The organism is Clostridium sp. D46t1_190503_E9, from assembly GCF_015555225.1.
In the GTDB taxonomy this organism is placed as follows: domain Bacteria; phylum Bacillota; class Clostridia; order Clostridiales; family Clostridiaceae; genus Clostridium.
The window spans coordinates 115,344-173,014 of record NZ_JADNKB010000001.1; the positions used below are offsets into that span (position 1 = coordinate 115,344).

The window sequence follows — 57,671 nt, forward strand, 5'->3', positions numbered from 1 at the left end:
TCTGGATCTTGAACCATATTCTTAAATAATCCCATAGATGTTATTGAATTGACACAGCTCATTATTAATTCACTTAATTGATTTAATTCGTTTGAAGCTAATTGCATGATAATTCTCCTTTATATTATTTATTTTCTTGGATCATTAAAAGAAGGTGCTGTTGGATCTGGTGCTTTATGTTCTGGTCCTGGAGTTGATAAATCAAAATAAAGCTTAGAATCTTCAGTAACACCAAAATCTCTATTTGATCCAGTTCCTTGAACTTTGTTAAGTGCTTCTCTAAATAAAGCATTATGAGCTTCTTCTCTATTTAATAGAAAATCAATAGTTGCCCTTACTTCTTTATCTTCAATTTGACGATACAAGTATTCATATACAACTTTAGCTCTTTGCTCAGATGCAATATTGGAAAGTAAATCCGCAACTAAATCTCCTGTACATGATACATAATCAGAAGTCCATGAATATCCAGACGAATTAATTAATAATGGTGATAATCCACCTAAAACATGCCCTTGAATTTCCCCAGAAACTACCTTCTTATAATCTACATCATGACCATTTAATAAATTAATAGTTGTTGCTACCATTTCCATATGACTTAATTCTTCTGCAGCAATATCAAGGAATAAGTCTTTTATCTCTTGATCTTTTATTCTAAAACTTTGTGAGATGTATTGCATTGCTGCTTTTAATTCCCCATTAGCTCCTCCTAACTGCTCTTGTAATAATACAGCGTATTGAGGATTAGGTCTTTCTACTTTTACTTCATGTAATAATGATTTTTCATGTTTAAACATATTTATCCCTCCGAAATTTACTTCAATACTATGTTTCCCAATTTTAATATGGATATTCTATTAAATTAGCCTGTACTAAATGTTTTGTAAATTTAATATCAATATAATAACTCATAAAAAAAAGAACATGCTATAGCAGCATATTCTTAGAAACTCTTTATAAACTTCTCTAATAATAAATCTCTTAACAACTCTAAAATGTATATTTTCACTTTGCTTGTCATTTTATTATTAATTAACATAAAATAATTTTTCTTGTTATATTATTTATTATAAATAAATTAATTTAACAATTAATTAATTGAGAAAAGACTTAATATATCTTCCTCGCTTAATGTATTTATGCTTGACATATCATTCTCATTGTCAATTATCTTTTCTATTAGTTTTCTCTTTTCATCCTGAAGATCAATTATTTTTTCTTCTATTGAATTCTTTGCAATTAACTTAATTACTTCTACTATGTTAGTTTGACCAAATCTATGAGCCCTATCAGTAGCTTGATCTTCAACAGCAGGATTCCACCAAGGATCAAAGTGTATTACTATATCTGATGATGTTAAGTTTAACCCAGTTCCCCCCGCTTTTAAACTTATTAAAAACACAGAATTTACTCCTTCATTAAACTCATTTACAAGTTCTAACCTCTTTTCTGATGGTATTGATCCATCTAAATAACTATATAAAATCTTCTCCGAACTTAATTTATTAGCAATATTTTTTAAAACTGAAGTAAATTGTGAAAATACTAATATTTTATGTCCTTCCTCTATACCTTGCTGTAGAATTTCAATAAGAGCATCTACTTTACCACTGGTACCTACATAATCATTTATCAATACAGATGGATCAAGGCATAGCTGTCTTAATTTAGTTATATAAGATAAGATTTCTATTTTACTTGTTTTTATATCATCATCCTTAACTTTCTTTTCAATTAAGCTCTTAGCATGATCTGCATAAATAGAATATACTTTTTCCTGTTCTTCCGACATAGATACTAGTAATTTCTTTTCTATCTTTTGAGGTAGCTCTTTTATTACATCCTTTTTATATCTTCTTAATATAAAAGGCTTAATAAGTTTATTTAACTCTTCTAAAACTTCTTCTGATTCATTTAACTTCTTATGATACCTTACGCTAAATCTTTTTTCATCAAAAAGATAGCCAGGCATTATAAAGTCAAAAATTGACCATAATTCCATCAATGAATTTTCAACTGGAGTACCAGTTAAAGCAAATTTTCTATATGCCTTTATTTTTTTTACAGATATTGAGTTTTGAGAATTACTGTTTTTAATAAATTGTGCTTCATCTATAAAACAATACTCAAATTGTATTTTTTCATATTCATCTAAATCTCTTTTTATTAAATTATAAGTAGTAATTATTACATCATATTTTTCTATATTATTTAAAATTTTAACTCTTTCATCTTTAGGACCATTTACAACTGCATATTTAATAGTTGGCGCAAATTTTTCTATTTCACTACTCCAATTATAAATTAATGATGTTGGTGCAACAATTAATGTTTTAGATGGTAAGCTTGATAATATAAATGTTATTGCTTGAATTGTTTTTCCTAGCCCCATCTCATCGCCTAAAATTCCACCAAAGCCTAAGTAATCCATAGTTTTAAGCCAATTATAACCTTCTTTTTGATAAGATCTAAGCTCTGCAAGTAACTCCAATGGTTCTTTAAATGTTAGCTTATTTACATCTCTTATTTTCTTTTGAATTTGTGATAATTCCTTTTTCCCTTTTATATATCTAATATTATTTTCCTTAATAAAATTATCTATATATAAAGCTTTATTTTTACTAAATAAAATGCTATCATTTTCTATATCATTTTCTAAAGATAATACATCTAGTAAATTTAAAAAGTTTTTAAGTTCTATTTCTTCTAAATCTAAAAACTCACCATTTTTAAGTTTAAAATACTTAAGATTATCTCTAAGTGCTAATATTATATCTTTAACTTCATTTTCTGGTATATTGTCAATTTTAAATTTTAATTCAAAATAATCAAATTTACCGCTTTGTATATTACCTGTTATATTTTTACTGTTGATTTGTTTTATCATTTTAAAGTTTTGTGAATAAAAAACTTCTCCAACATTTTGAAGCTTTTCAATATCATATTTAAAGAATTTAAATAAATAATCATCCCCAAGTAATAAATAAAATTTATCTCCTGAAGCTTCAAAACCAAGGGATCTTAAAAAGGACATAACTTCTCTTTCTTTATTTAAATCTCTATATATAATTTTATTTTTATATTCATGAAATATATTGAATTCATGTTCTCCATATTTAACTTTTAGAATTAATGTTACATCCTTATTAACCTTATCAAAATAAAACTTAAATTCAACATTTTCTTTTACAATTTTGTTTTTTATAGGCTTATTAATACTTACATCATCAGATAGTGTGTAAAGTTTAGGTAATAACTTGGATAAAATTCTTATTTCCTCATCCTTATCTAATGAAATAGATCTTGTATTATTGAACATGTTTAAATATGCTGATATATCATAACAATACTCTATGCTTGGTAAGTAAATGCTACTTCCATATAAAAATACAGTTCCCTTTTTATCAACCTTTTCTGGTATTCCATCTTCTAAAGCTAATAAATATTCTTTTTCAAATTCCTTTAAAGATATTTTTATATCTGGTTTATTAAAAATAATTTCAGTTTCTACGGGCTTATAAAAAAAACCTTCATTTAAATAAACTCTGTTCTTTGAAACAGTTTCAAAAAATTCTCTTATCAAAAAATCAGGAAGTATTAACATCTTTCCATCTATATATTTATCTTGCCTTCTCATAAAATTTGATGAAACTGATTCTATATCTTTCACTTTTTCAATAAAATCTATTATTTTCTTTTCCTTTATACCTAGCCTTTGATATCTTAGGTCAAAATTAAAGTCTTTGCCATATTTAATTGGTAGCTTATTATAATATGAAGTTAAAAATTGGTTTATATCTTTAACAACATATAATCTATTTGAGGATAATCCTTTTAATCCTATTTTAAATTCTGCTGCTAATTTATTCTTTAGACCTTGTTTGTTTATATAAACTTCTATTTTAATCTCATCTTTGTTTTCTTCTTCTAAAAGCAAATCTAATATATTATCTTTTTTATTTTTAAAAATAATCTTATTTAAAACTGAATCGTTAAATTTAGCTTTAACTTCTTCAATATCATCTAATTCATTTAAAAATTTATAAAAGCTTGCAAATAGATGTTTACAACAATAATTATGTTTACGCAATTCATTTCTTTCAAAGTCATCACAGCTACAAAAAGTTGATATTACATTTTTAGTATTTATATCTATTTCCATTTTAGAGTTGTACTCATTAAAAAAATTTTCCGATATAATCTTAGAATCTATATAAACCAAATCATCATCACATTTTACTTCAAAATTAGAAATTAAATCATTTTCTAAAATTCTCTTTCCACCTAAATTATTTTTACCTGATGTATCTTTATTAAATTTTTCTAATAAAACTTGTTTAATCATAATTCTCACCTTATATAATAACGAAATAGTGAAAGATTGAAAAAGTAAAAAGTGAAAATATTAAGGATATGATTCAACTATATTGAATTATGAAAAATTAATAAGAAATTTCAAAGATTTCCTATTAAAAGTACTTTTCACTTTTATATTTCAGATTTTGCATAGCAAAACCACCTCAATTTTTTCATTCTTTAATTTTTTCATTCCTTCATCTTATACATTGCTTTGCAAAATATAAACTAACTTTAATTATAACAAAAAGAAGTGGCTTTTGCCACTTCTCATTATGCATTCATCCATAACTCCTTTAATTTACATTTCCTATCTTCAAAATCATAGGAAGGGCTATATTTAACTCTTTTTTTTATAATATAATCTTTAATTGAGTTCCTTAAATCATTTTCAACTAAAGTTGTGGCAATGATTTTATTATTAGAATCTACAAAACATATAGGTATTGTATCTTGAAATACTAACATTTGAAGATGTTCTTTATCTAAGTCGGAATTCTTATTATATATACGTCCATAAATAAACTTATTACTTCCAGCAAATCTAAATAGTATTACAAGCACTACTTGTCCATTTATTTTTATAGAATTAGCTTTCATTTCAACAATAGATTTTTCTTGTATATATTTTAAATTAAGGTTTTCTTCCTTTAAGTAAAAACTAGAGTATATCTTATTATCCTCAAATTTCGTAATATAATTACCTATATATCCACACTCTAGTAGATCTAAATTTCCAGTGTAGTACAAAACCATTCCCCTCCTAAGAATACAAATTAATCATTAATTAATTATACTACTCTTATAGCATAGTATTAAAGGAGTATATAATGGGAATACTACCATTAATACTTAATCTAATGTTATTTATTTTCAGATTCTTTATCTTTTATATTAAGCTCATTATTTTTTTTAGTTTTTCTAACCTCTTTAGGCTTTTCGCCATAAAAGAAAAGCTTTAATAGCATAACTGAAGAATAACTTAAATTAAAGAAGTTATTATATTCCTCTAAGATTTTTGATAATTTTGAATCACTTACCATACTGCTATTTATTTTATATCTAAAATTGTCTTTTCCTAAAATATCACTATGATTTATTATAGCTTCAATATCGTAATTTATAAATCCTAATGATTTTAAAAGAGTTATAAGTACTCTTCCAATTTCTCTATTACCATTTAAACTAGATTGAAACTTTGATAAATTATCATTTAATGCTTTAATTAAATTATTTTTAGGATATGTTAGCCCCCATAGTTCACTATCAATATCAATTATAATTAATTTCCCTCCGGGTTTAAGAATCCTATATATTTCTTTTAGTGCCGAAATTGGATTATTAAGATGTTGAAAAACAAATCTAGCAATAACACATTCATAATAATTATCTGGTATAGAAGTATTTGTAATATCATCAATTACGAAGTTAACTCTATTACCATATTCTTTACTAAGATTACTATAAGCAAATTCAAGAAGTTTTTCATCATTATCTAATGCAGTAACTTCACATTTACTAAAATTATCTAATAATATCTTTGTAAAAAAACCTGGCCCACTTCCGACTTCTAAAATATCACTATCTTCTTTTACTCCTAATAATTTTAACATCCTCATTTCTTTTTCGAAACCCAAATATGCCTGCTTTTCTAACCTTTCCATCTCTCTTTTAAAACCAATTTTCTCATAAATTTCACTATATGACATAAACATTTCTCCTAAGATTTATATACATAATATAGTATATACCTTGCAATAAAAATGGTTCTTTTATATAAGTCAATAAAAATAAGATAGAAGAGTGTTCTTCTATCTTGTTTTTATTAATCAACTGATTTTAATGATTCTATCATTTCTACTTTTTTTAATTTATAATACATAACAATATTAACAAGTACTGCAAATATTATTGTAAGTAATGCTGAAATTAAGAAGCTTAATAAATCAATATTCCTTCCAAACATAATATTATCCATTTCTACTGTAACCATTATGAATCTATGTAGGAATATTCCTAAAAATTCACCGAAAACAATACCAAATAAAGTCAATATTATATTTTCTCGATAAATATATGCAGATACTTCATTATCATAAAAGCCTAATACTTTTATTGTGGCAATTTCTCTCATTCTCTCACTTATATTTACATTAGTTAGATTATAAAGAACAACGAAAGCTAATGCTCCTGCAGATACTATCATTACTAAAACAACATAATTTAAGCTTTTAATCGTATTGTCAAAATTATCTTTTATACCAGCATTAAATGATACGCTTTTAACTATAGATTTCTCCATAATTGTCTTTGAAAATTTATCTTCATCTTCTATTATAGAGGTATTAACTAAAATAGAATTAAAATTACTGTTAATATCAAATTTTTCTTTATAATATTTAGAAGACATATATACATAATTAAATGTATAATTTTCTGCAATCCCAGAAACGTTCATTAAAATTTCTCTATTATTAACTTTAATTTTTACTTCATCACCAAGTTTAACATTTGCTTTCTTTGCAGCTTTTTCTGATAATATAACTCCATCGTTTTTTAACTTAATCTCTTCTTTAGATAATCTGTTTTTTAGGTTTATAAACTGATCAAATTTATCTAAGGACTCAGGAACTATTATATAAATATCTTTATCTCCGTCATCAGTAACTATTTTAGCACTTTCTGATTGTACCATTAGTAGTTTATCTACCTCTTTCAAACTACTTATATCTGAAAAAATATCTTGTTTTTCTAAATCACTTGCATCTTTATCTATATTTATAGTTAAGTTATATTTAAATATATCTCCATATTGCTTATCAACTATAGTCTTTATTGAATCTTTTATTCCAAAGCCAGTGACAATTAAAGCTGTACATCCAGCAATACCAAAAACAGTCATAAAGAATCTCTTCTTATATCTAAATATATTTCTTACTGTTACTTTACCGATAAAGCTTAATTTACTCCAAATGAAATTAACTCTTTCAACTAGTATTCTTTTCCCATTCTTAGGAGCTTTAGGCCTCATAAGAGCTGACGGAGTTTCTGATAACTCTTTGTAGCATGCAAAGAATGAAGATAAAGTAGTTACTAAGATAGCTATTACAGTTATAGAAATTGCTATTGGTATATTAAATTCTAATTCAACTTTAGGTAAAGTGTACATAATACCATAGGCATCAAAAACTACTATTGGAAATACAGTTAATCCTATTGCAAGTCCTACTATACTACCTAAAAAACTAGCTAAGAAAGAATATATTAGATACTTTGATACAATTTTAGATTTTGAATATCCTAAAGCTTTTAAAGTTCCTATATTTATTCTTTGTTCATCTACCATTCTAGTCATTGTTGTTAAACATATTAAAGCAGCAACTAAAAAGAAGAATACTGGAAATATTCTAGCTAATTTATCTATACTATCAGCATTATTTTTATAATCTACATATGAATAATGACTATTTCTGTCTAATATATACCAACTAGGTTCTTCAATACTTTTTACATCATTTTCTGCCTTTTTAATTTTTGCTTCAGCAGAAGCAATTTCTCTTTCAAAGGTTTCCTTAGATTTTTCGTACTCCTCTTTTCCTTTTTGTAGTTCATTTTTTCCATTTTCTAATTGTAGCTTTGAACTTTCAAATTGATTAACTGCTTCATTTTTAGAAACTTCTAATTGGATTTTCTTTTCATTTAAAAGTTTTTCACCATTTATTAATTCATTTTCTTTATTTGTAATTTCACTTTCTGCTAATCTTAACTTTTCTTCTCCACTTTGAATTTCATTACTGATATATTCTATACCCTTAACTAATTCATCCATGCTTCTAGTTAAAACTTCTAGTTGAATATTTAGCTTATTTTTTTCTTCTTCTGAAATATTAGGAACTTTTAAAGCTAATTTTACTTTAGTAATTTCTTCATTTAGGCCTGTTTTAGTATCATTCAAAGTTAAAAGAGTGCTTTTAGCAATATCCATTTGTTTTTCTGCATTTAACTTTTCAGCTTGAAAAGCATTTTTTGCAGATTCTAAGGCAACTTTACCATCGCTTATTGTATATTCTGACAAAGAAATTTGATTTTCAGCTTTCATAATTGAAACATTAAATTCATTTTCTTTTTTTGCTAGTTCACTTTCCCCATCCTTTAAAGCAATTTCTGACTCTTCTAGTTTTTTCTTAGCCTTATCTAATTCTTCTTTACCTTTAATTTTTTGATTCTCGAGTTCCTCTTTACCTTCAATTATTTTCTTATTTGCTTCACTAACTATTTCATTATATCTAATGCTAGCTCTATCCTCACCTAGCTCTTCTAAGGGATATCTTACATTGTCAATTAAATTAAAATATTTATCTGAATATGAATTTAACTTTTTAGCACTATCCACTGTTACATATGCCTCAGTATATGCTGGTATTTTAAAATTTTCTTGTGGAATAACAATAAAACTAGATATTTTCCCTGATCCTATACTCGATGTACCTTTTTCAAAGGATAAATAATAAGGAGTTTGTACTTTACCTACAACTTCATATTCAACAATTTCTAATTTATCACTTAATAATTCACTTGTCCCAGATTCAAGCTTTATTTTACTTCCTATAGATAATTTTAAAGATTCTAACTTTCCAGCTTCTAAAACACATTCATTTGGGTTTTCCGGAAGCTTTCCTTCAATTAATTTATATTTATTTACATAGCTATCACTATTTAAAGGTATTCCCATAACTTTTAATACATTTTCTGAAGAATCTATAGTAGTTATAGCATCCAATGAATAAGTAGGAAATACATCTAAAACACCATTAACTTTACTTAACTCAGCTATATCATCATCTGTAAATCCTAAAGTAGAGTATAAAGTTAAATCCATAAAATTATAATCATCATAATACTTGTCTGCTGTTCTTTTCATATCAACAGGAGATACTTTTATACCTGAAAAGAAAGCAACTCCTAATGCTATTATTGCAAATATAGAAAAAAATCTTCCTTTTGACTTTTTAATGTCTCCAATAACATCTTTCATAAAAGCATTTTTAAACATTACCATTCAATCCTTTCCACTGGAATAGGATTTTCGTTTAATGTAATACTTTCAATCATTCCATTTTTTACTTTTATAACCTTATCTCCCATAGGAGTTAACGCAAGATTATGTGTTATTATAACAACTGTCATATTATATTTTCTACAAGTATCTTGTAACAATTTTAATATTGCTTTTCCAGTATTATAATCTAAAGCACCAGTTGGCTCATCACACAAAAGTAATTTTGGATTTTTAGCTAAGGCTCTTGCTATAGCAACACGTTGCTGCTCTCCACCTGAAAGTTGAGCTGGAAAATTATCTTTTCGATTTTCTAGTCCAACTGCATTTAAAATATCCGAAGGATTTAAAGGATTTTTGCAAATTTGAGTAGCAAGTTCAACATTTTCTAAAGCTGTGAGATTTTGTACTAAGTTGTAAAACTGAAATACAAACCCAATATCGTAACGCCTGTATGTGATAAGTTCTTTTTCAGAATATTCACTCACTTTATTATTATCTACTATAATATCTCCGGAAGTTGCAGTATCCATACCACCTAAAATATTTAGAATAGTACTTTTACCTGCTCCACTTGCACCTGCTACTATTACAAATTCACCTTTTTCAATATTAAATGATACTCCGCTTAATGCATCAATATTTACTTCACCCATTTTATATGTTTTTTTAACGTCTTTAAATTCTATAAAGCTCCTCAAAAATATCCCTCACTTTTATATCAAATTTATTTCCGCATCTATTTCTTTGTTTGGTATAAGAAATTTAATTACTTTACTTTCAAGAGAAATACTTAAATTGTCATTAGTAAAAATTTCTCCATCAACACATATTGTAAACTTTTCTTTAGATTTTATATTTACACTTTTACATTTTTTATAAATAACATATTCCTTTAATTCATCACTTTCAAGATGTTTTCCTTCTTTGTAAAGTTTTATTAATTTTACTAACTTTAATCTTGAAACTTTTTTAATAATACATAAATCTATCAAACCATCATTAACTTCTGCTAATGGAGCTCCCATATAGCCACCTCCATAAGATTTTCCATTGGCAACGGCACACAATAAAAAATCGCCATGAATTGATTCGGATCCATCTATCATTATATCAAATGTATTATACATCTTGTGAAATAATGAATAAAATACTGAAAGTGTATAGGCGCCTTGTCCACTTATAAGCGGAAATCTTTTGAATTTAACCATATTTTCTGCAACTTTTGCATCAAAACCTATATTACATAAATTCACAGAATAAAGTCCATTTACCTTTAATAAGTCAACTTCTTTAATATTTGACTCTATATGCATATTTATATCATAAAAATTTATTTCAGATTCAAAATTCCTTACAAAATCATTACCTGTCCCATATGGAATAACTGAAACACTTACATTTTCATAACCAATAATTCCGTTAATTACTTCATTTAAAGTTCCATCTCCTCCACAAGCATAAAACTTTAAGTTTCCTTCTTCACTTTCACATATTTTCTTTGCATAATTAGTAGCATCATTTTTACCTTTTGTTATATAAATTGTATATTCTTCAGATGAATCTTTAAATATTTCATTTATATCATTACTTATTTTTTCTGAAACATTAACTTTACCTGCTTCAGGATTTATCACAAAAAAGTGTTTATTTTTAGTCATCTTTTTTCCCCTCTACCATACTAATGGTTATTCATAAATTATTCAAAATAAGTATACTATATAAATTTATTTTTATCATCATTTTTTGTATAATCTACATCATTATATATGCAAAATAAAAGCTATATCTATTATAATAACTTATAGATATAGCTTATTTGTAAATAGTTTTTAAATTATAAGTAAACATTTAGCTTTGCATTTGATAGCATTAATTTAATTCTATTTTCCTGATTTATTTGCGATTGTGATGGGTCATAGTCTATAACAACTATATTAGCATCAGGATTCTTATCTAGTATTTTTCTAATAGCTCCTCTTCCTACTATATGATTAGGCAAACAACCAAAAGGTTCAGCACAAATTATATTTTTAGCACCTGTATTTATAAGTTCTAGCATATTCGCAACTAATAACCATCCTTCACCCATTTTTACTCCATAACCTATATAACCATCCGCCATTTTTCTAACTTCATCAAAATCTGTAGGTGCTTTAAATTTTGAATAGTTTTCTATATTTTTATTTATTTTTCTTTGAAGGCTTAAAATTAATTTATAAGCTACCTTAGCTAATTTAGATTTTATAAATCCTCTTTTATATAACTTATAATCTATTATTGTATTTAAAATACAGTAATTAACAAAATCCATAAGTCCAGATTGTACGACTTCTGCGTCTTCTTTGATTAAGAATTCTTCTAAATGGTTATTTCCCATTCTTGAGTATTTCATATATATTTCTCCAACAATTCCTACTTTTATTTTTTCTTTCTTATTTATACTAATTTTATCAAAAGTTTTTATTATTACTTTTGAAATTTTAGAAATACTCATATATTTTATCCCTGAAAATTTTTCATTTAAATAATTTATCATTTCTTCTAAGGTTTTATCTGTTTCTCCATGATTAATTTCATAAGGCTTAACTTTATTATATAAACACATTATTAAATCACCATATAATACTGCATAAACAGCTTTCAAAATAACTGATGGGCTTAATTTTAATCCTGGATGTTTTTCAATTCCTGTCAAACTTAAACCAATAGCTGGTACATTACCAAAACCACTATTTTCTAAAGCTTTTCTAATTAAATGGATATAATTAGAAGCCCTGCATCCTCCCCCTGTTTGCGACATAAGTAAAGCAGTTTTGTTTATATCATATTTGCCACTTTGTAAAGCTGAAATAAATTGTCCAATTACTATCATTGCTGGATAACATATATCGTTATTTGAATATTTAAGACCTGAATCTATTATTTTAGATACATCATCTTCTAAAAACTCTATATCAAAACCATAATCTTTTAAAATTTTATCTAATATTCTAAAATGAATTGGTAGCATATTGGGTGCTAAAATTTTATAATTTTCCTTCATTTCTTTTGTAAAAACTTTATATTCATAATTCATTGTTCTCACCTACTTTTAATTGCTTCAACCATACTTCTTATTCTAATTTTTGCTGCGCCTAAATTACTAGTTTCATCTATTTTTAATTGAGTGTATAATTTACCATTACTTTCCAAAACCCTTTTAATTTCATCAGCCGTTATTGCATCTGTTCCACATCCAAATGAAACTAATTGAACTAATTGCATATCGTCATTATTTGCTACGAACTTTGCTGCATTAAATAATCTCGCTTGATATGTCCATTGATTTAACATTTTTACTTCTCTATTATTTTTGTCAATTGGTATAGAATCTTCAGTTAATATTACTAATCCTAAAGAATTCATCATTTTATCTATTCCATGATTTATTTCTTTGTCTACGTGATATGGTCTTCCAGCTAAAACGACAATTAATAAATTATTGTCTCTAGCATATTTAATTGCAGACTTTCCTTTTTCTAAAATATCTAATTTATATTGTTCATATTCTTCAATTGCTCTTTCATAAGCTACTTTTACTTTCCTTTTGGTTATCCATGGATATAAATCCTTTAAAGAATTATATAAATTATCAACTGTACTTTTACTTGAATTTAAATCTAAATAAGGACTTATATAATTAAAATCTTTTAATTTAGAAATATTATTTTTTAAAACTTCTGGATAATATGCTACAACTGGGCAATTAAAACAGTTATCTGATATTCCCTCATCAAAATTATATGTCATGCAAGGGTAAAAAATATTTTTTATACCTTTACTTATAATACTTTCAACATGTCCATGACTAAGTTTTGCGGGATAACATGCTGTATCTGATGGAATAGTATGTTGTCCTTTTAAATAAAGTCTTTTTGATGAGGCATCTGATAAAACTACTTTAATGTCTAATTCATTAAAAAACCTTACAAAGAAAGGTAAATTTTCATACATATTTAAAACCATTGGAATCCCGATAGTATCTTTTGACCCATTATTATTAGCATATTTCATAATCTTATTGTTTTTATATTCATAAATATTGGGGATATTATTATCATTATATTTTCCAGTTGGTTTTGAACATCTGTTTCCTGATATATATTTTTTACCACCAGTAAATGTATTTATAGTTAAATTACATTTATTCGTACATAGTCCACACTTTGCAGCTTTAGATTCATGATTAAAATTTTTAATACTGTCTTTATCTATAATTTTAGATTTTTCAAGATTTTGACTTTTAGCATATAAAGCAGCTCCATATGCTCCCATTAATCCAGAAATATTAGATCTTATTACATTTTGACCTAACTCAAGCTCTAAACTCCTTAAAATAGCATCATTACATAAAGTTCCACCTTGAACTATAACATTCTTTCCTATGTTTTTAGTCCTAATAACTTTATATAATGCATTTTTAACAACACTCATTGAAAGTCCTGCCGAAACATCCTCAATAGTTGCTCCATCTCTCTGAGCTTGCTTTACAGAGGAATTCATAAAAACAGTACATCTAGATCCTAAATCTGCTGGATGCTTTGCAAATAATCCAAGTTTTGAAAAACTTTCAACATCATATCCCATTGCTTTTGCAAAGGTTTCTATAAAAGATCCACATCCAGAAGAACAAGCTTCATTTAAAATTATACTTTTTATTGATTTGTTTTCTATTTCAAAACATTTTATATCTTGTCCACCAATATCAAGTATAAAATCTACTTCTGGATCAAATCTACTTGCAGCTATATAGTGTGCTAGTGTTTCAACTATTCCAAAATCTATTCCAAAGCCTTTTTTTATCAATTCTTCTCCATAACCAGTAACGGAACTTCCTTTTATATTTATTTTATCTACAAAGTTGTCATAAATATAACCTAACTGCTCTTTTATTACTTTAACTGGATTTCCTTCATTATGAGCATAGTAATTATATAAAATATTATCATTTTTATCTATGAGAACAAGTTTAGTAGTAGTACTTCCTGCATCTATCCCTAAGTATACATCACCTTTAAAGTTATTTATATCTCTATCTAATACTTTGGCCTTATTATGTCTTTCTATAAATTTCTTATACTCTTCATTACTAGAAAATAAAGGTTTAATATCCCTTTTCATATCTATATTTATATTATTAGAATATGATAGCTTTGAAATTAACTTTTCATATGTATATGTTTTATCTTCACTATCTGCAAATAAGGCAGCTCCTCTTGCCACAAAAACTTCTGCATCATCAGGCACTATTGCTTCTTCATCCTTCAAGTTTAAATTTTTTATAAACCTTTCTCTAAGTCCTTTATAAAAATATAATGGACCGCCTAAAAATAATATATTCCCCTTTATTTCTCTACCTTGAGCAAGCCCCCCAATTGTTTGATTTACTACTGCTTCATAAATACTTGCAGCAATATCTGCCTTACTTGCTCCTTGATTTAATAAAGGCTGAACATCAGATTTTGCAAACACTCCACATCTTGATGCAATTGGATATATGTTATTATATTGCAAACTAATTTTATCTAATTCTTCAACTGTTATCCCCATTAAACTTGCCATTTGGTCTATAAAAGCACCTGTTCCACCTGCACAGCTTGAATTCATTCTTTCTTCTAGACCATTAGTCAAATAAATTATTTTTGCATCTTCTCCACCTAATTCAATGACAACATCAATATTATTAAATAATTTTTTTACACCAATGGTTGTTGCGAAAACTTCTTGAACAAAAGAAATATTTGTATCTTTAGCAACACCATATCCAGATGAACCTGTTATAGAAACTTTTATCACATTATTCACTAATAAGCTCTTTATTAATTTTATTTCTTCTAATATAGTTTCTCTTACTTTTGTAAGGTGCCTCTTATAAGTCTTATAAATTACATTATCATTTTCATCTAATAATACCAATTTTACTGTAGTTGAACCTGCATCTATTCCAAGTCTATATATCACTTAAATTCCCCCCCACCTCTTTTTAGCTATTAATACAAACAAGCCCTATAAGTAGTATATTACTTATAGGGCAAAAAAATTATTTTAATTTACAACTATCTCTAATAATTAATTTAACTGGTAATACAATTTTTTTGCTTAGGCTTCTTTCATCTTTTATTCTTTCAAGTAAAGTATTTAAAGCAGTTTCTCCCATAAAATCTGTAAATACCTTTACAGTTGTTAATGAAGGAGATAAGTACTGAGCTGTAGCAATATCATCAAATCCAACTATACTTATATCATCTGGAATCTTATATCCATTTTCTTGTATAGCTTTATAAGCTCCTATAGCCATAGGATCACTTGCAATAAAAAAAGCTGATGGAATATTTCCTAATTTCAAGGCTTTTCTCATAAGATTATATCCATCCTCTGGTGTAAAATCACCTTTAAATATCCAATCATCATTTAGATTATCGATTTCATTCATAAAATCTTTATATGTTGCTTCTCTATAATTTACAAGTTCTACACCATTATTATCATTATGTGGAATAACCTTAGCCCCTATATAGCCAATATCTTTATGACCCAAACTGTACAAATATTCTAATGCTTTTCTAACACCATATTTTAAGTCTACAACTATTGAATCAAACTCCCATTCATCAGGAGATGAATCTATAAATACTATATTTTGAGATAATTCACTAAGCTTTTTAATTTCATCATCTTGGAATATTCCTATAGCAATTATTCCATCTAACCCCTTATACTTTGAAGCATCATCGTTTAATATTTTAGTATAATATAAAGATTTAAAATCTATATTTTCTTCAACACATTTTTTTTCTATAGCCATTCTAATAGATAGAAAATAAGGATCATTTAATTCTTTAACTTCATTAAAAGAGCATATTATCCCAATGGTATGACTTTTAAGTTTACTTTTTCTTTCTTTTATTGTAACATAATTCATTTCTTCTGCTATGCTTAAAACTCTTTTCCTAGTATCTTCAGAAACGTTTAGGGTTTTATCTAAATTTAAAATACGAGAAACTGTCGAAATAGAAACTCCAGCAGCACTTGCAATATCTTTTATCGTCGCCATTTATAACCACCTCGATTACCTTTATATAACTCTATAAATTATTAATAACAATTAAAGATGAGGCAAACTAAATTAATATTGCCTCACCTTATATTTTATTAATTAATTGCTTCTTTTAAGCTATTTATATATCTTTGCATAGCTTCTTTTCCATCTTCATTCCATTTAAATACTCCACAATGCTCTAGGACTTTAGAAAATACCTTTCCAACTTCTTTTTCTATAATGGAATCAACATTTTCTTTATTTATAAATGAATTGCTATTTTTTATTTCTTCATACCAATTTAAATGAATTTTCATTTCTTCATTACTATAAATATCATCAGTTCCATTAACTAAAGATAATTTTATGATTTCTAATTCATCCTTTAACCTAGCCGGAAGAACTGCAAGCCCTAAAACTTCAATTAAACCTATATTTTCTTTCTTAATATTATGAAGTTCTTTATGAGGATGGAAAATTCCATCTGGATACTCTTCACTAGTTCTATTATTTCTAAGCACTAAATCTAAAACATAAAACTCATCATCTCTTCTAGCTATAGGTGTAATTGTATTATGAGGAACTTCATTTGTATGAGAATATACATCAACAATAGAATCGCTATAATTTCTCCAGTGAGATAAAATTCTATTTGCTAGATCACTTAATTCCAATCTATTCCTTCCTTTTAATCTTAATACAGTTAAAGGCCATTTAACAATAGATAAATCAATATTTTCGTAATTATTTAAATTGAATTTAAATATATCTTCTGCTCTATCCATTGCAAATTCATAATTTCCACCTTGGTAATGATCATGTGTAAGAATAGAACCTCCAACTATAGGTAAATCTGCATTAGACCCTATAAAATAATGTGGGAATTTTTCTATAAACTCTAATAACCTATTAAAAGTATCTTTTGTAATTTTCATCGGTATATGATCACCTGCAAAAACAATGCAATGCTCATTATAATATGCATAAGGTGAATACTGTAAATACCAATTTTCATTATTTAAATCCACTGGTACTATTCTTATATTTTGCCTTGCAGGATGATTTACCCTACCTCTATATCCTTCATTTTCCTTGCATAATAAGCACTTAGGATATTTAGATGGTGGTAAATTTTTTGCTGCTGCAATTGCCTTAGGATCTTTTTCAGGTTTTGACAAATTTATAGTTATATCTAAATCTCCATATTCTGTACTAGATTTCCATACTAAATTTTGTGCTATTCTATCTGTTCTAACATAATCACAGGCCTTACTTATACTATATAAGTAAGATGTAGCACTTTCCTTTGAAACTTTATAACGATTATAAAACTCACGTATAACCTCAGAAGGCCTTGGCATTAAAATCCCCATAATTTTAGTATCTAACAAATCTCTATATATAGGGGAGTTAGATTCTAATATTCCTTTATTAAATGCATAATCTAATATATTTCTTAGTATATCAGTTGGAGTATTTAAATTTTCATCCTCTATTTCAAAATCTTCATATTCATCGATATTTAAAACATCTAATAAACTATTTCTTACAAATATTTCGTCATCTTTATTAAAAAGCTCATGCTTCAATCCATATTGAATAAGCCTTTTGATTTCCCTATAAATATTCATATCGTCACCTACTTATTAAAACCTGTTGGATTATTTTTATGCCAATTCCAAGCAGAAGCAATAATATCTTCAACACTCTTAAATTCTGGACTCCATTTTAAAGTATTTCTTGCTTTTTCAGCTGAAGCTATTAGTCTAGCTGGATCCCCTGCTCTTCTTTCACAAATCTTTGCTGGTATTTCATGTCCAGTAACCCTTCTGGCAGCTTCTATCATTTCTTTAACAGAAAATCCACTTCCATTCCCTAAATTAAATATATCACTTGAATTTCCGTTTCTTAGATAATCTACAGCTAGAATATGAGCATTAGCTAAATCTATTACATGAATATAATCTCTAATACAAGTACCATCTTCTGTATCATAATCATCTCCAAAAATAGATATAAATTCTCTCTTACCTAAAGGAACTTGTAATATTAAAGGAATCAAATGAGTTTCAGGACTATGGTCTTCTCCTATGCTTCCACTTACATGTGCTCCAGCTACATTAAAGTATCTAAGTGAGACATATTTAACGCCATGTGCTATGTCTGCCCATTTCATCATTTTTTCCATAGCAAGCTTTGTTTCTCCATATGCATTAGTTGGTTCAGTTCTATCTGTTTCAACTATAGGCATTTTTGTAGCTTCACCATAAGTTGCAGCTGTAGAAGAAAATACAATTTTCTTAACATTGTTAGCAATCATAACCTTTAATAAAACTTCTGTTCCATGAACATTATTATTGTAGTATTTTAAAGGATTTGTCATACTTTCTCCAACTAAAGAATTAGCTGCAAAATGAATTACTTCTGTTATATCATTTTCTTTAAATACCTTATCAAGATCTTCTTCATTTCTTATATCAACATTGTAGAATTTAGCTTTCGGATTTACTGCTTCTATATGACCAGTTTCTAAATTATCTACAACTATTACTTCTTCGCCCTTATCTATTAACTGATAAACAGTATGACTCCCTATATAACCTGCTCCACCACAAACTAATATCATTTTTTATACCTCCTAAATTTCTCTAGTTCCATCACCTATATTTGCTATATAGAAACTAGCTTCGTATCCTATTTTATCTTTATATCCTTGCCCTACTTTTTCTATAAAATCTTCTACCTTATCTTTTTTTACTAATGCAACTGTACATCCACCAAATCCTGCACCAGTCATCCTAGCTCCTATTGTTGCTTCATGATTCCATGCTAGTTCAACTAGTGTATCTAATTCAATCCCTGTAACTTCATAATCATCTCTTAAAGAAATATGAGATTCATTCATAAGTTTACCAAAAGTTCTTAAATCATTTTTTGCTAAGGCATCTTTAGCCATTAATGTTCTTTGATTTTCATATACTGCATGTTTAGCTCTTTTGACTCTTATTTTACTATCTATTAAGTTTTTATTATTTTCAAAATCCTCTATAGATAATTCACCTAATGAATTTATATTTAATTTTGTTTTTAATTCTTCTAAAGCTTTTTCACATTCACTTCTACGTTCATTATATTTAGAATCTGCTAGCCCTCTTCTTTTATTTGTATTGGCAATAACTAATATTTCATTCTTTAATTCGACAGGACAATAATTATATTTTAGCGTGTTACAATCTAAAAGTATAGCATTATTTTCCTTTCCCATTCCAATTGCAAATTGATCCATTATACCACAATTAACACCAACAAATTTATTTTCTGCTTCTTGAGAAAACTTTACTAAATCTACCATATCTATATTTAAATCAAATAGGTTGTCCATCATCACTGCTATTAAAAGTTCTAAAGATGCTGAAGAAGATAGTCCGGCTCCATTTGGAATATTACCATAAATAGCCACATCAAATCCTTTATTTATATCGTATCCATGTTTTTTCATTACATCGATTACACCTTTAGGATAATTAACCCAATCATGAGACTTTTCAAAACTAATATTATCTAAATCAAATTCGACTATGCCTATATTTTCAAAGTTGCTTGAATACATTCTTACTTTTTTGTCATTTCTTAAACTTATAACTCCATAAGTTCCAAAGCTTAATGCACATGGAAATACATTTCCACCATTATAATCAGTGTGCTCTCCAATTAAATTTACTCTACCAGGTGAAAAAAACGTTTTGCAATTTTCCTTTTCTCCAAATACCTTTTTAAAAGTATCATTAATTTCGTTTCTCATAACAACTCTCCCAATCAAAAATTTAATTTATTTTTACAATATAATAATATCACGCCAAGTAAAATTTATCAATAAAAATTTTATTTTTTACTAATAATTTTACCGATAATTTTACTAATAATTTTGTTTATTTTACTAAAGATGAATATATTATTTTTAATTAGTCCTCAACTTTGCTTATGGTTAATATTTGATTAGATAGATTTACTTAATAACAATAAGTAAAATGCGTATATCTAACCTTATCTAAGTACTTTTTAAAGCTTTTTGGAACCACAGGTCGAACCTGAGGTATTCTAAATACAATAAAAAAGAGTATCACTAAAATATAGTAATACTCTTTAAATTTATGATATTTCTGCGGTTTCAAATTGGCTATTGTATAATGAAGCATAAAAACCTTTTTTACTTAAAAGTTCATTATGGGTACCTTGCTCTACAATATCTCCATCTTTCATTACTAAAATTAAGTCTGCATCTTTAATTGTAGATAATCTATGGGCAATTATAAAGCTAGTTCTATTCTTCATCAAGTTATCCATAGCTTTTTGGATAAGTACTTCAGTTCTTGTGTCAACTGAACTAGTTGCTTCATCTAATATTAATATCTTAGGATCTGCTAAAATTGCACGTGCAATTGTTAATAATTGTTTTTGTCCTTGAGAAACATTACTTGCATCTTCATTTAATTCCATATTATATCCATCTGGTAATGTCTTAACAAAATGATGAACATGTGCTGCTTTTGCTGCTTGTATTACTTCTTCATCAGTTGCATTTAATTTACCATATCTTATATTTTCCATTATGCTTCCGTTAAATAACCATGTATCTTGTAGTACCATTCCGAAAACTTTTCTTAAGTCACTTCTCTTAAAGTCATTTATATTATGATTATCAAGTAAAATTTCACCACTATTTAATTCATAGAATCTCATTAATAATTTTACAATTGTAGTTTTTCCTGCACCAGTAGGACCTACAATAGCAACTCTTTGTCCTGGTTTTATTTTGCTAGAGAAATCATTTATTATTATTTTGTCTTCATTATAACCAAAGTGAACATCTTTAAATACAACTTCACCTTCAATATCATCAATACCTACTGGATTATTAATATCTTCAACTTCTTCTTCTTCTTCTAAGAATTCAAAAACTCTTTCAGCTGCAGCTGCAGTAGATTGAAGTACATTTGCAATTTGAGCCGTTTGAGCTATTGGTTGTGTAAAAGTTCTTATATATTGAACAAAAGAAAGAATATCTCCAACTTCAATTGATTTTTTAATAGCAAGATATCCTCCTAATATAGATACCATAACATAGCCTATATTACCTATAAATGTCATTATAGGCATCATCATTCCTGATAAAAATTGAGATTTCCATGCTGAGTTATATAAAGTATTGTTTAATTTATCAAATTCCTCTACAGCAGCCTTTTCTCCGTTAAAAGCTTTCATTATATTATGGCCACTATATATTTCTTCTACATGCCCATTAACATGACCTAAGAAAGCTTGTTGCTCTTTAAAGTATTTTTGTGATTTTTTAACTACTAAAGCTATTAATATACCTGATAGCGGTATTATTAATATTGCTGCTAAAGTCATAGTTACACTTATTGATAACATCATTATAAGTACACCTATTAATGTTGTTATAGAAGTTATCATTTGTGACATACTTTGATTTAAAGTATGACTTACTGTATCGACATCATTTGTAACTCTTGATAAAACTTCACCATGAGTCATTTTATCAAAGTATTTAAGTGGCATGCGATTTATTTTTTCTGATATTTCTTTTCTAAGATTATATGAAACCTTTTGAGAAACCCCAGACATTACGAAACCTTGGATAAATGAAAATACTGCACTTACCACATATAACACTGCTAACAGCACTAGTATATTGCCTATATAAGTAAAATCTATCGCAGCTCCTACTTCTCCTGATACTTTGCTTACTAAACCTTCAAATAATTTAGTAGTAGCTTTTCCTAATATTTTAGGGCCAATTATTGAAAAGGCAGCGCTACCTATTGCAAATATTAATACTATAATAATTGAAATTCTATATGGCTTTAAATATTTTAATAGTTTACTAACGGTTCCTTTAAAATCCTTAGCCTTTCCGCCACCACCGTGCATTCCACCCATAGGACCACCGAAACCACCATGTCTTTTATTTCTTACATTATTACTCATGACATAAGTTCCTCCTTTGAAAGTTGTGATAAGGCTATTTGCTTATAAACTTCGCAGCTTTCTAAAAGCTCTTTGTGAGTTCCAATTCCTACAACTCTTCCTTCATCTAAAACTACAATTTGATTTGCATCTTTTATTGTACTTATTCTTTGTGCGACAATTATCATAGTTGCATTTTTAATATTTTTCTTAATTGATCTTCTAAGTGCAGCATCTGTCTTAAAATCTAAAGCAGAAAAACTATCATCAAATATATATACTTCTGGCTTCTTAACTAAAGCTCTTGCTATAGATAATCTTTGCTTTTGTCCACCAGATACATTTGTACCACCTTGAGAAATTTCAGTATCATATTTATCTGGCTTATTATCAATAAATTCTAATGCTTGTGCAATTTCTGCAGCTTTCTCTAAATCTTCAGCAGTTGCATTTGGGGAACCATATTTTAAATTACTTTCTATAGTTCCTGAGAAAAGTACTCCTTTTTGTGGGATGTATCCAATCTTATCCCTTAATGATTTCTGATTTACATCTCTTATATCAACTCCATCAATAGTGATTTCACCTTGAGATACATCGTAAAATCTTGGTATTAGATTTATTAAAGTAGATTTACCACTACCAGTACTTCCTATAATAGCCGTAGTTTCACCAGGTTTTGCAGTAAAACTAATATTCTCTAAAACATAATCTTCTGCACCAGGGTATTTAAAGCTTACATTCTTATATTCTACATATCCTTTTTTAGAATCTAAAAACTTTGTACTATTTTCTTTATCTTTTATAGTTAAATCTGTGTATAGCACTTCACTAATACGTTGAGCTGATACTGAAGCACGAGGTAACATTATTGAAACCATTGAAATCATTAAGAATGACATAATTATTTGCATTGCATATTGCATAAATGCCATCATATCTCCTACTTGCATTGTACCTAAATCAACTTGATGAGATCCAACCCATACAATTAAAAGTGTTAATCCATTCATTATAAGCATCATAGTTGGCATCATAGTTTGCATTAATCTATTAACAAATAAATTTGTCTTAGTTAAATCCTTATTAGCATTATCAAACTTGTTTTCTTCATGCTTTTGAGTGCTAAATGCTCTAATAACTAACATACCTGTTAGATGTTCTCTAGTAACTAAGTTTAGTTTATCAACTAACTTTTGAACTACTTTAAACTTAGGCATAGCAAATCCAAATAATATACTTACAAGTAATGAAATTAGAATTACACCTACAGCTATAATCCAAGTCATATTTGTATCTGTTCTTAATACCTTTAATACACCGCCAATACCAAGTATAGGTGCATAGAAAACTATTCTAAATAGCATAACCATAAGCATTTGAATTTGTTGTATATCATTTGTACTACGTGTAATTAAAGAAGCAGTTGAAAATTTATCAAATTCAGTATTTGAAAAACTTGTAACCTTTTTAAATACATCACTTCTTAATGATCTGCTTAATCCTGCTGCTATTCTTGCAGATATAAGCCCTACAATAACTGCAGCTGCCATGCTAATTAATGCTATTCCAAGCATTTTTAATCCAGAAATAATAATAAAGTTTGTTTGTAATTTATCTGTATTTATTCCTATTTCAGAATACTCATTTTTAACATATGAAACAGATGCTTGTTCTATCATACTCTCTGGCATTTCTTCAAACTTTTCATTTATTGAATCAATTAAACTATTTAATTGTTCTTTTGGAATGTTCTTAAGAATTAAAAATGGATCTGTATCAGCTGGTACAGGCATATTACTTGGCATATTTCCTAACATGCTAGTATCAAAATTTTCATTTTCAATTCCATATACAATAAGTTCTGGTTTAGAAAAAATGCTATTCAATCTAGATATAGTATCTTTATTTTTTGAATTAAGTTCATATAAAGGTTCTTCATCTATCTTTGAATACTTTTTTAAATATTTATCAAACTCATCCTTTGAAAGAGTATCTTTATTTAATAATGTATAATTATCTTGTATAAATTTAAAATCATCCTCCCCTATAAATAGTGAAAGCTTATCCATTTCACTTTTACGTATTATAGTCGGTACCGAATTTTCTATACCACCTTGCTGAATACCAATATTTACTATGTTAGACATATAATCTGGTAATGATAATTCACTAACAGCTTGAACAAATAATAATATTAGTACAGCAATGATAGAACCGATAAATGGCTTTAAGTACTTTGTCAGTTTCATCATTTTATTTATCTCCTTTCAAATTCTATTTTCATTTTTAAGTTGTTATAAATATATATTAATTATATTTTCATAACTATTATATGTCAATAACAATTATGGTTGTATAATAAAAAAAAATAGTTTATAATTAATTTGTTACAAATACTTAGGAGGGACTATATGAATAATAATGAACTAAAAGATATATCTGATAATTTACTTAATCTATTATTCCAAATACATAATAGATTATTCAATCCAAGCGAAATGGTTAAAGGAGTATCTATTCCTCCCTCTCATATGAAAGTAATATTTTATCTTTCACGAAAGAAATCGATGTCAGTATCTGATGTAGCAAAATGTTTAGATATATCTAAACCAAATATGACTCCGATAATAGATAAATTAATTAATGAGGGTTTTGTTTATAGATATACAGATCCAAATGACAGAAGAAAAATAAATATAGAGTTAACTGAAAAGGCACATTTATTTTTAAAAAATAAAGAACTTGAAATTAAAAATAGTTTATTAACAAAAATATCAACTTTGGATGATGAAGACTTACATAAGTTGGATATTACAATAAAAGATATGTATGATATATTAATTAAACTAAAAAAATGAGCAGTAAATATTACTTGCTCATTTTTTAGTTTCTATAACTTTTCTATTGATATTACATCATAGCCTGCTTCATCTATTGCTGCTATTAAGGCATTGTCTTCAATTTCAGTATTAACTAAAGCATTTTTACCTTCTAAATTAACTTCTAAAACCTCAACCCCACTCATTTCTTCTAATGCTTCTTTTACATGTGCAACGCAATGTCCACAACTCATACCTTCAATGTTTATTTTCTTTTTCATATTTAAACCTCCATTTTAATAATTTATCTAGTTATAACTTTATCTAATATTTTCATTATTTCCTCTATTTTTTCATCACCATTACCACTTATACATGCATCTTTAACACAATGTGATAAATGATTCTCAAGTATTATAAGATTAGCTTTTTTTAATAAAGATTGAGCTGCAAAAATCTGATTGGAAATATCAATACAATATCTATCCTCTTCAATCATCTTTATTATACCTTCAATTTGTCCTTTAGCAGTTTTTAACGATTGTAATGATTTTTTTCTTTCCTCGTTCATCATATACCTCCCCCACCCTCTAGGGGTGTATTATAGTTAAATTATAATATTTATAATTTATTTGTCAATATATTTATTCATACGAATAGTATGACTCTTTAAATATATATTATATTCATGTAAATTAAGTAAAAAAATATGCCGTCGGTAATTCGACAGCATAGTATTATACTATTTAAAAAAATCTATACCTTCGATCAATCAATTTATAATCAAGCTCTGGAATAGTTTTTCCTAGTTCATCAAACTTAGATTTTAAAAACTTTCTATTGTAGTCTACTTTTTCTACATTTCCGCCATATAAAGCCGTTAATTCATTATAATAATAAGCAGCATCATAATCACCTAAGATAGAATAACAAACACATAGTTGAATACTTGGTATCCAAGTATAATAATCTTTATTATCTATTCCAAGGTTATCTTTTTCATGAATACACCCCATTGCAACTTTATACCAAAAAATTGCTTGCTTAATTTGCTTTTTACTTAAAAATATTTCTGCAAGCCTGCAACAAATATCTGCTCTAGGTACATCAAATTCAAAAGACTTTAAAATTATTTCTATCTTCTTTTCTGGCTTATTTGTATTAGTATAACATTGAATTAAATTAGCTATAGCAGTTTTTATATCTTCCACCCAACCTAAATTGGTATCTAAAAATTCTTCATACTTTTTAGTAGCTTCTTCATAAAGACCATTATAATATAGTTCATTAGCATAATAAAACATATCTCTTATACTAAATTCTTCGCCTTCTTCTTCCATCTTTTTGAATATAGTTAAATTTCTATTTCCACTAGGTTTAACTTTTCCATGATTTACAGATATTTCACTATTTAAGCTAATTCCTCCTACTTCTAAATATTCGTGTATTCTTCCTATCCATTTAAAACCTTTAGATCTTTTCACTAGTCTATTTCTCTTCAAGGAATAAGTTGTATTGCCATTTGAATCTCTACTTAAAGAATACTCCATAACTACAGTATCAACATTTCTATCTAAAGTTTCTTTTAGTATTTTGAATTTTTTTATATTATCTTCATCTAAATAATCGTCTGCATCAAGCCAAAAAACATATTCTTTAGTAGCTTTACTAAATGCATAGTTTCTTGCTTTTGCAAAATCATCTACCCATTTAAAATTATATATTTTGCTGTTAAAGCTTTTGGCTATTTCTATTGTTTTATCCGTAGAGCCAGTATCTACGATAATCATTTCATCCACTATATCTTTTACTGAAGATAAGCATCTAGCTAATGTCTTTTCTTCATCTTTTACTATCATACATAAGCTTATAGTAATTCTATTGGTCAAAGTTATCCCCCTTTGCACTATTAATATCTTCTATATACTATGTTTTTACGAATAACTTTGCTGTAATTTTACAAAAATATATTTGAGTATATTTTTTTGTCATTATATATATATAATTTGACTTTAATTTATTTCTACTCTTTAATTTTTTAAATTTAATGATATAATTATTTAGACATCAATCGGTGCGGGCGGGTGAGGGATAAAGAAAAGAGGTTTTTACAGAAAGGATGGACAAATTATTTAAACTTAAGGAACACAAAACAAATTTCAAAACCGAGCTAGTAGCTGGTTTAACTTCTTTTTTTGCTGCAGTATATATTATTGTAGTTAATGCTAGTATTTTAAGTGATGGAGGTATATCACAGGAACCACTTATAATAGCAACAGTACTTGCTTCATTTGTAGGATGCTTACTAGTATCTTTTATGAGTAATACTCCACTTATAATTATGCCAGGTATGGGAATTAATGCTTTATTTACTTATACAATTGTACTAAGTATGGGATTATCATTTAATCAAGCATTAGCAAGTGTTGTTATGGCTGGTATATTATTTTTAATTGTTGCTACTACACCCCTAGCTAAAATACTAGATACATCTATACCTAATTCATTAAAGGAATCAATTACTATAGGAATAGGATTGTTTATTACATTTTTAGGTTTTCAAAAAGGAGGTCTAATTATTTCTGATCCATCTACAATGGTTAAAATTGGATCACTTTCAGATCCAAAAGTTATATTTTTTATAGCGATGTTTTTATTAACCGTAGTATTATTTGCTAAAAATATTCCAGGTGGATTTTTAATAAGTATAGTTGTTGGTACAATAGCTGCAATTTTATTAAATCTTGTTGATACTACAGGATTAAAATTTTCATTACCTAATTTTAATGAATATAAAGGAATTCTATTTAATATAGATTTAAGTGCATTTTTCACTATTCCTTTTTGGATTTCAACTTTTTCATTAACTTTAGTTTTAATTTTTGAAAATATAGGTTTATTACATGGACAAATAAATGGACTTTTACAAGCTCCTGAAAAGCAAAATAAGGCTTTAAATGCTATAGCAATATCAACAATAGCATGTGGCTTATTTGGAACAAGTCCTTCTGTTTCTACAGTTGAAGGGACAGCAGGAATAGCAGCCGGTGGAAAAACTGGTTTAACATCATTAATTTCAGGATTACTACTTCTGATTTCATTATTATTCATTCCATTTATAAGCTTAATTCCTAATGAAGTAATTGCTCCAATTTTAATTATTATAGGGAGTTTAATGATTAAAGGAATAGTTCATATAGATTTTAATGATATTTCAGAAGCAATTCCATCATTTTTAATTATTGTTTTAATACCACTTACATTTAGTATAGTAGATGGTATTGCATTTGGATTTATCTCATATACAATGATGAAACTTATAACAAAGAAAAAAGATCAACTTTCAATTGTAATGTATATAATTTCATTTGTATTTATAGTATATTTTATACTACATAGTATTTAAATATAAGGCTAGGAATTCCCTAGCCTTTAATTATATATTTATTAAAATCATTCAAGAAGTCTTCTAATATTAATGCAGTAATGCCCCAAATAACATAATTTTGATATTCATAAAATAATGATCTATATATTCCTTCTTTAAACTTATAATTCTTGCCTCCATTTATTAAATCATAAGGAAAATCATCACATCTATTAACTATAATTTTACTATTCTTGATTCTAGGTTCATTGTTTAATAGATAATCTAATGGTACTAAAAATATATGATCTACTTCATCTTTATTAATATTTACATGATCAAAGTTTTTAATATATCCTACAAATGGATGTATTAATAAACTGTAGTGAGTAACAAGTATATTAAGTGGAGCTATTATTTCAAAATCTTCATTTGATAGCCCTAATTCCTCACATACTTCTCTAATAACGGCTTCCTTTTCATTTTCTTTTAAGTCTATTTTTCCTCCTGGCAAAGAAATATCTCCCGGTTGACTTCTCATATGCTTAGCTCTAACTTCAAAAACTATATTTAATTTATCTTCTATTTCTACAAATAAAATTGCAACAGAAGCTCTTTTCATTTTTTCCCATCCATTTATATATGGAATATTATTATGAAATTTTTTAATAACATCATTTAGCATCTTTCTACTCCCTTTATTTCTACATTAGTATAATATAATCTAAAACCAAATTTTATATAATTAAATTTTTATATTTTTAATTGAAAACATTTAGATAATTTGAACATTTATTACATTTATTGTATAATATTGTTATTATTACACAGGGGCGTGATTTTATGAAAATAAATAACTGCTATGAAGCAGCATTAAGAATGTTTGAGCTTTCTGAAGAATTAAGTATATTATTAGATCAAAATCAAAAAGCAAATACATCTAGAGAAAAAGAAATCTTATCTAGTAAGATTGATAGAGCTGAAATAGAATTTTTAACTTTAAAACATTCTTTAGACAAAATACCATACGAAGAAAAAAAATTATCTATTTTTAATTTATAAAAATTTATTCAATAAAGCCTCCATAGAATTTCTATGGAGGCAATTTTTTATCCTTTAATTATTTTATCAATAATTTCTACTCTTTCATCACCTAAATATGGATATAGCTTTAATGATATCTTACCATCTTTATAAACTCTATCTCCATTTGCATCAACTATTTTCTTGATTTTATTCTCTAAATCATCATAACTTAATAAATATTCTAAGTAATTGTCTACTAAATCTTTTAAGCAAGTTGCTAATTCTTTTGGATTTCTATATACGGCTCTCATGTTTATCTCCTTAATACTTTTCTAAAGTTTTATAAGCTAATTATAAATACTACAAGAGTTTTTTTCTAGTATTATTTTAAAAAAAATTTCACATTTTATACATATTGCTAAAAAAAACTATTTCTAGCCCTATGTAAATTATAATAAATAACCTTTTTTTATTGTAACTTTTTAAAGCTATTTAAATAATCTCAAGCTAATTCTTAAAATTTTTAACAAGTTCAATTTTTCATATAAAACCAATTTCAATTAAAAATGTTTATTTCTGAACTTTTTTCTCCCTTAGTTTCATAAACTTTAACTTTTCCATCATTAGAAATCCATGAAATTGCCTCTTCAGTAAATTCACTTTCAGTTTTAATTGGAACTATTAAATACTCCCCTTCTTTTATGCTGTCAGATATTTTTTCATAATTAATATCTCTTTGGTCCTTTATATAATCACTAGAATTCAATCCTTTGGATGCATTTATTTTATGAATCCTTATATCATTAGCTTCTGATTTTGTAGTCATTATATAAATCGAATCTCCTTCTCTATCTACTGCAACTGCTAATGCCCCCTCTGAACTTAAATCTTCTTCTACTTTTTTTATTAAATCCTCAATATTTACACTTTTTTCCTTAAACGAAGCTTTTAAAATTACAGTATCATCATTATCATTAACAGTTCTTTGTTTATCTTCGCTTTTATCAGAGATATTAGATTCAGCTTTATTATAAATTTTTTTGTTACTACAAGAGTAAAATGTTGAAATAACTAAAAGCAATAAAATTATAATCTTTTTCATATATTTTCTCCTAAGTCTAAAAATTTTTATATAATTAGTATTCCAAATTTTTTATAAAAAACTTAGTCATATTTAAATTGTTAAATTTTCAATCAAACAATTTAAGTTAAAAATGGAGCTATGTTAAATTCATTAACATAGCTCCATTTTCCTTTAACCAATCCTTACTTTCTTTATAGTTAGGATAGTAAGACTCAACTAATTTCCAAAATTCTTTCGAATGGTTCATTTGCTTTATATGGCATAATTCATGAATGATTATATAATCCATAACAAATTGCGGCATAAGAACAAGTCTCCAATTTAATCTTATTTCTCTTTTCGAATTACAACTTCCCCAAAGACTTTTCTGATTTTTAATAATGATCTTACTAGGTTTTATATAAATATTATTAGAAATATCCATTACCCTTTTCCCAACAATATCTATTGATAATTTCTTATACCAGCTTATTAATAATTCATTAATATACTCCCTACTTAAATCTTTACTATTTATAGTTATATTAATATTATCCTTTAAAATATTATTTTCATCAGATTTATTTATTATTAAATTATAATATTTTCCCTGAAAGATAACTTTATTATCAATATAATCTTTTTTCTTTATCTTATCAAGAGACTTTAATATCCAATCACCTTTTTTAATGATTAAGTCATCAATATAGTTATTATCTATTCCACTTGGTGCAAATACTTTTATTTCTCCACTATTTTCTATTTTTATAGAGATATTTTTCTTCTTTTTAAATATTAATAAATACTCAATAGTTTGATTATTAAAAATAACTTTTCTCTTCATAATAACATAAATATTTTACTTTATAGACTTCTTTGAATTTGGTAAAAAGCTAAAGAAAATCACTACTGACAACATTAGTAATATAAATCCTAATATATACATTCCAGAATATCCAAACCTTCCTTGAATTAAGCTATAAATAGAAGGATATATAAAATTAGAACCTCCAGTACTTAATACAGACAATACTGCAAATGAAGTAGCAACTAAATGCTCATCCAATATCTCTCTTAAATATTTAAATAAGAAGCTTAAATATAATCCATACATTATTCCATGAAGTTGATCTCCTAAGACTACAAGAAAAACACTTCCACTTGATAATAATAATACTTTAATTGCAGCTATTGATAAAGCAATAGTAAGACACTTTTTACTATTAGCATTACTTAAATATTTACCAATTATCATAAATGCAAAGAATTCAATTACAACCCTAAAACTTATTGATGCACTATATATTTCATTTGCTTTATTAACATCACCAACTATATCTACTAAGTAAGAAGAATAAGCAAAGTCTAAGCCCATATAGCTCCCCATGCCTAAAAATACTACTATTATAAGAAATATAATATTCTTGTCTTTAAATAAATCTGCTATTGTTGCGTTATTTTGTTTTTCGTTTATTTCTATATCATCCTTAAACTTTAGAAGTATGACTAACATCATTGCACTAACCATAAGTAGTGCTAAAATATGTAATATTCTATATCCAAAATTATTTATTACAATACCTGCAATAAACACTATACATGCATATCCTATAGAACCCCATTTTCTTATATCAGAAAATTCATATCCATTTCTTATTGATAATTCTTCAATGTATACTTCAAATATTCCTGCTACTGATCCAAGTAAAGAACCATATATAGGTGCAAATATTATAGATAAGTTCTCATTTATAAACATAAGTCCTACTATAGATATAAAAACGCTAATTAAATAAATTAATATAAATCTATTTTTATTTTTTACTTTAGAAAACCTATTTGATAATATAGGTTGTGCAACTAAAGTAAATAATGCCCCTATCGATACCACTCGTCCAACTTCTCCTAATGATAAACCAATTTCTTGATTTAAATAAGGAAAATAAAAAGTTGTTAATATACTAAAAACTCCAAATGTCAAAAAAGTAGTCATATTATAATACTTCTTCATTCGTACTACCTCCATTTCATTATTACTACCTGTAAATTCTATCATTTGTACATACCAATGTAAATAATAAGCATTTAATTAACAACTAAATAAAATGCTATCTTATAAATCCAAGATAGCATTTTTACTATTTATTATTTACTATTTAGTACTCCATAATCCATGTAAGTTACAGTATTCTCTAACTCTATCTACATTACCACTTACTTTAAATGTAGCTTGTGGTTTTTCACCTGGATTTAATTCTTTTCTTAAAACTTCTCCATCTTTAGTTATAACTTCTACCCATTGAATAAAATGCTCGTCCACCATTGGATGTTCAACTTCTCCAACTTTAACTAAAAGTTCTCCATTTTTTTTTACAGCTACAGGTATATGCTTTTCTACAGCAGCATCAACAGTGTTTTCATTTAATAATGTCATTGGTTTGCCGCAACATACTAAAGTTCCCATTGCTTCATTTAAAACTTCAACCATTGATCCACAAATTCCACATTTATATACTTGTAATTTCTTTACCATAAAATTCACCCCTTATTTAATATATAATTTAATATATATATATTTTACTATACTTTCCCAATTTTTCAAAAGCGTTCTTATAACTCTAAAGCGTCTTCTGCTAAGGTTCTTACGTAATTATAATCATTAACTTCAAAATACTCATAATATATACTAATTTTCAAATTTTTCATCAGATTGTTTAATCTATTTACTAAAATTTCCGTTCCAGGACTCACATCAAGCTTTCTACCATTTAGATATTCTACAAGCATTAAATTTGAAACATACACTATAATACTGGTAGCATTATTAAACTTTGATATTTCATCTATACCTTGCAATATAGCATAGATTTGCGCCTCTGAGCAAGTTCCTACTCCTACATTTCTTGAAAATGAAGTTTCTTCTCCATGATCACTTAAAATTACACCACCAATTCCAATATCACTTTGAAAATTTCTAGTATTTTTACATTTACCATTTACATAAAGTCTATACTTCATATATCCTCCACTTATAAACTTATACACTATAAAAATATTCTAAATTTAAGTTTATTATTCTCTTATTGATATACATAATATAGAAATTTAAAAATTAAATATTATATTAATATACATTTTATATATCTCATTGTTTTATATTACTTTATAAAAATAAATAACTACTTTAATCCCAACATATTATTTGTATGAATAAATAGTATAAGTAAATTAATTGCTTTTTTTACTTTTATTTTTTATACTAAATAATAAATAATTAATATTCTGGAGGATTTATGAAAAGTTTATTAAATAAAAATGATACAATTGGACTAATATCATGCTCAAATGGTTTAGATATAAATATGATTGAGAAAATAGACGAATTAATTTCTATATTATCATCTATGCAAATTAATGTTATAAAATCTAAATCATTATTTAAAGATAAATTCGGAATTACTTATGATGCTAAGATTAGAGCAAAAGAGCTTATGAATTTATATATTAATGAAGATATCAAAATTATATTTGATTTATCTGGTGGCGACTTATGTAACGAAATTCTTGATTATTTAGATTATGATATTATTTCAAAATCTCAGAAACCTTTCTTTGGATATAGCGATTTAACTGTAGTTTTAAATGCATTATTAAAACAATCAAATACTGTTAATTATAACTACCAATTAAGAAATCTTATAAAGGAGAATTCTATAAAGCAAATAAATAATTTTAAAAATAGCATTTTAGAAGGAATTCCTGATTTATTTAACTTTAATTATAAATGGATTCAAGGAAGTTCTATGTCTGGAACTGTTATCGGAGGTAATATTAGATGCTTTTTAAAGTTAGCTGGAACAAAGTTCATGCCAGATTTTAAAAATAAAATACTTTTTCTTGAAGCATTAAGCGGAGATGTTAATAAAATATCAACCTTTCTAACTCAATACAAACAAATTGGAGCTTTTAATAATATAAGTGGAATTTTATTAGGTACATTTACCGAATTAGAAAAAGATCCATCATCACCTAAAATCGAAGATATAATTATAAAAATAATTGATAATCCTAATATTCCTATTGCTAAAACAGATGAATTAGGTCATGGTTCAAATTCTAAGTGTATAGGTATAGGAAAGGATTTATACATAGATTAAGGTTTACTTATACTTAGATTTCTTGCAATAATATTCCTTAAAGTATATAATTTTAACAAGGATAAACAATATTGTTTATTATAAGTATTCTAGTGAGGTGAAATGATATGTTAAAAGAAGAACTAAAAAAGAACGAAATAGCTGCTATGAAAGCTAGAGATAAAGCTACTGTTAATGTTTTAAGACTAGTTAATTCAGAAATAAAAGCTTTTGAAGTTAATGAAAGAAAAGATATTTCAGATGAAGATGTTATAAAAATTATAGAAAAGCAAATTAAACAACTTAAAGAAGCTCTTCAATATGCTATTCAATTAAATGACAATGACAAGATTGAAGAAGGAAATTTTGCAATTAATTTATTAACTCCATATCTTCCAGCACAATTAACTGAAGAAGAAGTTGAAGCTATGCTTAAAGAAATAATTACAAATGGTAATTATGGTCCTAAAGATATGGGAAAAATAATGAAGGAAATAATGCCAAAAGTAAATGGTAAGTTTGATAGATCAAAAATTAATCCTATGGTAAAAAATATATTAGGTTAAAAAAAACCTCTCGTAATGAGAGGTTTTCTTTATATTTAATTCAACATGTGAACCAATGTATTTGGAAATTCATTTTTTAATGTTTTAACAAGCTTTACTGCATTACATTTATTATACTGTCCTATCATTATTCCTTCCAAAACTATGGGTAAATTCACTCCAGATAATATAGTGAATCTATTACAATCATATATAGAATTAATTAATGATAATTTGAAGGGACTTCCGGAAAATAAATCACAAAATACTATTATATCTTCATAACATCTTAACTCTTCTAAAACCAATTTAATTTTGTTATCTAATTCATAAATACTATCACTATCAAGAAAGTCAATTGCCTTAACATTTGAATAAGTTTTATCAACCAACTTACAAGCACTATACATACCTGTTGCAAATTCACCATGCCCAAGAATAATAAAACCTACCAATTAGTCACCACCAGTTTTCTTAATGCTTATATAATAATATTATATGTTTTTTATATAATATTGTTTAAAACTATAAATTAATTTATTTACCTTCTGCCTTATCTAACTTTTTATTATAAATATACATATAATAAGATGCAGCAAAAATAATAAAATATCCAATGAAACTTAGTGTATCTGGTAATACCCCAAAAATCAAAAAGCTTATAATAGCTGAAAATAAAATATTGGAATAATCAAAAATAGAAATTTCTTTTGCTGGGGCATATTTGTATGCAATAGTTATACCAAATTGGCCTATACTTGCAAATACACCAGCCATTAATAAATAAAAAAGTTGCTGAATAGTCATAGGAGTATATACTGCCATCATAAATGGGAAAATTACTATCAAAGAAAATAATGAAAAATAAAATACTATTGTATAATGCTTTTCTCTTCCTCCAAGTACTCTAAGACAAGTATATGCCCCTGCAGCAAAAACTGCACCTAATATTCCCATAATAGCTGGAATCATATCTAAATTAAAACTAGGTTTTATTATAAATAATGTTCCAATAAAAGCTATAATAATCGCCATAAATTGTTTATAATTTATCTTTTCACTTAAGAACAATGCTGAAAAAATAATTACAAAAAACGGACTCAACTTATTTAACATATTTGCATCTGATAAAACTAATTTATCAATTGAATAGAAATTTAAAACTATTCCTACTGTTCCTAATGCCGATCTTAATAATAAGACCTTTTGATTTTCTTTTTTTCCAAAAAAACTTTCTTTATTCTTTATAATAAAAAATAGCGCTATTATGCAAGATACTAAATTTCTAAAAAATGTTTTTTGAAAGGAAGGTAAATCTCCTGCTAGTTTTACAAAAGCAGACATTACCGCAAAGCCAAAGGCTGAAAATACTAAAAATAGTATACCTTTAGTTCTATTACTTAAATTATTCATATAATCACTCCTTACTTATATATTACCATATTATTAATATATTATAAAAAATTTAACACCCTAGAGTATTATTCTCTAAGGTGTTGTATTACTACTCTTCTATTTCGTTAATAAACTCTTCTTCTGTTTCAGTTTCAATGTATTTTCCATTAGCATATCCTATTATAAGGCCATCTCTTCCGCCACATTCTCCTATACATCCTACTTCTACATTATCTTTTCCAAACTTCTCTTCTAATTTTTCTATATCTATTCCTGAACATACTGGGCAAACTGATATCATTTTTCAATCTCCTTCTATCTTTATTTAATTATTAATTAATTTTATTATATTAATAATGATTATTATTTACAAATCTTAATTATTTTAATAAATTTTATTTATCTATTAAAATCTTTAACTTTCTTAATATTAATCGAATTTTTACAGTTTTTAATTTTATAAAATTAAATTTTCATCAATAATATTTAGCAAAATTCTTTTCATATTTTTTTACAAATACAATATCACCTAGCTTATTGCTATATACATATAACTTATAATCATATATTAATTTTTTCTTTGAAATGTATTTTTTCTAATTTCTACAGATTGTAAAATATAAAAGCAGACCTTAGTCAGATCTGCTTCCATAGTGTATACTTATTAATTTTATTTAAATATTTATTACTTATTTATTAACCTTACAGTATCTCTAGCAATCATAAGCTCTTCATTAGTTGGAATTTCATAAACTTTTACTCTTGAATCATTAGTTGAAATTTCTTGAATTTCACCTCTTACAGCATTTTTTTCGTCATCTATCTTAAATCCTAAGAATTCAAGTCCATTTAAGCATTCTTTTCTAGTTAAAGAGGAGTTTTCTCCTATACCAGCAGTAAATACTATAACATCTACTCCACCCATAATTCCTGCGTATGCTGCAATTTGAGCTCTAACTTTATAATGGAATATATCTAGTGCAAGCTTTGCTCTTTCATTTCCTTTATTAGCTGCCTCAATAACATCTCTAAAGTCTGAAGATACTCCTGAAATACCTAAAACTCCAGATTTTTTATTTAGTAATTCATCTATATCACTAATTTTATATCCATGTTGTTCTGAAAGGAAACTAATAACTGATGGATCTATACTTCCTGATCTAGTTCCCATCATTACGCCTGCTAAAGGTGTAAAGCCCATAGAAGTGTCTATTGATTTTCCGCCCTTTACTGCTGCTAATGAACATCCGTTACCTAAGTGACATGTTATAATCTTTAAATCCTTTATATCTTTTCCCATTGCATCTGCAACTTTTTGAGATACATATTTATGTGATGTACCATGGAATCCATATTTTCTTATACCATACTTTTCATAAAGTTCATACGGTAGTGGACATATATAAGCTTCCTTTGGCATAGTTTGATGGAATGCTGTATCAAATACTGCTACCATTGGTGTATTTGGCATAAGTTCCATGCAAGCTTCAATACCAATTATATTTGGTGGATTGTGAAGTGGGGCAAGTGATATACAATCTCTAATTGAGTCTAATACAGTATCATCTATTATAACTGAATGAGAATACTTTTCTCCTCCATGAACTACTCTGTGTCCAACAGCAGCAATTTCATCCATTGATTTAATAACACCATGATCTTTGTTAACCAAAGCTTCTAAAACTAATTTAATAGCTGCTTTATGATTTGGCATAGATTCTTTAATAATATATTTATCTTTTCCTTCAACTTTTTGAGTTAATATAGAACCCTCAATTCCTATTCTTTCTACTAATCCTTGTACTAAGGAATTTTCTGTTTCCATATCGATTAATTGATACTTTAAAGATGAGCTTCCGCAATTGATTACTAAAGTCTTCATAATAATTCTCCTTTGCATTCATTTGTTTCATTATTTATATAATACACTAAAAATCTATATATTCAAATTGATAGATTTTTCTATATTTCTTAAATAAAAGTAAAAAGGGCTATATATTCAGCCCCTTCCTCTATTTTCCTGAAACTTCCACGCCATTTAACTTTATGGCTAATGGTAATTTATAAGATTCTAAATTTTGTACTTCTTTAGATAAAATAAAATCACCTTGAACATCTTTTATATTAGCAGATAATGACCCTCCAGTTAAAGGAATTATATTATCTCCATCCTTTAATAAAGCAAGTCTAATTTCACCAAAAAAATCTCCTGTTAAAGAATCCATTTGGAAATCTGAAAATTTAATAATGTGAAGATCTCCATTTTTTATCATATCATTAAAAGGTGTGTTTCCTTCCGATATTATTGCCCCATCATATTCACCAATTGGCTCTAATCTTAAGTAGTTCATAAATCTTGAAGATCCATATATACTCTTTAATTCACAATTATCAATTAAAGTTCTATCTATCAATTTAACACCTTCATTACTAAATGGTACGCTAGATGTTAGTTTAATGTTTATTTTATCTCCCTTTACATCTTTTCCTTGAACACTACTATTTATCTTGAAATTTGAATATCCCTGGTAAATCATTGAAGCTTCAGAATTTTCCAAGTAGTAGCTTAATAATGTTTTCACTTCTTCACCTGATAAAATTACATTATAGAAATCTGTTTTAGGTGGATTTAAACTCTTTTCTCTATAACCGGTATTTATAATTGATTCTTTAACTTTTAAACTTAGCTCATCTTCTTCTAAATCATTATAACTAAAGCTATTATATAACTCTACATCTTCTTTATCTATCCATTGAGTTACATATTCTCCATTAGTGCTATATTTTGTATATTCTATATCAGTTCCATTAGATCCTACAATTTTCTTTCTTACCTTTTCAACAAAGATTTCTGCTGAATTAATAAATCCCTTATCTATATTATTATTTTTAAATAGTGCTTTTTCTAATTTTATAGCATTTTCTTCCAAAGTACTTTCAGAAAGTTTGCTTTCAATTAAAATTTTTTCATTTTTATTCCCCTTAGGTAAATCATAATATTTATTCTTAACTAATGAAGCAATATAATATCCTTCTTCAATAGCTTTATCTATCTCCTCCTTTGTCATTGAGGGATATATAGTTAATGTAGTTTCTCCTTTAAATTTTTCTCCATTTTCATCAAAATTATTAAATATTTTAACTGAATAATTCAATAAATGCTTTGACCTCTTCATATCAAGTGAATCTTTTATAAAGTAAAGTTCTACATCTTCGAATTCAGTTTCTGAAACTATATATTCTTCTATATTATGTTTCTTTAATAATTCTTTAATTAAATTTATCATAAAATTCACCTCTATCCCAATCTAGCCTTACATTTTATATAAGGCCCACCTGCTGAAACTTTAACAAATTCTTTATAACCTTTTCCACAATATCCTGTACCACTAGTTCCAAATTCACTTGATATCATTGAAATAGATTTTAACAAATCAGGAACATATCCTGTAATTATTATAGGTGAAAATATCTTTCCAGTTAATTTACCATCTTTTATTTCCCTTCCTATATTTGCAATACATTGAATTCCCCAATTTTTAGGATCTTCCATTCCACTTTCTGCAGAATCTATTAAAAATCCATATTTTACTGATTTTATCATTTCTTCTACAGTACTATTACCATATTCGATATAAGTATTTGTCATTCTAGTATAAGCTTTTCTATCAAAACTTTGCCTTCTTCCATTACCAGTAGTTTTTTCATTTAACGCTAAAGCTGTCAAGCTATCATTTATTCCAGTTTTTAATATCCCATTTTTAATTATTATAGTGTCACTTGCCATATTCCCTTCATCATCAAAGAAATAAGATCCTGTTTCTTCTATAGATGCTGCTCCATCATGCATAGTAACTATATCTGATGCAACATACTCTCCCATAAAGTCTTTGGACTTTGCCCTATCTTTTAAAAACATGTCCATTTCTACCCCATGTCCAAAAGCTTCATGAACTATTAATCCAGTGATATCTGGAGTACATATAACATCATATTCACCTGGCGTAATCTTTTTAGCAGATAGAAGTTTGACTGTTTCATCTACAAGTTCATTTGCAACGCCATTCATTTCATTTAATAATTCTCCACCCTTAGCACCTGAAAAAATTCTTGTTCCAATTTTATTTCCATTTTCATCAGCAGCTATACAAAGGCACATACCATTTCCCCACATTAAACTTTGCTCTAAGTCCTTCTTAGAAGATAAAAATATTTTATTAACGTTCATATATTCGTAAAAAGCTCGAAAATCTACTACATTATTATTTAATGATAATCCTTCATTTTTTATTTTTGATAATGATTCCAATATATTTTTATCACCAATATCTTTAGGATGAATTTTTATTTCTGTTCCTTTAGAGAATTTTATTTCATCTTCATCTATAATCTGATAACTATTAATATTATTATTAGTAGAATTTTTTGAATTGTTTTTTATTTCTTCAATTATGCCATTAAAATTTTCTTTATTAATATAATTAAAAGCATACTCTGAATAATTTACACCATTATAAACTTTTACAACAAATCCTCTTTCTATAAATGCCCCATCATTTATACTTACTGTATTTTTAGATACAATAAATCTTTTACCAAAAGAATCTGTAGCCAAAATGGATACATATTTAAAATCTTTTAGTAACTCTTCTAAAAGATTATTTAAAATAGGTTTTATTTCTTTCAAATATTTACTTATTTCTAATTTCATATTATAGCCTCCTTTTTTATTAAGTTTATCACTAATAAATACTACAGTCCACATTATGGTAAAAAATATTAGTATTATATTAGTATTAAATATAGATTAAATAAAAGTATTTTTGTTTAAAAATACAAATCTTCTATAATTATATATTAATTAGAGGATTTATTCCTTATAAAAGGAATTAGAGTATATATAACTTGATTATGGAGGATTGCACATGTTTAAAAACTATATATTTGATTTGTATGGAACATTAGTTGATATAAATACAAATGAAGATTCACAGCTACTTTGGGAAAAGTTAGCTCTATTTTATTCATATAAAGGAGCAAATTATTCTAGTAAAGAATTATATTATCAATATTCTCGATTAATACGTTCTAATTTAAAATTAAATACAAATACTAATTTTCCTGATTTTAATATAGAAGAAATATTTAAGGAACTATTTAATAAGAAAGCTATTTTTCCAAGTGATGATACAATTAGAGATACAGCACAAATATTTAGGGTACTATCAATAAATAAATTATCTCTTTATAATGGTGTTATTGAATTTTTAGAAGATCTAAAATCTAAAAATAAAAATATATATCTATTATCTAATGCTCAAAGAGTTTTTACTCTTTATGAAATGAAATTGCTCGATATTGATAAATATTTTGATGAAATATTATTTTCTTCAGATTATTGTGTTTGTAAACCAGATAAACTTTTTTATAATTCATTAATTGAAAAATATAATTTAAATCCAATTGAAAGTATAATGATTGGAAATGACTATATTTGTGATATACAAGGTGCAAAAGAAGTAAAATTAAACACCTTATATATTCATTCTAACTTATCTCCTGATTTAGTTGATGACGTTAATAGTAACTATTCAATTTTAGATGGAGATTTCAATAAAGTTAAACCCTTAATATTAAAATAAAAAAAGAGAACTTATAAAGAATGGTTAAACTTTATAAGCTCTCTTTTTTGTAAATAATTATATTAATATATTTGGAAGTCTATTTTTCAATTCTTCTAAGTCTGAATTATTTCTTTTTGCATAATCTTCTAATTGATTGTTATCTATTTTATAAACATCGAAATACTTAGCTACACTATTTGCAAAATATAATCCACAAACTGATGATGGAGGATCAATCATATTACTTTCCGTAACTTTTGCACCAGTTGATTCTTCTCCATTCAATAACTTAAATATCTTTCTTATTTCTTTGTGATCCTTCATTGATGGATAACCTACAGCTGGTCTTATTCCTCTATACTTTCCAGAAAGTAATTCTTCGTGATTTAACCTTTCTTCACTTGAATAACCCCAATAATATTTTCTAACATCCAAGTGTAATTTTTCTGCAAAAGCTTCTGCTAATCTATCACAAACAAAACTTAAAAGCATAGAACTATAATCATCTCCATTTTCTTTCAACTTCTTTGCATATTGTCTTGCCTCAGTTCCACTTGTAACTAAGAATGCACCAATATAATCATCAATTTCTAATTCTTTTGGAGCTATATAGTCACTTAAAGAAAGATTAATATTATTTTCATTTTTCTTTTGTTGTCTAAACATATTAAAAGTTTCTATTAAATTGTTATCTTTATCAAAAAGCATTATATCATCTTGGTAAGAGCTTGCTTTAAACAATCCAAATACACCTTTAAGCTTTACTATTTCGCTATTTTCTAAATCATTTAATAACTTATTTGCATCTAAATAAATTTTCTTTGCTTCTTTTCCATAATTATCATCTTCCAAAATTTTAGGGAATTTCATTTTCATTCCCCAGGCTGCAAAAAAGAAACTCCAATCTATAAAAGGTCTAACATCTTTTATAGTATAATTATAAATTTCTTTTACGCCTAAAAAATTAGGTTTTTTAATATGAGTATTTTTCCAATCTATTTTAAGTTTATTTTTCCTTGCTTCTTCTAGAGAAAGAAATTCAAGTTTCAGATTTTTATAATTTTCTCTTTGCACTCTATACTCTTCCTTAGTTTCCTTTATAAATTTATCCTTATCACTTGATATTAACTTCTTACAAATCTCAACAGTTTTAGATGCATCATATCCATAAATTACTGGTCCACTATAATTCGGATCTATTTTTAACGCTGTATGAATTTTAGAAGTAGTTGCACCTCCAATAATAAGTGGAATATTTAGGCTTCTTTTTTCCATTTCCTTTGCTACATTTATCATTTCATTTAAAGATGGAGTTATCAATCCACTTAAACCAATTATATCAACATTTTCCTTAATTGCTTTATCAATTATTTCTTCACACGGAACCATAACCCCTAAATCTATAACTTCAAAATTATTACAAGATAAAACAACCCCAACTATATTCTTTCCTATATCATGAACGTCACCTTTTACAGTAGCTATTAATATCTTTCCATTCATAGTAAACTTACCATCGTTTTTACTATTTATATATGGTGTTAAAAAAGAAACAGCTTTTTTCATGACTCTTGCAGATTTCACTACTTGTGGTAAAAACATTTTTCCACTTTCAAATAATGAATCTACCTTTTTCATTCCACCCATTAGTAGCTCTTCTATTATCTGCAAAGGATTGTCATATAATTTTAATGCTTCTTTTAAATCTTCTTCTATATAATTAGTGATTCCTTTTACTATAGAATAATCTAATTTTCCCTTACAAGCTAAATTTCTCCAGTCATCTCTACTTTCTTCATCTTCTTTCGAATCGTTTTTATATAAAGATGCAGATTCTAAAAGTATTTCATTTGCATTTTTAGATTTATTTAAAACAACGTCTTCTACTAACTTAAGTAAATCTTTAGGGATATTATCGTATATTTGAATCATACTTGGATTTACAATCCCCATATCCATGCCATTTTTTATGGCATGATATAAGAAAACTGAATGCATAGCTTCTCTTATTTTATTATTACCTCTAAAAGAAAATGATAAATTACTAACTCCACCTGAAACCTTAGAATATGGTAAATTTTCTTTTATCCACTTAGTTGCATTTATAAAATCTAAAGCATAATTATTATGTTCTTCAATTCCTGTAGCTATTGCTAAAATATTTGGATCGAATATTATATCCTCTGGTGGAAATTTAACTTTATTCACTAAAAGATCATAAGCTCTTTTACATATACTTATCTTTTTTTCATAGTTATCTGCTTGGCCTTTTTCATCAAAAGCCATAACTACTACTGCTGCTCCAAAATCTTTAATAATCTTTGCTTTCTTTAAAAAGTCTTCTTCTCCATTTTTTAAAGAAATAGAATTTACTATATGTTTTCCTTGAATTACTTTAAGACCTTTTTCTATAACTTCCCATCTTGATGAATCAATCATTATAGGTTTAGCTGAAATATCTGGTTCTGAAGCTAAGAGTTTTAAAAAATACTCCATTTCTTTTTCACTATCTAAAAGTCCATCATCAAAATTTACATCTATTATTTGAGCACCATTTTCAACTTGTTCTTTAGCAATTTCAAGAGCTTCTTCATATTTCTTTTCCCTAATAAGTCGTGCAAACCTTAAAGATCCTGAAACATTTGTTCTTTCTCCAATATTAATAAAATTACTTTCTTTATTCACCTTGGTTATTTCTAATCCACTATATACACTTTCTATTTCAATTCCTTTTACAAGTCTTGGTTTATAGTTTTTAGCTATATTTGCAATTGCTTTTATATGTTCATAAGTAGTTCCACAGCATCCACCTACTATATTTAGATATCCTTCTTTTAGCATTTCTTCAATACACTTTGATGTTATTTCAGGTGACTCATCATAAAGTCCTAATTCATTAGGCAACCCTGCATTTGGATAAACTGATATAAATAACTCCTGAGTTTCTGATAATTCTTTTATAAAAGGATTTAAATCTTTCGCTCCAAAAGAGCAATTTAGTCCTATTGAAATGATATTTTCATTTTTCATAGAAGCAGCAAAAGCAGAAAGATTTTGTCCTGATAAAATCCTTCCTGATTTATCGGATATAGTTCCAGATATCATTATTGGAATAACTTTATTTTTTAATCTGAAAACATCATTAGCCGCCATAATAGCAGCTCTAGCATTTAAAGAATCAAAGATCGTTTCTATTAAAACTAAATCAATGCCACCATCAATTAATGCACCAATTTGTTCTTCATATGCCTCTTTTAACTGGTCAAAAGATATATTCCTATACCCAGGATCTTCAACGTCTGGAGATAATGATGCCATTCTATTTGTTGGCCCTATAGATCCTGCTACGTACCTTTTTTTGCCATCATTTTTTGAAAAATCATCACAAGCCTTTTTAGCAATCTCTGCACTTTTATAATTTAAATCGTAAACTAAATCTCCAAGCCCAAAATCAGCTTGAGATATTCTATTTGAATTTAATGTATTAGTTTCAATTATATCTGCACCTGCTTCTAAAAATCCTCTATGTATTTCATCAATTACTTCTGGCTTTGTTATACTTAACAAATCATTATTTCCTTTTTGATCTAGGTTGAAGTCTTTTAATAAATTCCCCCTATAATCAGATTCCTTCAACATAAATGATTGAATATTAGTTCCCATTGCCCCATCTATTACTAAAATTCTCTTTTCTAAGTCTTTAACTATTTCAAAATTTCTCTTCATTATATAGCCCCCTTATAATATCGATTAATAATATTTAAAACTAACATCAATATTTTTAGAAATAAAAAATCCCTTCTAAATAAGAAAGGATTATATAAAAATTATATATAAATTCTATTACTCTTATTTTTCAGAAAATCTGTAGGATTTAGCACCACACTAGAAAGTAGGTTGCTGGGTTTCAAAGGGCCAGTCCCTCCACCGCTCTTAATAAGATATTATTTTTATATAATTATATAATCTCTTTCATTTATTGTAAATATATTTCATTAAATAAAAAAATCTAAGTTTAGATTATATGATATTGAAATAAAGATTTAACATTTAATTAAATTATAATTTATTTATATAAATAGTATTTTGTAATTTATATAAAATGTTAAATGATTCGTGTTCTTATATTGAATTTTACTTGATTAATTATATAAATATTAATGTATTTTTAGTATTAATTATTTATAAGAATAATATTTAGATTCATAACAAAAAATAAGATAAATTTTTTAATTAAGGAGAAAACTATGGACAAAAATTTACAACGTGAAGAAATTGAAAAGATTTATGGTAAAATAAGTCCATTTGAATTTAAAAATAGGCTAATAGAACTAGCTAATGGAGAAAATGAAAAAACAGCTCGTATTCTTTTAGATGCTGGTCGGGGAAATCCAAATTGGACAGCATCTACTCCTAGAGAAGCCTTTTTTACATTTGGTCTTTTTGCTGTTAATGAAACTAAAAAAGATTTTCATAATGTTAATCTAGCTGGAATGCCTAAAAAAAATGGTATTTACCATAGATTCATAAAATTTGTAGATGAAAATAATACTTTGCCAGGAATAGAATTACTAAGAAAAATAATTGAATATGGAATAAATGAAAAAAAATTTAATGCCGATGATTACTTATATGAATTAGCAGATGCAATTATCGGAGATAACTATCCTGTTCCAGATAGAATGCTATTTCATATTGAACAAATAGTTCATGATTATTTAGTGCAAGAAATGTGTTACAACAAGCCTCCAAGTGGTAAATTTAATATTTTTGCGGTAGAAGGAGCTACTGCAGCAATGTGTTACATATTTGATACTTTAGGATCAAATATGCTTCTTAATCCCAAAGACAAAATAGCAATAATGGTACCTATATTTACTCCATATCTAGAAATACCAGTTTTGCCTAGATATGATTTAGAAATAGTTCCTATAAAGGCTACTGAAACTACCACAGATGGAACACATACTTGGCAATATCCTTTACATGAACTAGAAAAACTTAAAGATAATTCTATAAAGGCTTTATTTATAGTAAATCCAAGTAATCCACCATCTGTTTCATTAAGCAGTGAATGTAGAAAAAACCTAGTTTCTATTGTAAATGAGTATAATAAAGATATAATGATAATATCTGATGATGTTTATGGTACATTTGTTCCTGAATTTAGATCATTAATGGCTGATTTACCTTATAACACTATAGGGGTTTATTCATTTTCTAAATATTTCGGAGTTACAGGTTGGAGATTAGGAACTATAGCTATTCATGAAAAAAATATATATGATAAACTTCTTAAAGAATTGTCAGAAGATAAAAAGAAAATTTTAAATAGAAGATACGGTGATATGAATTTAAATCCAGAAACTATACCATTCATAGATAGAATAGTTGCAGATAGCAGACAGGTTGCCTTAAACCATACAGCTGGACTTTCTACACCTCAACAAGTGCAAATGGCATTTTTCTGTGCATTTGCATTATTAGATGATAAAAACATATATAAAAATCAAACTATAGAAATATGTCATAGACGTCAAAAACTACTATTTGATAGTCTCGGACTAAATTTAAGAAAAGATATATATGACGCAGCTTATTATACAGAATTTGATTTATTAGAATGGGCAAATTATAATTATGGTTCAAAGTTTGCAAATTATCTTGAGAGCAATTATAAGCCTGTTGAAGTGTTATATAGATTAGCTGAAGAATCATCTATTGTATTATTAAGTGGTTCTGGATTTCAAGGACCAGAATGGTCTATAAGAATTTCTTTGGCAAATTTGAAAGATGAAGATTATACCACTATAGGAAAAACACTTCGTATAATTCTTGATGAATTTATAAGTAGATGGAAAGAAAGTGAAATATGAAACTGTGTAATAGAGATAAAAGCTAGACTATTTATGTCTAGCTTTTATCTCTATTTAGAAGTGGATATATAATGTTAAAAGATATTAAATTGTAGTACTACTATAAAATATAGTAGTACTACAAAACTAAAATAAGGATATTAGAAGATATTATTAAAACAGCAGTTTTTATTAAAATTTCTTTCACATTTTCTTGTGATTTCATTAATTCTTGACTGTATTGATTTTTTTGATGTCCTTGAAACATATTTATGTTTCTCTCATTATTTTGATTCATTGTATATGAACTTTTTAAATCAAGATTCATATTATTTAATCCTTCTTCTAGATTATCCCTATATTCATTATTATCTAATTGTTCATAATCGGTATATGAACAATTTTCATTATTCATACTCATTATTTTAAAATAATCTTCATAATTATAATCTGAATTATTATAGTTCATCTTAGTCACCACTTTTTAAATATCTTTTGTTTATTTATATGTAGTATATATTATTCTTTCTATTTGTTTTGTTTCTTTGTTTTTTGATTTGCTTTCATTTTTTTATTTTATTTATACTCATTTACGAGTATATTATTTAAGAATATATTTAACATTAAAAATAAAGCATATAAGAATACTTAAATTCTTATATGCTTCTTCTAATTATCCATAGAATGCTTTATAAAAATCACCTTGATTATCTAAATAAATTTGTATTTGGATAAGTGGTATTTTAAAAGTAATAACCCCAGCAGAATAAGGGCCTATTTCATTTGGAAGATAATAAATATATAAATTATCTTTATCTAGGTAAAAGTCATGATTCTCCGATATTCCTTTAAATGAATCTGGAAAAACATATTCATAATTAGGGTCATTTTCTATAAAATTCTCAATTATATCATTTAACCTATTTATCCAGCTCGTATTACTTTTAAATAAATCCTTTAAATTGTAAAATTTTCCCGTCAACAAATCAATAGCACAGGTTTTTCTTATTGGTGTTCCATGAACTTCTCCTAATGGATAATAATATCCTAATAAATCTATGATTATTGAATTATCTCTGTAAAATAATATTTGAAAATTTCCGTAGTAATTGTATGATAATACCTGATCATTTATAATATTTAGCTCCTTACCTATCAATTCTCTTTTTGATGGTATGAAAAATGACATTTCCCTTAATCTTGAATTAACTTCTTTTTCTATATTATCATCATGCATCCCTTTCACTTGTGGAATATATATGAGATAATTTATGTTTGGTTTATATTTATCAATTATTATCAAATATCTTTGATCTAAAGGAATCTCTTTATTCGGTTGATAAATTACTTTATTATTTTTATCTAAATAATACGGAAAATAATCTATATTAGCATATATAATTTCACCTTTAACTCTAAGTTGACCACTTCCATCAACTATAGGTAGATTTTTTATTATTTTCCCATACTCATCTAAAAAAAATGTTTTTTTATCATCAGATCCATATGATAATCCTTTAATGTAGCTATCAATCTCAAGATAATTAAATTTTGTTAAAAGAGTTCCTTTGGTATCTCCTATAGCATAAATACTTCTTGGAAATATCCTATTATCTCCTATCGGTAAACCTAATGCTACCTTACCTTCACCTAAATATTTTACATCACTATATATATCTCCATAAATTTGCTTTCCTAATTTATCAATGACTCCATGTGTACAGCTTATATTATTACCTCTACTGACCACAGCTACTCCATCATTAAATTCTTGGGCATCACAATAAATTGGACTAATAACTATTTCTCCATCCCTGTTTATATATCCATATGGTCCACCTAATAATATTGAAAATACCATTAAGTCTTCCCCATATGATCCAACATATTCAAAATTATAAGTATTGCTAATATTCCCTTGTTTATCTATTAATGCATATTCTCTTTCTTTTATTTTTATTAAGCCAAAACCATCATTGAAATCACTTACATTCATATATTTAACTTCTGTAATTTCTTTTGCATCTAAATCAATATATCCATATTTATAACTTTTCCCATTTCTTTTTGCAACAACCGCATGTCCATCATTGTAGTTTCCTATATAATCGTAAACTATATCTCTTAATTTATTTCCTTTTTCATCTAAAACCCCCATTTTAGATTTTTCAGTATAAATGGCCCTACCTTCTTTATACTGATTTATATTATCAAATTGAGGATTAACATAATAATTTCCCTTCATATCAATTATTCCAAACTTGCTATTTTCTTTAATTATTGCTAATCCAAGTTCATTAAAATCATATGCCCTTGTAAACTTAAATGGAATTGCTTCTTTACCTTCCTTATTTATATAGCCATATCTATCTCCATCCACAGTATTTTTAAGTGCAGGATATAATCCAAATTCTCTTTTTTTTGTATTTTTCTTCTTACTTTGTTTATTATTTTTCCCCCTACTCATATAACCCCTCTAAAATTTATTGATAATGTATATTATATTTGTATATTACCTATACGATACACTATTATGTATACTTATTATGAATAATTTATATTTTATAACCTACTGATTCTTTTACCTGATTTAAATTAGGAATGAATATTTGTTATCATAATTTAAAGGAATATGGGAATTTTTTAAATTATATGGAAATATGGAACAAAAAATTTAAACTACAGTTCTTTTTATAAATTTTTATTACAATAAATTAAAAGCCAGTAAATATGCTTATGATTAATTTACTGACTTTTATTTAATATACTTCTTATATTCATATATTATAATTTATATACTATTTAAAATCATTTAAGATTAGCTACCTTACTATTTTAATTAGCTTTAAATTTACCAATTTTAGTATTATCGATTTTTTAAATTCAATATTTGTTTCCATTAAATAAGTTAAAGAAGTAACTTTCATAAATTTTAAATGCGAAAAATATTAATATCACTTACTTAAATATTTTATCTATTGAAATATCTTTAGGCTCAAACTTAAATTTCCCAATTTCTATATTAGGTTTTGTCTTTCCATGAAAATCACTTCCACAAGTTATTATCATATCATTTTTTAAAGCCTTAATATAAAAATAATCGGTTTGCTCTTTTGTATGATAACTACTAAAAACCTCTATACCATCTATTCCTTCTTTTATCAATTCATCTATTATATCTAAATTTTCTTTTAAATTATTTCCTGGATGCGCAATTATTGCTTGACCACCATGCCTATGAATTAATTTAATTGCTTCTTTTAAAGTTATAAATTTTATTGGTACATAAGCTGGTTTTCCTTGTGAAAAATAGTCCCAATAAAAATTTACATAAGGCATATCACTTCTACTTCCACCTTCTAAATACGGCTTCATTATAGTAGAATTCCTATTTTCCTTATCTTCTAATAGTATTTCAGCTATTAACTCACCTGTAACAACTCCATTTGTCGATCTTTTAAGAACTTCCTCTTCGTGTATATTTAAACCTGTGTGTTCCTTTATTAACCTTATCTTTTCTTTTGAAGCACTTCTTTCTTGATTTAAAATATCTTCTTCAATATTATAGAAATCCTTTTCTTTATAATCTATATTGTATCCAAGTAAATGTAAGTTTATACCATTAAAGGTGCAGTCTATTTCTATTCCTGGTATAACTTTTATCTCCTTATCCTTTGTATAATTTAAAGCTCTTTCTATTGCCTTTACTGAATTATGATCACTTATAGAAATTATTTCAACATTATTTTTTACTGCTTTATCGATAATTTCTTCTGGAGTATACTCTCCATCATCACTAAAGCATGAATGCATATGCAAGTCTATATTACTCATATCAATCTCCCCATAACTAGTTATTATTTTAAATGTCTTAATTTATATTATACAATGATTTCATAATATTTAATTTTCAAATATAGATATTTTTTATAAATAAGCTTATAAATTTTAATCACTATTTTCAGATAAAATAAATAAATTCCCATTCATATAAATCAAAAGTAAAAAACTTTCCTTTTATTATTGGATCCTCTTCTGCAATATTTCTTGCATCATTTATATCTTTTGCTTCAAATAAAATCATGCCTCCATTAGTATTATTAAATCCTCCACCTTAATTAAATACTATCATTTATATTTATATAAAACTTGATATAACTTGCAATAATATCTTTATTATAATTATTATTAATTAGAAAAATTTATATTATTTATCATTATTTCTACTACTTCCAATATAGAAAGATTAGTTGTGTCAATTTCTTTTGTTTTCATATCTTTACATAAACTAAGATACTCAATACTTCTATTTATAGACTCTTCATCTCTCAAATTAATTTGTACATCACTTAATATTCTACTCCTTAATTTTTCTTCTGAACATGTAAGCGTAATCTTAATAGACTCAAAATCCAAGTCTTTTAAAGGTTCTAATATATCATTATAGATTTCTTCTTTATGTATGACCCATGTAAAGATAACATATTCTATTGTTGAATTAGTAAGAAATCCTCTAAGCAAATGCGTTATATTATCTATTACCATTTTTTTATTTTCTTCATTAACAACAAATGGATTAATCATCCAACACCAATCTCCATCAAGCCATACAGAATTCTGAAGATTTTTATTTAATTCTTTACAAGTTGTCGTTTTACCTACCCCCATAGCTCCATTAACTATAACTAATTTTTTCTTCATTTTAAAACCTCCTATACTTAAAAATATTAAATACTGTTAATCTTGCTTTAATTTCCTAAGTAAATAAGCATATTCATAGTTTTACAATTGCAAACTGTGCTTGAATCGTTGAGCTTCGTGATATAATTATTTACTGGCCAATGTAATTTATTTTTCTATTTATTTTATAAATTTCACATTTAATTACAATAACCCGTACTATTTTATTTCTTAACATAGTATCTCATCTATGCTTTTTCTGCTTGTAAAATAAACTATTCTATCATAGTAAACTATTATTCCTTTTTTTAGCTTTTACTTAATTTTTATTAATGTCATTAGCACTTTTTCAAATGCATTAAGTTCATTATAATTAAGCCTACCTCACAGGTAAAATCTTATCTATTTCATAATAATTAACTGACTTTGTTATAATTTAAAGCTAAAATATTAGGCTATACTTAGTAACACTTATGTGACTCTTAGAATATATTGAATTATATACTATAGAGAGGTGAATAAGATGCCATTTTGGGGATTTAATAGATGCTGCTGCAGATGCTGTAGATGTCGTAGATTCAATAGATGTTGTGGATTCAATAGATGTTGTGGAAATTGGGGAGGTTTTTGGTTCTAAGCCTATTATGAATTAATTTCCTGTGAATTTTTAATAATAAAACTAATATTAAATGGTGGATTATTATATGGTCCACCTCTCTATAAAATTTAATATAAATAATTTTGTCTTTACAAATCACCATTAACATTCCAATCTTAATATAAATATATATCTTAATTAATTTCTTATTTTGACTTTACACACAATTGAATATTTATTTTATATTTGATTAAAATAAATATGAAAGGTGGTTAGATTATGAAAAAATCAATATTTTTATTTATAATTTCATTATCCTTGTTTATTAGTACTTTTACACAATATACTTATGCTATAAATTTATTTGAAGAAGGTGTTTATCAAGCTTCTGACTTAAATTTTTCTCCAGAAAATAAATATACAGTCCAAAACATATCTGAAACCAATAGTGTTTATTTACAGGTGTTTGATGAAAATCAAATTATTGTCCAATCTATTCGTCTTACTCCTAAATCAGATAAATTTAACTTAACAGCCTTACTTCCAGGTTATAGAATTGTTATAGTTGGTAATGGTAATGTTTTCATTTCTTAAAGGGCACTAAAAGTGTCTTTTAAGTCTTACTATAAAACTATTATACTCATTCTTTGTTCTTAATTCTAATTTGATATACTATTAATAAAGCAAGGTGAAAACTATAATAATTGTAGACCCTATTATCATCATTAAATATTAATTCTGAATATAAATCTAAGTAAATAATTTAATAAAATTCTTCTGTTCTTTTCTATAGATATAACCATTTCTCTCATAAAATCTATGTGCATTTTCTCTATCAATTCCTGACACTAGCCTTATTCCAGAAAATTTATTTTCTCTTGCTATTTCTTCTAATTTATTTATTAAGGCTGTTCCTACACCATTTTTTCTATAAGATTCTTTAACTACAAACCCTAAAATATTAATTAAAGAATCTGAATATAGTAGCTCGTATTCACCACCATGTATATATCCAATTATATTATTCTCTATATAAGCTACTAAAATAATATCTTTTTTGTTTTCTATTATATATTTAATTTTTTCTCTAACTTTTTCTTCTGGATATAAATAGCCTAATTCTTTATTTAGTAAATATATATCCCTATAATCTGATATAGATATCTTTCTAATATTTATCATATATACCAACCCTCCAACTAAATTTTATAGTGATTCATCTGTTTCCTTTTCAAATACTAAATCAAATCTCTTTATTTCTCCATTATTACTATAAAATTCTGTAGGTATTGCCATAACAAACCTCCATCCTTCTTTACTATACTTATCTATAATTTCTCTATGATTTGAAGGTCCTCTAAACAATCCATGAGTTTGAGCCTCTTTATACATATACTTGTACATATTTTATCCTCCAATTAAATTTAAATGATATTTACATAAACATTATATAATATTTTGGTTTAAATGTAATTATAATACATATAATTACATAAAATTTTATTTATTGTACTAATATCTTAATAAAAATCTTAAAAATATACTATTATACGAAAATACTAAAAAGCCTAACATAATTCTAAGTTCTATGTTAAGCTAAAAGACTATTATTTAATATTCTGAATTCCTAGAAACATCTATATTATATATAATATTTCTTTATAGTACTTTATCAATCTTATAAGTATAAATATATAAAATAGCTAATCACTATAACAAATTGCTTATTCTCTAACCTCTAGTCATGTATTTTTCAAATAATTTATCTGCCATTTCTGGATTAGATTCTTTTAAGTCATTTAAATATACAAGAGCACTTCCTTTATATTCTTTTTCTTCACCAAATAAAATAACTTCATAGCAGCTTCTTAAAATATTTACAACACAATTTTCAAAATGATTTTCCTTACAACTTTTACAAGTTCTTAGAATATCTGCAACTCCGTCCATTATATATTCTTTATCATATATTCTTGTATCCATAATCGGTATGTTCTTACATCCATCGATTACATATGTAACTTTATTAATCATACAGTTTTTAATACATTCTGTTCCATATCCAACTAAACAAGTTTCTCTTTCGCACCCTCCACAAGCACTCTCAGAAAGGCAACACGGACTAAGCTTGTCTACCAATCTGCTAAAATTTACATCTTTAAATGCAACTCCCATCTTTTCATCCTCCATTTATAAAAAATTTTATAAGGATATCTCGTCCTCTATATTTGTCTTTAGTGTATTTCATATGAATATTAATAAATGCATTAAGTATCATTATTAACTAAAAAAATTATGATAATATGAATCTCTTTCTACATTATACCATTTTTATTTTTTTAACCAATATAAAAATATATAATATTATTTTAATCTTATTCCGTTCCTACTCCCCCACTACTATTTTTATTTTTTTCTTGTTGGAATGATTCTAAGCATTGTTCTTACGCTGCAATTGTTAACATTAAACATTCTATTCCAATAATAAAATTCCCAATAACATTTATTTCATCAGCACTTTTATTTTTATATAAAGCTTTTGCACTGGCATCAGTTAGAATTATTAAATCTTCACTACTTAAATTATCTGTATATGCCATTAATTATTCTCTTATATTAAAAAATTAACTAAATTCTTTAAATATTATATATTATGATTTCTATTTTATATTATGATCATTTAAAATAAACTTTGCAAAAAAATACTCAACATTATTTAAACTAGTGTTGAGTATTTTGACTATATTATATTTTATAAAATTTTTACTTATACTAAAATATCATTTTCACTAATATTTTAAGATTCTTTAATAATCTATTGCTTTTATTCTTTGAAGATTTATAAATTTCTCGTCTAACCTCAATTGAACTTAATTTTTCATCTTTGCAATATCTTTCGAATTCAATCGATTCTCTTTTACTATTAACTGAATTTGTATTAATTATTTCTCCGATAATAAACATTCAATATTCCTCCATTTATATTTATTTTACCTATTTCAATTTGATTTTTTTGATATTTTCCTAATTTCATCATTCAATAATATCCTCCTTTAAATTATTTTTTATATAAAAATGACCCTAGTTTACCCAGGGTCATTAAAATATCACTTATTATTAAATAATTAAGTCCTTAAAAAAACCATGAGTTTAATAACTCACGGTGGAACGATTAACAAACTAATAATCCATAAAAATTTACAGATTATCTCCACTGGTAGAGCTACTAATTAAAAAAAGACTATATTCTATTTTATTTTCATCAGATTTTAAATTAATAAACATAACCCTACCTCCTAAATTAAAATTTGTAAAATATTACTATATTATTATATAACATTATCCACTTTCTGTAAATACAAAAATGTAAAAATATCGTAATTAAGGTATTTATTATACATACTTAATTCTTAAAGAAAACTATCATCACAATCTAATTAATTTTATACAATCATTCTAAATAAAAAGAAAAATCACATTATATTACTTAAATGTGATCTCTCTTTATTTATATTGATAAGCATGTTAACTTTAATTTAAATAACTTTTTCTTTTATATGTTATCATCTATAAATTAGAAGTGAATTAAATAAAAGTTAAATAATTTTAATCTTAGTTAAACTAATTTAACCAAAATAAATTTGTTCCATTAGCAAAATATTAATTTGTATCGATATATTTGCATTAAGTGTACCTTCTGATATAAGAAAAGAAGGTGATAGCTAGAATGTCTTAATCATACTTATCTCTTAAGATATACATCAAATCATACTTCTAAAAATTTCAAATACATTTAATATTCCATATCCCCATTGAGGATTAGGATATATATCTCCCTTCCTTTTATATGTTCCTCTCTCTAAATATGCTTTAATTTTTTGTGAATAAATATATAAGTCATTTCCTTCTATTATCCCCCATTCTAAAAGCAATGCGCATACCCCTGCAACTACTGCTGCTGATGCAGCAGTTCCACTTGTTAAAGTAATCTTATTCCCTGGTGCTATAGATAGTATATTTACACCTGGAGCAGCTAAATCTATTACATCTAAGTATTCATCAAGACTTGCAACTCC

The 57,671-nt window shown here is 26.1% G+C and carries 52 protein-coding genes and 1 riboswitch (2 of these 53 cut by a window edge); of the genes, 8 read left to right on the forward strand and 44 right to left on the reverse strand.

Annotated elements, in window-relative coordinates:
- The 16 genes from I2E83_RS00515 to I2E83_RS00590 form a co-directional block, all read right to left on the reverse strand.
- A protein-coding gene (locus I2E83_RS00515) for a spore coat protein (RefSeq protein ID WP_195428197.1) crosses the window boundary here: on the reverse strand, positions 1-107 show its 5' end (the start). Its footprint begins 451 nt before the window's first position; only the first 107 of its 558 coding nucleotides appear in the window; the start codon lies at positions 105-107; the stop codon falls past the left edge of the window.
- A gap of 21 nt (positions 108-128) precedes the next feature.
- Positions 129-800, reverse strand: coding sequence for a manganese catalase family protein (locus I2E83_RS00520; RefSeq protein ID WP_195263090.1), 672 nt, complete (start codon positions 798-800; stop codon positions 129-131).
- 293 nt (positions 801-1,093) lie between these two features.
- Positions 1,094-4,348 carry an SNF2 helicase associated domain-containing protein gene (locus I2E83_RS00525; RefSeq protein WP_195428198.1) on the reverse strand — a complete coding sequence of 1,085 codons (3,255 nt, stop codon included), beginning with the start codon at positions 4,346-4,348 and terminating at the stop codon, positions 1,094-1,096.
- A 284-nt stretch (positions 4,349-4,632) separates the two neighbouring features.
- Entirely contained in the window at positions 4,633-5,109 is a 477-nt protein-coding gene (locus I2E83_RS00530) for a hypothetical protein (protein ID WP_195428199.1), read from the reverse strand.
- 113 nt (positions 5,110-5,222) lie between these two features.
- Complete coding sequence (locus I2E83_RS00535; protein ID WP_195263087.1) at positions 5,223-6,068, reverse strand: class I SAM-dependent methyltransferase; 846 nt, start codon at positions 6,066-6,068, stop codon at positions 5,223-5,225.
- A 116-nt stretch (positions 6,069-6,184) separates the two neighbouring features.
- Complete coding sequence (locus I2E83_RS00540; protein ID WP_195428200.1) at positions 6,185-9,412, reverse strand: ABC transporter permease; 3,228 nt, start codon at positions 9,410-9,412, stop codon at positions 6,185-6,187.
- Positions 9,412-10,116, reverse strand: a complete 705-nt coding sequence (locus I2E83_RS00545) for an ABC transporter ATP-binding protein (protein WP_279325023.1) — start codon at positions 10,114-10,116, stop codon at positions 9,412-9,414. The genes I2E83_RS00540 and I2E83_RS00545 overlap by 1 nt, the downstream gene beginning before the upstream one ends.
- Positions 10,117-10,131: 15 nt before the next feature.
- Positions 10,132-11,076 carry a diacylglycerol kinase family protein gene (locus I2E83_RS00550; RefSeq protein WP_195263085.1) on the reverse strand — a complete coding sequence of 315 codons (945 nt, stop codon included), beginning with the start codon at positions 11,074-11,076 and terminating at the stop codon, positions 10,132-10,134.
- A gap of 176 nt (positions 11,077-11,252) precedes the next feature.
- A complete protein-coding gene (locus I2E83_RS00555; RefSeq protein ID WP_195428201.1) occupies positions 11,253-12,494 on the reverse strand; it encodes a 2-hydroxyacyl-CoA dehydratase in 1,242 nt (413 codons plus the stop codon).
- 5 nt (positions 12,495-12,499) lie between these two features.
- Positions 12,500-15,418, reverse strand: coding sequence for an acyl-CoA dehydratase activase (locus I2E83_RS00560; RefSeq protein WP_195428202.1), 2,919 nt, complete (start codon positions 15,416-15,418; stop codon positions 12,500-12,502).
- Positions 15,419-15,497: 79 nt separating this feature from the next.
- The gene (locus I2E83_RS00565; protein ID WP_195263082.1) at positions 15,498-16,511 is read right to left on the reverse strand and encodes a LacI family DNA-binding transcriptional regulator; all 1,014 of its coding nucleotides are present in this window, start codon (positions 16,509-16,511) and stop codon (positions 15,498-15,500) included.
- 98 nt (positions 16,512-16,609) lie between these two features.
- A complete protein-coding gene (gene galT / locus I2E83_RS00570; protein WP_195428204.1) occupies positions 16,610-18,127 on the reverse strand; it encodes a UDP-glucose--hexose-1-phosphate uridylyltransferase in 1,518 nt (505 codons plus the stop codon).
- Positions 18,128-18,135: 8 nt separating this feature from the next.
- Positions 18,136-19,122, reverse strand: a complete 987-nt coding sequence (gene galE, locus I2E83_RS00575) for a UDP-glucose 4-epimerase GalE (RefSeq protein WP_195263080.1) — start codon at positions 19,120-19,122, stop codon at positions 18,136-18,138.
- A gap of 12 nt (positions 19,123-19,134) precedes the next feature.
- Positions 19,135-20,298, reverse strand: a complete 1,164-nt coding sequence (locus I2E83_RS00580; protein ID WP_195263079.1) for a galactokinase — start codon at positions 20,296-20,298, stop codon at positions 19,135-19,137.
- A gap of 347 nt (positions 20,299-20,645) precedes the next feature.
- Positions 20,646-22,505 (reverse strand): ABC transporter ATP-binding protein, encoded by a 1,860-nt coding sequence (locus I2E83_RS00585; protein ID WP_195263078.1) that lies wholly within the window; start codon positions 22,503-22,505, stop codon positions 20,646-20,648.
- On the reverse strand, positions 22,502-24,739 hold the full coding sequence (locus I2E83_RS00590; RefSeq protein WP_195263077.1) for an ABC transporter ATP-binding protein: 2,238 nt from the start codon (positions 24,737-24,739) through the stop codon (positions 22,502-22,504). Before I2E83_RS00590 ends, I2E83_RS00585 begins: the two co-directional genes overlap by 4 nt.
- 159 nt (positions 24,740-24,898) lie before the next feature.
- Here I2E83_RS00590 and I2E83_RS00595 point away from each other — a divergent pair, with 159 nt between their 5' ends.
- The gene (locus I2E83_RS00595) at positions 24,899-25,345 is read left to right on the forward strand and encodes a MarR family transcriptional regulator (RefSeq protein WP_195428205.1); all 447 of its coding nucleotides are present in this window, start codon (positions 24,899-24,901) and stop codon (positions 25,343-25,345) included.
- A gap of 32 nt (positions 25,346-25,377) precedes the next feature.
- Here the strand turns inward: I2E83_RS00595 and I2E83_RS00600 are convergent, their stop codons facing one another.
- The 3 genes from I2E83_RS00600 to I2E83_RS00610 form a co-directional block, all read right to left on the reverse strand.
- Positions 25,378-25,587, reverse strand: a complete 210-nt coding sequence (locus I2E83_RS00600; protein ID WP_195263075.1) for a heavy-metal-associated domain-containing protein — start codon at positions 25,585-25,587, stop codon at positions 25,378-25,380.
- A 23-nt stretch (positions 25,588-25,610) separates the two neighbouring features.
- Positions 25,611-25,877, reverse strand: a complete 267-nt coding sequence (locus I2E83_RS00605; RefSeq protein WP_195263197.1) for a metal-sensing transcriptional repressor — start codon at positions 25,875-25,877, stop codon at positions 25,611-25,613.
- A 175-nt stretch (positions 25,878-26,052) separates the two neighbouring features.
- The gene (locus I2E83_RS00610) at positions 26,053-27,195 is read right to left on the reverse strand and encodes a glycosyltransferase family 2 protein (protein WP_195263074.1); all 1,143 of its coding nucleotides are present in this window, start codon (positions 27,193-27,195) and stop codon (positions 26,053-26,055) included.
- Between the two features lie 230 nt (positions 27,196-27,425).
- On the opposite strand from I2E83_RS00610, the gene I2E83_RS00615 reads away from it, so the two are divergent.
- On the forward strand, positions 27,426-28,712 hold the full coding sequence (locus tag I2E83_RS00615; RefSeq protein ID WP_195428206.1) for an NCS2 family permease: 1,287 nt from the start codon (positions 27,426-27,428) through the stop codon (positions 28,710-28,712).
- A 19-nt stretch (positions 28,713-28,731) separates the two neighbouring features.
- On the opposite strand, the gene I2E83_RS00620 is transcribed toward I2E83_RS00615, so the two are convergent.
- The gene (locus I2E83_RS00620) at positions 28,732-29,358 is read right to left on the reverse strand and encodes a CoA pyrophosphatase (RefSeq protein ID WP_195428207.1); all 627 of its coding nucleotides are present in this window, start codon (positions 29,356-29,358) and stop codon (positions 28,732-28,734) included.
- A gap of 158 nt (positions 29,359-29,516) precedes the next feature.
- On the opposite strand from I2E83_RS00620, the gene I2E83_RS00625 reads away from it, so the two are divergent.
- Positions 29,517-29,735, forward strand: a complete 219-nt coding sequence (locus tag I2E83_RS00625; protein ID WP_195263071.1) for a hypothetical protein — start codon at positions 29,517-29,519, stop codon at positions 29,733-29,735.
- A gap of 47 nt (positions 29,736-29,782) precedes the next feature.
- Here the strand turns inward: I2E83_RS00625 and I2E83_RS00630 are convergent, their stop codons facing one another.
- The 6 genes from I2E83_RS00630 to I2E83_RS00655 all read right to left on the reverse strand — a co-directional run bounded on the left by I2E83_RS00630 (position 29,783) and on the right by I2E83_RS00655 (position 33,780).
- On the reverse strand, positions 29,783-30,010 hold the full coding sequence (locus I2E83_RS00630) for a TIGR04540 family protein (protein WP_195263070.1): 228 nt from the start codon (positions 30,008-30,010) through the stop codon (positions 29,783-29,785).
- A 245-nt stretch (positions 30,011-30,255) separates the two neighbouring features.
- Positions 30,256-30,801, reverse strand: a complete 546-nt coding sequence (locus tag I2E83_RS00635) for a hypothetical protein (RefSeq protein WP_195428208.1) — start codon at positions 30,799-30,801, stop codon at positions 30,256-30,258.
- A gap of 118 nt (positions 30,802-30,919) precedes the next feature.
- Entirely contained in the window at positions 30,920-31,606 is a 687-nt protein-coding gene (locus tag I2E83_RS00640; RefSeq protein WP_195428209.1) for a SprT family zinc-dependent metalloprotease, read from the reverse strand.
- A 15-nt stretch (positions 31,607-31,621) separates the two neighbouring features.
- Complete coding sequence (locus I2E83_RS00645; RefSeq protein ID WP_195263067.1) at positions 31,622-32,773, reverse strand: MFS transporter; 1,152 nt, start codon at positions 32,771-32,773, stop codon at positions 31,622-31,624.
- A 141-nt stretch (positions 32,774-32,914) separates the two neighbouring features.
- The gene (locus I2E83_RS00650) at positions 32,915-33,295 is read right to left on the reverse strand and encodes a desulfoferrodoxin (RefSeq protein ID WP_195428210.1); all 381 of its coding nucleotides are present in this window, start codon (positions 33,293-33,295) and stop codon (positions 32,915-32,917) included.
- A 77-nt stretch (positions 33,296-33,372) separates the two neighbouring features.
- Positions 33,373-33,780 carry a reverse transcriptase-like protein gene (locus I2E83_RS00655; RefSeq protein WP_195263065.1) on the reverse strand — a complete coding sequence of 136 codons (408 nt, stop codon included), beginning with the start codon at positions 33,778-33,780 and terminating at the stop codon, positions 33,373-33,375.
- Between the two features lie 275 nt (positions 33,781-34,055).
- On the opposite strand from I2E83_RS00655, the gene I2E83_RS00660 reads away from it, so the two are divergent.
- Together I2E83_RS00660 and I2E83_RS00665 are read left to right on the forward strand one after the other, a co-directional pair.
- Positions 34,056-34,919, forward strand: coding sequence for an LD-carboxypeptidase (locus tag I2E83_RS00660; protein ID WP_195428211.1), 864 nt, complete (start codon positions 34,056-34,058; stop codon positions 34,917-34,919).
- Between the two features lie 107 nt (positions 34,920-35,026).
- Positions 35,027-35,464 carry a GatB/YqeY domain-containing protein gene (locus I2E83_RS00665; RefSeq protein ID WP_195263063.1) on the forward strand — a complete coding sequence of 146 codons (438 nt, stop codon included), beginning with the start codon at positions 35,027-35,029 and terminating at the stop codon, positions 35,462-35,464.
- A 35-nt stretch (positions 35,465-35,499) separates the two neighbouring features.
- On the opposite strand, the gene I2E83_RS00670 is transcribed toward I2E83_RS00665, so the two are convergent.
- The 6 genes from I2E83_RS00670 to I2E83_RS00695 all read right to left on the reverse strand — a co-directional run bounded on the left by I2E83_RS00670 (position 35,500) and on the right by I2E83_RS00695 (position 41,549).
- The gene (locus I2E83_RS00670; protein ID WP_195263062.1) at positions 35,500-35,898 is read right to left on the reverse strand and encodes a PTS fructose transporter subunit IIA; all 399 of its coding nucleotides are present in this window, start codon (positions 35,896-35,898) and stop codon (positions 35,500-35,502) included.
- Positions 35,899-35,980: 82 nt separating this feature from the next.
- Positions 35,981-36,856 carry a DMT family transporter gene (locus I2E83_RS00675; protein WP_195263061.1) on the reverse strand — a complete coding sequence of 292 codons (876 nt, stop codon included), beginning with the start codon at positions 36,854-36,856 and terminating at the stop codon, positions 35,981-35,983.
- A gap of 91 nt (positions 36,857-36,947) precedes the next feature.
- Positions 36,948-37,139 (reverse strand): DUF1450 domain-containing protein, encoded by a 192-nt coding sequence (locus tag I2E83_RS00680; protein ID WP_195263060.1) that lies wholly within the window; start codon positions 37,137-37,139, stop codon positions 36,948-36,950.
- A 384-nt stretch (positions 37,140-37,523) separates the two neighbouring features.
- Entirely contained in the window at positions 37,524-38,720 is a 1,197-nt protein-coding gene (locus I2E83_RS00685) for an acetate kinase (protein WP_195428212.1), read from the reverse strand.
- A gap of 130 nt (positions 38,721-38,850) precedes the next feature.
- On the reverse strand, positions 38,851-40,125 hold the full coding sequence (locus I2E83_RS00690; RefSeq protein WP_195263058.1) for a metallopeptidase TldD-related protein: 1,275 nt from the start codon (positions 40,123-40,125) through the stop codon (positions 38,851-38,853).
- Positions 40,126-40,136: 11 nt separating this feature from the next.
- Entirely contained in the window at positions 40,137-41,549 is a 1,413-nt protein-coding gene (locus tag I2E83_RS00695; protein WP_195263057.1) for a TldD/PmbA family protein, read from the reverse strand.
- Positions 41,550-41,763: 214 nt separating this feature from the next.
- On the opposite strand from I2E83_RS00695, the gene I2E83_RS00700 reads away from it, so the two are divergent.
- Complete coding sequence (locus I2E83_RS00700) at positions 41,764-42,480, forward strand: HAD family hydrolase (RefSeq protein WP_195263056.1); 717 nt, start codon at positions 41,764-41,766, stop codon at positions 42,478-42,480.
- 57 nt (positions 42,481-42,537) lie between these two features.
- Here the strand turns inward: I2E83_RS00700 and metH are convergent, their stop codons facing one another.
- Entirely contained in the window at positions 42,538-46,188 is a 3,651-nt protein-coding gene (gene metH / locus I2E83_RS00705; protein ID WP_195428214.1) for a methionine synthase, read from the reverse strand.
- Positions 46,189-46,308: 120 nt separating this feature from the next.
- A riboswitch (SAM riboswitch) is annotated at positions 46,309-46,405 on the reverse strand.
- 304 nt (positions 46,406-46,709) lie between these two features.
- Between metH and aspD the strand changes: the two genes are divergently transcribed.
- On the forward strand, positions 46,710-48,338 hold the full coding sequence (gene aspD / locus I2E83_RS00710) for an aspartate 4-decarboxylase (RefSeq protein WP_195428216.1): 1,629 nt from the start codon (positions 46,710-46,712) through the stop codon (positions 48,336-48,338).
- Positions 48,339-48,456: 118 nt separating this feature from the next.
- Here aspD and I2E83_RS00715 read toward each other — a convergent pair whose 3' ends face one another.
- The 5 genes from I2E83_RS00715 to I2E83_RS00730 all read right to left on the reverse strand — a co-directional run bounded on the left by I2E83_RS00715 (position 48,457) and on the right by I2E83_RS00730 (position 53,018).
- Complete coding sequence (locus I2E83_RS00715; RefSeq protein ID WP_195428218.1) at positions 48,457-48,786, reverse strand: hypothetical protein; 330 nt, start codon at positions 48,784-48,786, stop codon at positions 48,457-48,459.
- A 204-nt stretch (positions 48,787-48,990) separates the two neighbouring features.
- Positions 48,991-50,784 (reverse strand): WG repeat-containing protein, encoded by a 1,794-nt coding sequence (locus I2E83_RS00720; protein ID WP_195428220.1) that lies wholly within the window; start codon positions 50,782-50,784, stop codon positions 48,991-48,993.
- 491 nt (positions 50,785-51,275) lie between these two features.
- Positions 51,276-52,151 carry a PHP domain-containing protein gene (locus tag I2E83_RS00725; protein ID WP_195428223.1) on the reverse strand — a complete coding sequence of 292 codons (876 nt, stop codon included), beginning with the start codon at positions 52,149-52,151 and terminating at the stop codon, positions 51,276-51,278.
- A gap of 127 nt (positions 52,152-52,278) precedes the next feature.
- Positions 52,279-52,401: a hypothetical protein gene (locus tag I2E83_RS18110; RefSeq protein WP_279325318.1), complete on the reverse strand. Its 123-nt coding sequence runs from the start codon at positions 52,399-52,401 to the stop codon at positions 52,279-52,281.
- A 104-nt stretch (positions 52,402-52,505) separates the two neighbouring features.
- Positions 52,506-53,018: an AAA family ATPase gene (locus I2E83_RS00730; protein WP_195428225.1), complete on the reverse strand. Its 513-nt coding sequence runs from the start codon at positions 53,016-53,018 to the stop codon at positions 52,506-52,508.
- A gap of 856 nt (positions 53,019-53,874) precedes the next feature.
- Here I2E83_RS00730 and I2E83_RS00735 point away from each other — a divergent pair.
- On the forward strand, positions 53,875-54,189 hold the full coding sequence (locus I2E83_RS00735; RefSeq protein ID WP_195428227.1) for a hypothetical protein: 315 nt from the start codon (positions 53,875-53,877) through the stop codon (positions 54,187-54,189).
- A 156-nt stretch (positions 54,190-54,345) separates the two neighbouring features.
- On the opposite strand, the gene I2E83_RS00740 is transcribed toward I2E83_RS00735, so the two are convergent.
- The 6 genes from I2E83_RS00740 to I2E83_RS00765 all read right to left on the reverse strand — a co-directional run.
- Positions 54,346-54,777, reverse strand: a complete 432-nt coding sequence (locus tag I2E83_RS00740; protein WP_195428229.1) for a GNAT family N-acetyltransferase — start codon at positions 54,775-54,777, stop codon at positions 54,346-54,348.
- A gap of 24 nt (positions 54,778-54,801) precedes the next feature.
- The gene (locus tag I2E83_RS00745) at positions 54,802-54,999 is read right to left on the reverse strand and encodes a DUF4177 domain-containing protein (RefSeq protein WP_195428230.1); all 198 of its coding nucleotides are present in this window, start codon (positions 54,997-54,999) and stop codon (positions 54,802-54,804) included.
- Between the two features lie 327 nt (positions 55,000-55,326).
- Positions 55,327-55,770: a hypothetical protein gene (locus tag I2E83_RS00750; protein ID WP_195428232.1), complete on the reverse strand. Its 444-nt coding sequence runs from the start codon at positions 55,768-55,770 to the stop codon at positions 55,327-55,329.
- 269 nt (positions 55,771-56,039) lie between these two features.
- Positions 56,040-56,195 carry a hypothetical protein gene (locus I2E83_RS00755; RefSeq protein ID WP_195263043.1) on the reverse strand — a complete coding sequence of 52 codons (156 nt, stop codon included), beginning with the start codon at positions 56,193-56,195 and terminating at the stop codon, positions 56,040-56,042.
- Positions 56,196-56,367: 172 nt separating this feature from the next.
- Positions 56,368-56,559: a hypothetical protein gene (locus tag I2E83_RS00760; RefSeq protein ID WP_195263042.1), complete on the reverse strand. Its 192-nt coding sequence runs from the start codon at positions 56,557-56,559 to the stop codon at positions 56,368-56,370.
- A 797-nt stretch (positions 56,560-57,356) separates the two neighbouring features.
- On the reverse strand, positions 57,357-57,671 hold the end of the coding sequence (locus tag I2E83_RS00765; protein WP_195263041.1) for a S8 family peptidase. 1,395 nt of this gene lie beyond the right edge of the window; the window shows 315 of its 1,710 coding nt (coding positions 1,396-1,710); the start codon falls outside the window, past its right edge; the stop codon is at positions 57,357-57,359.

What these genes read in the sequence shown, in the direction of transcription:
- I2E83_RS00525 (WP_195428198.1), bottom strand. Translation starts at nt 4,348, where the DNA reads ATGATTAAACAAGTTTTATTAGAAAAATTTAATAAAGATACATCAGGT.
- I2E83_RS00660 (WP_195428211.1), top strand. Translation starts at nt 34,056, where the DNA reads ATGAAAAGTTTATTAAATAAAAATGATACAATTGGACTAATATCATGC.
- I2E83_RS00555 (WP_195428201.1), bottom strand. Translation starts at nt 12,494, where the DNA reads ATGAATTATGAATATAAAGTTTTTACAAAAGAAATGAAGGAAAATTAT.
- I2E83_RS00730 (WP_195428225.1), bottom strand. Translation starts at nt 53,018, where the DNA reads ATGAAGAAAAAATTAGTTATAGTTAATGGAGCTATGGGGGTAGGTAAA.
- I2E83_RS00700 (WP_195263056.1), top strand. Translation starts at nt 41,764, where the DNA reads ATGTTTAAAAACTATATATTTGATTTGTATGGAACATTAGTTGATATA.
- I2E83_RS00740 (WP_195428229.1), bottom strand. Translation starts at nt 54,777, where the DNA reads ATGATAAATATTAGAAAGATATCTATATCAGATTATAGGGATATATAT.
- I2E83_RS00520 (WP_195263090.1), bottom strand. Translation starts at nt 800, where the DNA reads ATGTTTAAACATGAAAAATCATTATTACATGAAGTAAAAGTAGAAAGA.
- I2E83_RS00565 (WP_195263082.1), bottom strand. Translation starts at nt 16,511, where the DNA reads ATGGCGACGATAAAAGATATTGCAAGTGCTGCTGGAGTTTCTATTTCG.
- I2E83_RS00685 (WP_195428212.1), bottom strand. Translation starts at nt 38,720, where the DNA reads ATGAAGACTTTAGTAATCAATTGCGGAAGCTCATCTTTAAAGTATCAA.
- I2E83_RS00735 (WP_195428227.1), top strand. Translation starts at nt 53,875, where the DNA reads ATGAAAAAATCAATATTTTTATTTATAATTTCATTATCCTTGTTTATT.
- galT (WP_195428204.1), bottom strand. Translation starts at nt 18,127, where the DNA reads ATGAATATTTATAGGGAAATCAAAAGGCTTATTCAATATGGATTGAAG.
- metH (WP_195428214.1), bottom strand. Translation starts at nt 46,188, where the DNA reads ATGAAGAGAAATTTTGAAATAGTTAAAGACTTAGAAAAGAGAATTTTA.
- I2E83_RS00665 (WP_195263063.1), top strand. Translation starts at nt 35,027, where the DNA reads ATGTTAAAAGAAGAACTAAAAAAGAACGAAATAGCTGCTATGAAAGCT.
- I2E83_RS00615 (WP_195428206.1), top strand. Translation starts at nt 27,426, where the DNA reads ATGGACAAATTATTTAAACTTAAGGAACACAAAACAAATTTCAAAACC.
- I2E83_RS00540 (WP_195428200.1), bottom strand. Translation starts at nt 9,412, where the DNA reads ATGTTTAAAAATGCTTTTATGAAAGATGTTATTGGAGACATTAAAAAG.
- I2E83_RS00650 (WP_195428210.1), bottom strand. Translation starts at nt 33,295, where the DNA reads ATGGTAAAGAAATTACAAGTATATAAATGTGGAATTTGTGGATCAATG.
- I2E83_RS00680 (WP_195263060.1), bottom strand. Translation starts at nt 37,139, where the DNA reads ATGATATCAGTTTGCCCAGTATGTTCAGGAATAGATATAGAAAAATTA.
- I2E83_RS00595 (WP_195428205.1), top strand. Translation starts at nt 24,899, where the DNA reads ATGAATAATAATGAACTAAAAGATATATCTGATAATTTACTTAATCTA.
- I2E83_RS00645 (WP_195263067.1), bottom strand. Translation starts at nt 32,773, where the DNA reads ATGAAGAAGTATTATAATATGACTACTTTTTTGACATTTGGAGTTTTT.
- galE (WP_195263080.1), bottom strand. Translation starts at nt 19,122, where the DNA reads ATGATATTAGTTTGTGGTGGAGCAGGTTATATAGGGAGTCATACTGTT.
- I2E83_RS00580 (WP_195263079.1), bottom strand. Translation starts at nt 20,298, where the DNA reads ATGAGAAACGAAATTAATGATACTTTTAAAAAGGTATTTGGAGAAAAG.
- I2E83_RS00585 (WP_195263078.1), bottom strand. Translation starts at nt 22,505, where the DNA reads ATGAGTAATAATGTAAGAAATAAAAGACATGGTGGTTTCGGTGGTCCT.
- I2E83_RS00675 (WP_195263061.1), bottom strand. Translation starts at nt 36,856, where the DNA reads ATGAATAATTTAAGTAATAGAACTAAAGGTATACTATTTTTAGTATTT.
- I2E83_RS00620 (WP_195428207.1), bottom strand. Translation starts at nt 29,358, where the DNA reads ATGCTAAATGATGTTATTAAAAAATTTCATAATAATATTCCATATATA.
- I2E83_RS00535 (WP_195263087.1), bottom strand. Translation starts at nt 6,068, where the DNA reads ATGTCATATAGTGAAATTTATGAGAAAATTGGTTTTAAAAGAGAGATG.
- I2E83_RS00550 (WP_195263085.1), bottom strand. Translation starts at nt 11,076, where the DNA reads ATGACTAAAAATAAACACTTTTTTGTGATAAATCCTGAAGCAGGTAAA.
- I2E83_RS00655 (WP_195263065.1), bottom strand. Translation starts at nt 33,780, where the DNA reads ATGAAGTATAGACTTTATGTAAATGGTAAATGTAAAAATACTAGAAAT.
- I2E83_RS00715 (WP_195428218.1), bottom strand. Translation starts at nt 48,786, where the DNA reads ATGAACTATAATAATTCAGATTATAATTATGAAGATTATTTTAAAATA.
- I2E83_RS00755 (WP_195263043.1), bottom strand. Translation starts at nt 56,195, where the DNA reads ATGGCATATACAGATAATTTAAGTAGTGAAGATTTAATAATTCTAACT.
- I2E83_RS00635 (WP_195428208.1), bottom strand. Translation starts at nt 30,801, where the DNA reads ATGAAAAAGATTATAATTTTATTGCTTTTAGTTATTTCAACATTTTAC.
- I2E83_RS00725 (WP_195428223.1), bottom strand. Translation starts at nt 52,151, where the DNA reads ATGAGTAATATAGACTTGCATATGCATTCATGCTTTAGTGATGATGGA.
- I2E83_RS00600 (WP_195263075.1), bottom strand. Translation starts at nt 25,587, where the DNA reads ATGAAAAAGAAAATAAACATTGAAGGTATGAGTTGTGGACATTGCGTT.
- I2E83_RS00720 (WP_195428220.1), bottom strand. Translation starts at nt 50,784, where the DNA reads ATGAGTAGGGGGAAAAATAATAAACAAAGTAAGAAGAAAAATACAAAA.
- I2E83_RS00695 (WP_195263057.1), bottom strand. Translation starts at nt 41,549, where the DNA reads ATGAAATTAGAAATAAGTAAATATTTGAAAGAAATAAAACCTATTTTA.
- I2E83_RS00630 (WP_195263070.1), bottom strand. Translation starts at nt 30,010, where the DNA reads ATGAGAGCCGTATATAGAAATCCAAAAGAATTAGCAACTTGCTTAAAA.
- I2E83_RS00625 (WP_195263071.1), top strand. Translation starts at nt 29,517, where the DNA reads ATGAAAATAAATAACTGCTATGAAGCAGCATTAAGAATGTTTGAGCTT.
- I2E83_RS00640 (WP_195428209.1), bottom strand. Translation starts at nt 31,606, where the DNA reads ATGAAGAGAAAAGTTATTTTTAATAATCAAACTATTGAGTATTTATTA.
- I2E83_RS00745 (WP_195428230.1), bottom strand. Translation starts at nt 54,999, where the DNA reads ATGTACAAGTATATGTATAAAGAGGCTCAAACTCATGGATTGTTTAGA.
- I2E83_RS18110 (WP_279325318.1), bottom strand. Translation starts at nt 52,401, where the DNA reads ATGATTTTATTTGAAGCAAAAGATATAAATGATGCAAGAAATATTGCA.
- I2E83_RS00605 (WP_195263197.1), bottom strand. Translation starts at nt 25,877, where the DNA reads ATGAACGAGGAAAGAAAAAAATCATTACAATCGTTAAAAACTGCTAAA.
- aspD (WP_195428216.1), top strand. Translation starts at nt 46,710, where the DNA reads ATGGACAAAAATTTACAACGTGAAGAAATTGAAAAGATTTATGGTAAA.
- I2E83_RS00750 (WP_195428232.1), bottom strand. Translation starts at nt 55,770, where the DNA reads ATGGGAGTTGCATTTAAAGATGTAAATTTTAGCAGATTGGTAGACAAG.
- I2E83_RS00760 (WP_195263042.1), bottom strand. Translation starts at nt 56,559, where the DNA reads ATGTTTATTATCGGAGAAATAATTAATACAAATTCAGTTAATAGTAAA.
- I2E83_RS00690 (WP_195263058.1), bottom strand. Translation starts at nt 40,125, where the DNA reads ATGATAAATTTAATTAAAGAATTATTAAAGAAACATAATATAGAAGAA.
- I2E83_RS00590 (WP_195263077.1), bottom strand. Translation starts at nt 24,739, where the DNA reads ATGATGAAACTGACAAAGTACTTAAAGCCATTTATCGGTTCTATCATT.